General features: G+C 70.7%; 42 protein-coding genes. 13 read left to right on the top strand and 29 right to left on the bottom strand.

What is annotated here, in order from left to right; genetic code table 11:
• Positions 1–31: 31 nt before the first annotated feature.
• The 3 genes from F8O04_RS12950 to F8O04_RS12940 form a co-directional block, all read right to left on the bottom strand.
• Positions 32–268, bottom strand: a complete 237-nt coding sequence (locus F8O04_RS12950) for a hypothetical protein (RefSeq protein ID WP_158029802.1) — start codon at positions 266–268, stop codon at positions 32–34.
• Positions 269–648: 380 nt separating this feature from the next.
• Complete coding sequence (locus tag F8O04_RS12945; RefSeq protein WP_158029823.1) at positions 649–2,583, bottom strand: ABC transporter ATP-binding protein; 1,935 nt, start codon at positions 2,581–2,583, stop codon at positions 649–651.
• A gap of 49 nt (positions 2,584–2,632) precedes the next feature.
• Positions 2,633–3,853, bottom strand: a complete 1,221-nt coding sequence (locus F8O04_RS12940) for a cysteine desulfurase family protein (protein ID WP_158029822.1) — start codon at positions 3,851–3,853, stop codon at positions 2,633–2,635.
• A gap of 131 nt (positions 3,854–3,984) precedes the next feature.
• Here F8O04_RS12940 and glgX point away from each other — a divergent pair, with 131 nt between their 5' ends.
• The 5 genes from glgX to glgB all read left to right on the top strand — a co-directional run bounded on the left by glgX (position 3,985) and on the right by glgB (position 13,773).
• Positions 3,985–6,342, top strand: a complete 2,358-nt coding sequence (gene glgX / locus F8O04_RS12935) for a glycogen debranching protein GlgX (protein WP_158029801.1) — start codon at positions 3,985–3,987, stop codon at positions 6,340–6,342.
• A 113-nt stretch (positions 6,343–6,455) separates the two neighbouring features.
• Complete coding sequence (locus F8O04_RS12930; RefSeq protein ID WP_158029800.1) at positions 6,456–7,280, top strand: LamB/YcsF family protein; 825 nt, start codon at positions 6,456–6,458, stop codon at positions 7,278–7,280.
• A 10-nt stretch (positions 7,281–7,290) separates the two neighbouring features.
• Positions 7,291–9,138 (top strand): 5-oxoprolinase subunit B/C family protein, encoded by a 1,848-nt coding sequence (locus F8O04_RS12925; protein WP_188726444.1) that lies wholly within the window; start codon positions 7,291–7,293, stop codon positions 9,136–9,138.
• A 9-nt stretch (positions 9,139–9,147) separates the two neighbouring features.
• The gene (locus F8O04_RS12920; RefSeq protein WP_373285871.1) at positions 9,148–11,325 is read left to right on the top strand and encodes an alpha-1,4-glucan--maltose-1-phosphate maltosyltransferase; all 2,178 of its coding nucleotides are present in this window, start codon (positions 9,148–9,150) and stop codon (positions 11,323–11,325) included.
• Between the two features lie 48 nt (positions 11,326–11,373).
• Positions 11,374–13,773 carry a 1,4-alpha-glucan branching protein GlgB gene (gene glgB, locus F8O04_RS12915; protein ID WP_225735065.1) on the top strand — a complete coding sequence of 800 codons (2,400 nt, stop codon included), beginning with the start codon at positions 11,374–11,376 and terminating at the stop codon, positions 13,771–13,773.
• A gap of 42 nt (positions 13,774–13,815) precedes the next feature.
• Here the strand turns inward: glgB and F8O04_RS12910 are convergent, their stop codons facing one another.
• On the bottom strand, positions 13,816–14,877 hold the full coding sequence (locus F8O04_RS12910) for a tetratricopeptide repeat protein (protein ID WP_158029798.1): 1,062 nt from the start codon (positions 14,875–14,877) through the stop codon (positions 13,816–13,818).
• Positions 14,867–17,404, bottom strand: a complete 2,538-nt coding sequence (locus F8O04_RS12905; protein ID WP_158029797.1) for a hypothetical protein — start codon at positions 17,402–17,404, stop codon at positions 14,867–14,869. The genes F8O04_RS12910 and F8O04_RS12905 overlap by 11 nt, the downstream gene beginning before the upstream one ends.
• Positions 17,405–17,663: 259 nt before the next feature.
• Between F8O04_RS12905 and F8O04_RS12900 the strand changes: the two genes are divergently transcribed.
• The gene (locus F8O04_RS12900) at positions 17,664–18,986 is read left to right on the top strand and encodes a DivIVA domain-containing protein (protein WP_188726443.1); all 1,323 of its coding nucleotides are present in this window, start codon (positions 17,664–17,666) and stop codon (positions 18,984–18,986) included.
• Between the two features lie 147 nt (positions 18,987–19,133).
• A complete protein-coding gene (locus F8O04_RS12895; protein WP_158029795.1) occupies positions 19,134–20,180 on the top strand; it encodes an AI-2E family transporter in 1,047 nt (348 codons plus the stop codon).
• A gap of 79 nt (positions 20,181–20,259) precedes the next feature.
• Here F8O04_RS12895 and F8O04_RS12890 read toward each other — a convergent pair whose 3' ends face one another.
• The 9 genes from F8O04_RS12890 to rpsB form a co-directional block, all read right to left on the bottom strand.
• Positions 20,260–20,487 (bottom strand): hypothetical protein, encoded by a 228-nt coding sequence (locus tag F8O04_RS12890; RefSeq protein ID WP_158029819.1) that lies wholly within the window; start codon positions 20,485–20,487, stop codon positions 20,260–20,262.
• A gap of 272 nt (positions 20,488–20,759) precedes the next feature.
• The gene (locus F8O04_RS12885; protein ID WP_225735064.1) at positions 20,760–21,500 is read right to left on the bottom strand and encodes an aggregation-promoting factor C-terminal-like domain-containing protein; all 741 of its coding nucleotides are present in this window, start codon (positions 21,498–21,500) and stop codon (positions 20,760–20,762) included.
• 66 nt (positions 21,501–21,566) lie between these two features.
• Positions 21,567–22,154 (bottom strand): aggregation-promoting factor C-terminal-like domain-containing protein, encoded by a 588-nt coding sequence (locus F8O04_RS15245; protein ID WP_188726442.1) that lies wholly within the window; start codon positions 22,152–22,154, stop codon positions 21,567–21,569.
• Between the two features lie 151 nt (positions 22,155–22,305).
• Positions 22,306–22,866, bottom strand: coding sequence for a DivIVA domain-containing protein (locus F8O04_RS12875; RefSeq protein WP_158029794.1), 561 nt, complete (start codon positions 22,864–22,866; stop codon positions 22,306–22,308).
• A 66-nt stretch (positions 22,867–22,932) separates the two neighbouring features.
• On the bottom strand, positions 22,933–24,033 hold the full coding sequence (locus tag F8O04_RS12870; protein WP_158029793.1) for a phosphatidate cytidylyltransferase: 1,101 nt from the start codon (positions 24,031–24,033) through the stop codon (positions 22,933–22,935).
• Between the two features lie 44 nt (positions 24,034–24,077).
• The gene (frr, locus tag F8O04_RS12865) at positions 24,078–24,632 is read right to left on the bottom strand and encodes a ribosome recycling factor (RefSeq protein WP_158029792.1); all 555 of its coding nucleotides are present in this window, start codon (positions 24,630–24,632) and stop codon (positions 24,078–24,080) included.
• Positions 24,633–24,726: 94 nt separating this feature from the next.
• Positions 24,727–25,455 carry a UMP kinase gene (pyrH, locus tag F8O04_RS12860; protein ID WP_158029791.1) on the bottom strand — a complete coding sequence of 243 codons (729 nt, stop codon included), beginning with the start codon at positions 25,453–25,455 and terminating at the stop codon, positions 24,727–24,729.
• A gap of 160 nt (positions 25,456–25,615) precedes the next feature.
• Positions 25,616–26,446: a translation elongation factor Ts gene (gene tsf / locus F8O04_RS12855; protein WP_158029790.1), complete on the bottom strand. Its 831-nt coding sequence runs from the start codon at positions 26,444–26,446 to the stop codon at positions 25,616–25,618.
• Between the two features lie 28 nt (positions 26,447–26,474).
• Positions 26,475–27,524, bottom strand: a complete 1,050-nt coding sequence (gene rpsB, locus F8O04_RS12850; protein WP_158029789.1) for a 30S ribosomal protein S2 — start codon at positions 27,522–27,524, stop codon at positions 26,475–26,477.
• A 311-nt stretch (positions 27,525–27,835) separates the two neighbouring features.
• Here rpsB and F8O04_RS12845 point away from each other — a divergent pair, with 311 nt between their 5' ends.
• Both F8O04_RS12845 and F8O04_RS12840 read left to right on the top strand, forming a co-directional pair.
• The gene (locus tag F8O04_RS12845; RefSeq protein WP_158029788.1) at positions 27,836–28,495 is read left to right on the top strand and encodes a peptidoglycan DD-metalloendopeptidase family protein; all 660 of its coding nucleotides are present in this window, start codon (positions 27,836–27,838) and stop codon (positions 28,493–28,495) included.
• Positions 28,492–30,468: a hypothetical protein gene (locus F8O04_RS12840; protein ID WP_158029787.1), complete on the top strand. Its 1,977-nt coding sequence runs from the start codon at positions 28,492–28,494 to the stop codon at positions 30,466–30,468. The genes F8O04_RS12845 and F8O04_RS12840 overlap by 4 nt, the downstream gene beginning before the upstream one ends.
• On the opposite strand, the gene F8O04_RS12835 is transcribed toward F8O04_RS12840, so the two are convergent.
• From F8O04_RS12835 to F8O04_RS12820, 4 genes are all read right to left on the bottom strand, one after another.
• Positions 30,416–31,321, bottom strand: a complete 906-nt coding sequence (locus F8O04_RS12835; RefSeq protein ID WP_308420208.1) for a tyrosine recombinase XerC — start codon at positions 31,319–31,321, stop codon at positions 30,416–30,418. The two genes, F8O04_RS12840 and F8O04_RS12835, sit on opposite strands and share 53 nt — an antisense overlap.
• A 71-nt stretch (positions 31,322–31,392) precedes the next feature.
• Positions 31,393–32,739: a DNA-processing protein DprA gene (locus F8O04_RS12830; RefSeq protein WP_158029786.1), complete on the bottom strand. Its 1,347-nt coding sequence runs from the start codon at positions 32,737–32,739 to the stop codon at positions 31,393–31,395.
• A gap of 93 nt (positions 32,740–32,832) precedes the next feature.
• Positions 32,833–34,452 carry a YifB family Mg chelatase-like AAA ATPase gene (locus F8O04_RS12825; protein WP_158029785.1) on the bottom strand — a complete coding sequence of 540 codons (1,620 nt, stop codon included), beginning with the start codon at positions 34,450–34,452 and terminating at the stop codon, positions 32,833–32,835.
• Positions 34,453–34,456: 4 nt separating this feature from the next.
• Positions 34,457–34,816 (bottom strand): YraN family protein, encoded by a 360-nt coding sequence (locus tag F8O04_RS12820; protein ID WP_158029784.1) that lies wholly within the window; start codon positions 34,814–34,816, stop codon positions 34,457–34,459.
• A gap of 249 nt (positions 34,817–35,065) precedes the next feature.
• On the opposite strand from F8O04_RS12820, the gene F8O04_RS12815 reads away from it, so the two are divergent.
• Entirely contained in the window at positions 35,066–36,844 is a 1,779-nt protein-coding gene (locus tag F8O04_RS12815; RefSeq protein WP_225735063.1) for a thiamine pyrophosphate-binding protein, read from the top strand.
• Between the two features lie 51 nt (positions 36,845–36,895).
• On the opposite strand, the gene F8O04_RS12810 is transcribed toward F8O04_RS12815, so the two are convergent.
• The 5 genes from F8O04_RS12810 to F8O04_RS12790 all read right to left on the bottom strand — a co-directional run bounded on the left by F8O04_RS12810 (position 36,896) and on the right by F8O04_RS12790 (position 40,174).
• A complete protein-coding gene (locus F8O04_RS12810) occupies positions 36,896–37,219 on the bottom strand; it encodes a DUF2469 family protein (protein ID WP_158029783.1) in 324 nt (107 codons plus the stop codon).
• Positions 37,220–37,231: 12 nt separating this feature from the next.
• Positions 37,232–37,939, bottom strand: coding sequence for a ribonuclease HII (locus tag F8O04_RS12805; protein WP_158029782.1), 708 nt, complete (start codon positions 37,937–37,939; stop codon positions 37,232–37,234).
• Between the two features lies 1 nt (position 37,940).
• Positions 37,941–39,032, bottom strand: coding sequence for a signal peptidase I (lepB, locus tag F8O04_RS12800; RefSeq protein ID WP_225735062.1), 1,092 nt, complete (start codon positions 39,030–39,032; stop codon positions 37,941–37,943).
• A gap of 62 nt (positions 39,033–39,094) precedes the next feature.
• On the bottom strand, positions 39,095–39,445 hold the full coding sequence (gene rplS / locus F8O04_RS12795; protein WP_158029781.1) for a 50S ribosomal protein L19: 351 nt from the start codon (positions 39,443–39,445) through the stop codon (positions 39,095–39,097).
• A 210-nt stretch (positions 39,446–39,655) separates the two neighbouring features.
• Positions 39,656–40,174, bottom strand: a complete 519-nt coding sequence (locus F8O04_RS12790) for a hypothetical protein (RefSeq protein ID WP_158029780.1) — start codon at positions 40,172–40,174, stop codon at positions 39,656–39,658.
• 75 nt (positions 40,175–40,249) lie between these two features.
• Between F8O04_RS12790 and map the strand changes: the two genes are divergently transcribed.
• Positions 40,250–41,023 carry a type I methionyl aminopeptidase gene (gene map / locus F8O04_RS12785; protein ID WP_158029779.1) on the top strand — a complete coding sequence of 258 codons (774 nt, stop codon included), beginning with the start codon at positions 40,250–40,252 and terminating at the stop codon, positions 41,021–41,023.
• 23 nt (positions 41,024–41,046) lie between these two features.
• On the opposite strand, the gene trmD is transcribed toward map, so the two are convergent.
• From trmD to F8O04_RS12755, 6 genes are all read right to left on the bottom strand, one after another.
• Positions 41,047–41,850: a tRNA (guanosine(37)-N1)-methyltransferase TrmD gene (trmD, locus tag F8O04_RS12780; RefSeq protein WP_158029778.1), complete on the bottom strand. Its 804-nt coding sequence runs from the start codon at positions 41,848–41,850 to the stop codon at positions 41,047–41,049.
• Entirely contained in the window at positions 41,850–43,229 is a 1,380-nt protein-coding gene (locus F8O04_RS12775) for a polysaccharide biosynthesis protein (protein WP_158029777.1), read from the bottom strand. The genes trmD and F8O04_RS12775 overlap by 1 nt, the downstream gene beginning before the upstream one ends.
• Before the next feature lie 4 nt (positions 43,230–43,233).
• Complete coding sequence (gene rimM / locus F8O04_RS12770; RefSeq protein WP_158029776.1) at positions 43,234–43,854, bottom strand: ribosome maturation factor RimM; 621 nt, start codon at positions 43,852–43,854, stop codon at positions 43,234–43,236.
• A 2-nt stretch (positions 43,855–43,856) separates the two neighbouring features.
• Positions 43,857–44,087 carry an RNA-binding protein gene (locus F8O04_RS12765; protein WP_158029775.1) on the bottom strand — a complete coding sequence of 77 codons (231 nt, stop codon included), beginning with the start codon at positions 44,085–44,087 and terminating at the stop codon, positions 43,857–43,859.
• Between the two features lie 3 nt (positions 44,088–44,090).
• Positions 44,091–44,546 carry a 30S ribosomal protein S16 gene (gene rpsP, locus F8O04_RS12760; RefSeq protein WP_158029774.1) on the bottom strand — a complete coding sequence of 152 codons (456 nt, stop codon included), beginning with the start codon at positions 44,544–44,546 and terminating at the stop codon, positions 44,091–44,093.
• Between the two features lie 203 nt (positions 44,547–44,749).
• Positions 44,750–45,025, bottom strand: a complete 276-nt coding sequence (locus F8O04_RS12755; RefSeq protein WP_158029773.1) for a hypothetical protein — start codon at positions 45,023–45,025, stop codon at positions 44,750–44,752.
• Between the two features lie 184 nt (positions 45,026–45,209).
• Here F8O04_RS12755 and F8O04_RS12750 point away from each other — a divergent pair, with 184 nt between their 5' ends.
• Positions 45,210–46,319, top strand: coding sequence for a glutamate--cysteine ligase (locus tag F8O04_RS12750; protein ID WP_158029772.1), 1,110 nt, complete (start codon positions 45,210–45,212; stop codon positions 46,317–46,319).
• A gap of 61 nt (positions 46,320–46,380) precedes the next feature.
• Positions 46,381–47,844, top strand: a complete 1,464-nt coding sequence (locus F8O04_RS12745; protein WP_158029771.1) for a carboxylesterase/lipase family protein — start codon at positions 46,381–46,383, stop codon at positions 47,842–47,844.
• Positions 47,845–47,846: the final 2 nt, after the last annotated feature.

The raw sequence follows: 47,846 nt of genomic DNA, 5'->3' as shown, positions 1-47,846 counted from the left end.
GGATCAAACTCTCCATAAAAAACAAAAACACTCACGCACCACGAAAACGCAGCACGCAAATGCAGAGAATGATCCAGACTAACAAACCATCATACTGACGATCCATCAATCCAAAAAAAACCTGAAGCATCCAAAAAGGACACCACCAGGCCAAATAATTTGGCATTTGACAATGTGTGCACGCTGTTGAGTTCTCAAGGATCGGACGCACCGCACCACCAGCCTCACGGCTTTCAGTACGAGCAACCTCGACAGGATACTTCGTCACACTATGTTCGTCAAGCTCCTGACTGCGTGTCGCGCTTCGGACCTAGTGGTCGTCGTGCGTCGCAGAACAGGTGCTCTCCGTACGGACGAGCTCCTGGTGATCTTCGCCGCATCTGCGGCTTGATCGAAAATGTTCACTGCGTGGCGACGTTCGTCGGCGTGGAGTGAACGCGGGGTGAAACCCGCTTAGCTGCCGGCTTGAGGGGGTGACGCTCTCGGCGCCTCCCTGCCTTTGGGGCAACGAGGTAAAACCTTACGACGCTTCGGCCGACGGGGGCAAACGGCGCGGTACCCCGGGCGTGTCGCCGTGCCCAGGGATGCGCCCTCCGCATGTGGCCCCGCACTTCGACGGCGGCGCTCCTGCGCGGACCGGACGTTCCGTCATCCAGGGTCCATGGTGCCCGCGGAGCCCGCAGGGCCAGTGGCGCCCGCAGGGCCCCCAGCGCCCGCGCGCCCCGGGTCGCTCCGCTGCTCGCTGTACAGCCGGGCGTAGACGCCGCCGCGGGCGATGAGCTGATCGTGGGTGCCCCGATCGATGATGCGGCCGCCGTCGACCACGTGAATGACGTCGGCGTCCCGCACCGTCGCGAGCCGGTGAGCGATCGCGATGACCGTCCGCCCGCGCGCCGCCGCGTCGAGCGCCTGCTGCACGTGGCGCTCGGCGATCGAATCAAGAGCGCTCGTCGCCTCATCGAGCACGAGCACCGCCGGGTCCTTCAGCATCACGCGCGCGATCGCGATGCGCTGCTTCTCGCCGCCGGACAACCGGTAGCCTCGCTCGCCGACGACCGTGTCGTAGCCGTCCGGAAACGCTGCGATGGTGTCGTGGATCGCTGCGCGTCTGCAGGCGTCTGCGAGTTCGGCGTCACTCGCATCGGGCTTGGCGTAGCGGAGGTTCTCCGCGATGGTCGCGTGCGACAGGTACGTGTCCTGCGACACGATGCCGATGTGCTCGACAAGCTCGAGCGGGTCAAGGTCGCGCACGTCGTCGCCCGCGAACCGGACCGTGCCGCGCTCGGCCTCGTAGAACCGGGGCACGAGCATCGCGATCGTCGATTTCCCTGCCCCCGATGGGCCGACGAACGCCGCCATCTCGCCGGGGCGCACGGTGAAGCTCACATCGTCGAGCGTGGGTGCCGCATCCGGTGCCGCATCCGAGTACCGGAACGTCACGTGCTCGAACGCCACGTCGCCGAGCCGATCGCGATCGACAGCGCGCGCGCCCGCCTTCGGCGTGATCGCCGGCGTGAGGTCCAGGTACTCGAAGATGCGCGCGAAGAGCGCCGACGACGTCTGCACGTCGAGCGCGACGCGCATGAGGCCGACGAGCGGCATCGAGAGCCGCGCCTGAACCGTCGTGAACGCGACGATGGTGCCCGCGGTGAGTTCGACGCCATCCGTGAGCAGCCACGCCGACACCCCGTAGATGCCGACGGGCACAAGCGCGAAGATGATCGAGACGAGGGCGAAGAATCCCTGACCGCTCATCGCCTGGCGGATCTGCAGGGCGATCTGCGTGCGGTTGACGGCCCGGAATCGCTCGCTCTCGGCCTGCTGCCGACCGAACGACTTCGCGAGCAGGATGCCTGAGACGCCGAGCGACTCCTGCGTTATGGCCGTCATATCGCTCAACGACTCCTGCGTGGCCGTGGCGATGCGGGCCCGCACCTGCCCGACCCGCCGCTGCACGAGCACGAGCACCGGCATGAGCACGAGCGCCACGATCGTGAGCTGCCAGCTCAACAGGAGCATGGCGACGATCGAGGCGATCACGGTCACGGTGTTGCCCACGACGCTCGTGATCATCGATTGCAGCGTCGAGGCGACCCCGCCGACGTCGTTCTGCAGCCGCGACTGGATGACCCCCGTCTTCGTGCGGGTGAAGAAGCCGATGTCCATTCGCTGCAAGTGCTCGAACAACCGCACGCGCAGATCCCCCATGAGCGAGTTGCCGACGCGGGCCGTGAGGGAGCTCTGTGCGATGCCGATCGCGTTGGTCGCGATCGCGAGCACGAACATCATGACGAGGATGCGCGCGAGCGCCGGGACGTCGGGGCCGCCGCCGCCGACGGGGAACAGCCCGCGGTCGAAAGCCTGCTGCGTCAGCAGCGGCGGAAGCACGCTGAGTCCCGCATTGACGAGCACGAGCGCCACGGCAATCGAGATGAGCCCGCGATACGGCACGAACATCGCGCCGATGCGGTGCCACAGGTTCGGGATGCGGGGTGCCTCGGCGTTCGCCGCGCGCTGCGCCGACTCGTCGCGCATGCGCGAGCCGCCCCGAGCCGGCCCGCCCGCGGGCGCGCCTCCCGTCATCACCATGCGCGACACGCCGGGGCTGCCGGCCGGCCTTCCCTCGCCACGGTCACGACGCCGCCCGCGCCCTCGCGACCGCGGCCGGCAGCACCGCGAGGAAGCGGTCGATGTCGGCATCGGTCGTCATCGGGCCCAGCGTGCAGCGCACGGCACCGCGCGCGGTCGGCTCGTCGAGCCCCATGGACCGGACGACGTGCGAGATCTCGGTCACGCCCGCCTGGCATGCACTGCCGGTCGAGACCGAAACGCCCGCCATGTCGAGGGTGAACAGCAGCGTCTCGCCCGCGACGCCCTCGACCGTGACGTGCGCGTTCGCGTCGATGCGGGCGGGCACCCCGGTTCCGTCATCGTCGAGCGTCGCGTCGAGGGCGGGCCCCCGGAGGGTCGCGCCCACCTCGGCCGCGAGCAGCCCCGCGACCAGGCGATCCCGCAAGACGCGCACGCGCGCACGCTCGGCCTCGCCATCGGCGACCGCGTCGCGCACCGCCGCCGCGAAGGCCGCAGCCGCCGCGACGTCCTGCGTCCCCGACCGCAGAGCGCGCTGCTGCCCCCCGCCGTGGTGGAGCGCCTCGAGCGTCGCGCCGCGCGCGACCGCGAGCGCCCCGATACCGACGGGGCCTCCGATCTTGTGCGCCGAGACGCTCACCGCATCCACGCCCCACTCGCGGAGCGAGACGGGCACGTGACCGAAGCCCGCCACCGCGTCGACGTGCACGGGAACCGCCGCCCGGCGCGCCTCCCGCGCGATCGCACGAATGGGCTGCACTGCGCCCACCTCGTTGTTGGCGAGCACCGTCGTGAGGAGAGCTGGTCGCGCGGCACCGACCTCTGCGTCATCGACCGCCGCGGCCACCGTCTCGGGGCGCAGGACGGCGTCGCCGTCGACCTCGAGCCAGCTCGCCTCGGCCCCCTGGCGGCGCACGAGCCAGTCGACGGCGTCGAGCGTCGCGTGGTGCTCCGCCGGTGTGAGCAGGATGCCAGCCCGACCCACAGGCGACGTCGGTGACGTGTCGACGTTCGCGCTCCAGAACAATCCCTTGACGGCGAGGTTGATCGATTCCGTCCCCCCCGACGTGAAGACGACTTCGACGGGGTCGCAACCGAGCGCGGCGGCAATGTCTTCGCGTGCGTCTTCGAGCAGGCGACGCGCCGCCTGGCCGTGCGCGTGCACCGATGCCGGATTGCCGACGAGGCCCAGCGCCTCGAGGTAGGCCTCGCGCGCGGACGGCCGCATCGGGGTCGTCGCCGCGTGATCGAGATACACCGCCACGCCCCAGCCCTCCCGTCGCATCTGCCGCGCGGCACCTAGGATGAGACGTTCACCCTGGTCCGGCCGATCGGGCCGGCCAGCCGCGGGTCCTTCGCCCGGGCTCGTCCGCCCACGGCCCCAAGACTACGACGATGGAACTGCAGCCCCCGAACCGCACCGGCACCGACCGCCCGCTCCTCGCTCCAGGCGACGGCGCCGCCGGGCGCCCTTCCTTCGCGCCCGAACTGGGCGTCACGCAGGGCCCCCACGGCCCTCGACTGCGCGTCTGGTCGGCGAGCGCGACCTCGATGGAGCTCGTCCTACTGGCTGCGGACGGCCGCATCGACGACACGCTCGCGATGTCGGCCGGCGACGACGACGTGTGGGAGGTCGCGACCGCTGGCCTGCACTCCGGCCGCCGGTACGCCATCCGCGCGGACGGCCCCGACGACCCCGCGTGCGCCTTCGACCCCGACGCGCTGCTGCTCGACCCGTACGCGCGCGGCATCGAGCCGTTGCCGGCCGGGCGAGACGACTCGCGGGTCGGGCCTTCGCCGCGCTTCACGGGCGTCGTCGTCGCCGATGAGCCCTTCGACTGGGGCGGCATCGACCACCCCGCACGAAGTCTCGACGAGGTCGTCGTGTATGAGGCCCACCTCGCCGGTTTCACGGGGCTCGCCCCGCACCTGCCGCCCGAGCTGCGGGGCACCTACGCCGGGTTCGCGCATCCCGAGACCATCAGGTACCTGCGCGAGACGGGCGTCAACGCCGTCGAGCTCCTGCCCGTGCACGCCTTCGCGTCCGAGGGACACCTGCGCCGGGCGGGGCTGACGAACTACTGGGGATACAACACCGTCGGGTTCTTCGCGCCGCACGCGGCCTACGCGTCGCCCGCGGCGCGAGCCGCCGGGCACGAGGCGATCGCGCGCGAGTTCAAGGGCATGGTGCGGAACCTGCACGAGGCCGGCATCGAGGTGTACCTCGACGTCGTCTACAACCACACGGCGGAGGAGGGCCAGGGCGGCGAGACGATCTCGTTCCGCGGCATCGACAACGGCGCCTATTACCGGCTCGACGACCACGGCACCCCGATCGACGTGACCGGATGCGGCAACTCGATCAACGCCTCGCACCCGATCGTGCAGCAGCTCGTGCTCGACTCGCTCCGGCACTGGGTGAGCGAGTACCGAATCGACGGGTTCCGGTTCGACCTCGCCGCGACGCTCGCGCGCAACGGCGGCGTCGAGTTCGAGCAGGAGCATCCGCTGCTCACCGCGATCGCCGACGATGAGCGCCTCGAGGTCGCGAAACTCATCGCCGAGCCGTGGGACGTGGGGATGGGCGGCTGGCAGACGGGGAATTTCCCCGTCGGCTGGTCCGAGTGGAACGACCGATACCGCGACGCGGCCCGCTCGTTCTGGGTGAGCGACATCGCCCACGCGCGCCACACCGGCACCCACCCGGCCGGGGTCGGGCGCATCGTGACGGCGGCATCCGGCTCGTCCGATCTGTTCGACGACTCGAGGGGGCCGCTCGGGAGCGTGAACTTCGTGACGGCCCACGACGGTTTCACCCTGCGCGACCTCGTGTCGTACAACGTGAAGCACAATCTCCTCAACGGCGAGCTCGGCCGCGACGGCACGAACGACAACCGCTCCTACAACTTCGGCTACGAGGGACCGTCTCGCGACCCCGCCATCGAGGCCGACCGGCGGCTCGCGATGCGCAATCTGCTCGGCACGCTGCTGACCAGCGCCGGCGTGCCGATGCTCACGATGGGAGACGAGGTCGCCCGTTCCCAGGGCGGCAACAACAACCCCTACAACCAGGACACCCCGACGATCTGGTTCGACTGGAACGTCGACGAGGCTGGGCTCGCGCAACGGCAGCACGTCGCCCGCCTCCTCGAGCTGCGACGCACGCACCCGGTGTTGCGGCCGCGCGTGTTCAACCACGGCGACGAGGTCGTGTTCGCCGCGACCCGGAAGGACTGGTACGGCGCCCTCGGCGACCCCATGGGCGACGAGCAGTGGAACGACCCCGCCACCCGGACGGTGCAGTGCCTCGCCTCGACACTCGTTCGCGTCGACGAGCGTCAGGCTCCCGAGCCGCGCCCGACTAAGCGACTCGAACGCGAGCGCCGGGAGGCCTCGCACGGCGGACAGGCCCTCGCCGAGACGCCAGCGGACGCGTACGACGACGCGCCGACCGTCCCCGACGCGCTCGGACTCGCGGGCCGGGGCGTCGGCCGGGATGCCGTGCCGCACGGCTACGCGCTCGACGAGCTGCTGATCATCGTGCACGGCACGGAGGACACGGCCATCGTGCGGCTTCCCGACCCGGGCGCCGTCGCGGAGTACTCGCTGCTGTGGGACTCGGCGGCCGAACGCATCGGCGACATCTGGACCGGTTCCGATGTCGAGGCGCCCCTGCACGCCCGGGCGCTGCCGGGCGCGTCGCTGCGCGTGCAGGGCCCGAGCATCCGCATCTACGCCGCCGTACCGCGGTAGGCCACCCCGCCACCGAACGCGTTGGGACGGTCCGTTCCTCGCTCATCGTGGCGCGCGTGTCATCGTGGCGCCCGGTCGCGCGAGCCGGATGCTCGGCACGGCAGAATTGAGCGATGGGCACGCTGCGGATCGACCTCAACTGCGACGCCGGCGAGCACTTCGGGCGGTGGACACTCGGCGATGACGCCGCCATGTTCGCCTCGGTGTCGAGCGCGAACATCGCGACGGGATTCCACGCCGGCGACCCCGCGGGCATGGTCGACACGTGCCGCGCGGCGGTGGATGCCGGGGTCGCCATCGGCGCCCACGTCGGCTACCGCGACCTCGCCGGCTTCGGGCGCCGCTTCATCGAGGTCGCGCCCCGGGACCTGCGCGCCGAGACGATCTACCAGCTGGGCGCGCTCGCATCGATCGCCCGCAGCGTCGGCGGCGCCGTCCGGTACGTCAAGCCGCACGGCGCCCTGTACCACGCCGTGGCCACGAATCGGGGGCAGGCGGAGGCGCTTGTCGACGGCATCGCGACGTCGGGGACGGGAAGCGATGCCGGCGGCGCGCCGCTGATCCTCCTCGTGGCGCCCGGTTCGCTCGCCGGAGAGCTGGCCCGCGAGCGCGGGATCAGCGTCGCCCACGAGGTGTTCGCCGACCGCGGCTACCTGCCGACCGGAGGGCTCGTGCCCCGGGGCGACCCCGACGCCCTCGTGACTGACCCGGCCATCGTCGCCCGGCGCGCCGTGCGGTTCGCCGTCGAGCGGGTCGTCGAGGCGGTCGACGGCTCGATCGTCGAAGTGGCGGGCGACAGCCTGTCCCTGCACGGCGACACGGCCGGCGCGCCGAGGCTCGCCCGCGCGATCCGGGATGCACTGGTCGCCGCCGGCGTCGAGATCGCGCCGTTCGCCTCGCCGGCGCCGCGTGGGGCGGCGCGGCCGGGCACGGCGTGACGGGCTCGCCGTGACCGCGAAGACGAGCGACGGCCCCGACGGCCCCCGCCTGCTGCCCGTCGGGAGCGAGGCCCTCATCGTCGAGTCGCCGTCGCTCGCGGCGGCCATGGCCCTGCGGGCACGGATCGCCGCTGATCCGCCTCGTGGGCTCACCGAGCTGCTCCCCGCCGCGCGGACGGTGCTGTGCCGGTTCGCGACCGGGCTCGACGCCACGGCAGCCCGCGCACGGATCGCCGCGCTGGTCGGCACGGAGGCGGCGCCGGCGCGTCGGGTGGACGAGGGCGATGCAGCGCGCTCCTTCGGCACGGTGGAGATCGGCGTCGTGTACGACGGCGACGATCTGGATGCGGTGGCCGCGGCGCTCGGCATGTCGCGATCAGCCGTCGTGGCGGCGCACACCGGCAGCCCCTGGACGAGCGCCTTCATCGGCTTCGCGCCGGGATTTGCGTACCTCGCGGGCGGCGACGACCGGCTCACACTGCCGCGCCGCGCGACGCCGCGCACGACTGTGCCCGCCGGATCGGTCGCGATCGCGGGCGGATTCTCCGCCGTCTATCCCGGCGCATCGCCCGGCGGATGGCACCTGCTCGGTCGGACCGACGCCGAGTTGTGGCGACCCGAGCGCGAGCCGCCGGCGCTGCTGCCGCCCGGCACACGCGTGCGATTCCGGCCGGTGCGAGAGCTCGTGCGCGGCGCTGCGCCCCCGGACACCGCGGGAGCGGAGCGACAGCCGGCGTCCGCCGCCGGAGTGCCGGCGCTTCGCGTCGACCGGCCCGGCGGCCTCGCGCTCGTCGAGGACCTCGGACGCCCGGGATACGCCGGCGTCGGCGTGCCAGCTTCGGGCGCGGCCGACCGGGAATCGCTTCGCCGCGCGAACCGACTCGTGGGCAACCCCGCCGGCGCCGCTGCGATCGAACTCGCCGGAACCGGCGCCTCCGGCGGGTTCCGCGCGACGGCCGTCCGCGACACGATCGTCGCCGTCACCGGCGCACCGTGCCGGGTGACGATCACGCGCGCACCGACGCACCGCTCGCTCGCGCGGGGGGAATCGCCGCGCGTCGCGGATCTCGCGCGCGCCGATTGGGGCCGCTGGGCCGACTGGACGCCCGCAGGCGACGAGCTACCGCCATGCGCCGAGCCCGTCGGCGACGCCGACGCTCCGCGCATCGTCGACGCAGCGAGCGGCGCGCCGCTCCTACTGCACGCGGGCGACGCGATCGCCGTCGACCTCGACGTCGACGGCGGCGCCTGGAGCGCCGTCCTCGGGGTCCGTGGTGGCATCGCGGCGCCAGTCGTCCTCGGCAGCCGGTCGCGCGACCTGCTCTCCGGCCTCGGCCCGCTCCCGGTCACGGGCGGCGACGAGCTCTGCGTGCCCGCCGCCGCCCGGGTACACGCTGCCGTCGGCACCGCCGAACCCGATCCCCCGTTGCCGCCCGCGACGGTCAACGAGCCCGCCCCGCTGACCCTGCAGCCCGGCCCCCGCCTGGACCGGCTCACCCCTCACTCGCGGATGCGGCTCACGGAACTCGTGTGGCGCATCCGTCCCGATTCCAACCGGATCGGCGTGCGCCTCGAGCCCGCCGACCCGGATCTCGTCACCGACGACGGCCCGCCGCTCGAGCACGTCGCCGACGCGGAGCTCGCGAGCGAGGGCGTCGTTCCCGGCGCCGTGCAGGTGCCGCCCGGCGGCGGGCCCGTCGTCTTCGGGCGCGACCATCCCGTCACAGGCGGCTACCCCGTTGTCGGCGTGATCTCGCCGGCATCGCTCGATGTCCTGGCGCGCCTCGCACCCGGCCGATGCGTTCGGCTGGTGTCGCAATCACCGGGCGACCACCTCGATGTCATCGGCGCTTGGTAGCGTCACAACGTGGCAGCGATCCCAGATTCGAGCACTCCCCCGTTCAATGACGAGCACGCCCCGCGGCACGCCGCCGGGTTCCCCGCCGACGCGGGCGCCACCGCACCGGTCACGATCGGTGCTCCGACGAATGCCCCGACGGCGGCGAGCCCCGCGGGTGCTCCCGCCGACGCAGACTTCCCGGGCTCGTACCGCCCCGTCATCGGGCGCATCCCGATCCTCGATCTCCGGCCGCAGCTGGCCGACAACCTCTTCCCCGCCAAGAGCTACGAGGGCGACGTCGTGCCGTTCTCGGCCGTGGCATTTCGCGAGGGCCACGACCGCATCGGGGTCGAGCTCGTGATCGCTTCGCCGTCGGGCCGGACTCGGCGGGTTCGCATGCAGCCCGGCGCCCCCGGCACCGACCGCTGGGAGACGACGGTGCAACCGGCCGAGGCCGGCCTGCACACCTGGCACGTCGAGGCGTGGGGCGACGATGTCGCGACGTGGCGCCACAACGCGGGCATCAAGATCCCCGCCGGCATCGACGTCGAGGTCATGCTCGAGCAGGGCGCCCGCGTGCTCGACGCCGCCACCCGCGACCCCCAACTGGGCGCCGACGACGCCGCGGCGTTGCGCGCCGCCGCCGAGCGCGCGCGCGTCGCGTCGGCGACCCCGGACGAGCGCTTCGCTGCCCTCATGGACGACGCGATCACGAGCATCCTCGACGCCCACCCGGTCCGCTCCCTCCTGACCCGCTCAGACAAGCGGCACCTGAAGGTCGAACGACGCCTGGCCGGAACTGGCGCCTGGTACGAGTTCTTCCCCCGGTCGGAGGGCGCGGAGCGGCAGCCGGACGGATCCTGGCGCAGTGGCACGTTCGGCACGGCCGCGAAGCGCGTGCCCGAGGTCGCCCGCATGGGCTTCGACGTGCTCTACCTGCCTCCGATCCACCCCATCGGACGCACGAACCGGAAAGGCCCAAACAACACGCTCACGGCGGGCCCCGGCGACCCCGGCTCGCCCTGGGCGATCGGTGCGGCCGAAGGCGGTCACCGCAGCATTCACCCCGACCTGGGAACGGAGGACGACTTCCGCGACTTCGTGCGTGTCGTCCGCGACAACGGGCTCGAGCTGGCCCTCGACATCGCGCTGCAGGCGGCGCCGGACCACCCCTGGGTGACGGAACACCCTGAGTGGTTCACGGTGCTGCCGGACGGGTCGATCGCGTACGCCGAGAACCCGCCGAAGAAGTACCAGGACATCTACCCCCTCAACTTCGACGTCGATCGCAACGGCCTCTATCAAGAGGTGCTCGATACCTTCGAATACTGGATCTCGTTCGGCGTGACGCTGTTCCGTGTCGACAATCCGCACACCAAGCCGCTGCAGTTCTGGGAGTGGGTGATTCACGAGGTAGGCGCGAAGCACCCCGACGTCATCTTCCTTTCGGAGGCCTTCACGCGGCCGGCCGTGATGCAGGCGCTCGCGAAGGTCGGCTTTCAGCAGTCGTACACGTATTTCACGTGGCGCAACACGAAAGAGGAGCTCGAGGAGTACCTCACCGAGGTCTCGAAAGAGACGAGCGATTTCCTCCGCCCCAACTTCTTCGTGAACACGCCCGACATCCTCACCGAGTACCTGCAGCTCGGTGGCCCTCCCGCCTATCGCATCCGCGCGATCATGGCCGCAATGGGCTCACCACTGTGGGGCATGTACGCCGGCTACGAACTCATCGAGAATGTCGCCCGCCCCGGCAGCGAAGAGAACCTCGACAACGAGAAGTACGAGTACAAGCAGCGTGACTGGGCCGCCGAGGAGGCTGTCGGCCGCTCGCTCGCCCCCTTCATCACACGGCTCAACGAGATCCGGCGCGCACACCCCGCGCTGCAGCAGCTGCGCAACCTCGAGGTGCACGAGACCGACGGCGACAGCATCGTCGCGTTCTCGAAGCACCTCGCCGCCGAGCACAACCCGGCGGGCGTCGCCGACACGATCATCGTTATTGCCACGGTCGATCCCTACGTCGCGCACGAGACCACCGTGCACCTCGACCTCGAGCGCCTCGGTCTCGTACCAGGCGACCGATTCGACGTCGAGGACCTGCTGACCGGCCGGGTGTGGAACTGGGGCGATGACAACTATGTGCGGCTCGACCCCCGCGAGCAGCCTGCTCACGTGCTCCACGTGCGCGGCCGCACGGCCTGAGCGCCATCCGATCCCGACCGACCCCACCGACTTCCCTCGGAGAACCACATGCCGTACGACAACGACCAGCCCCGACGCCCGCACCTGGCGATGCGGGCGATACCGGATGCGCTCGTGCCGAGTGCGGTTGGGCCCGATGCCGCGGGTGGTGTCGGAGCGACCGGTGGCGGGGCTGCGACCGGCGGCAGCGCTGCTGATCCGGGAGATGCCGTCGCCGCGAGTGCGCCGCAGGCGGACCCTGACCGGACGACCCTCACGGCGGCCGAGGCCGCCCACCCGTCAGACGACGAACTGCTCGCGGTCGCCGAGGGGCGCCACTCGGGCCCGCACTCCGTCCTCGGCCAGCACCCGCGCACCTCGCCGGGCGGGGGGCGGAGCGGTACCGTCATCCGCGCGCGCCGGCCGCTCGCCGACGCCGTCACCGCCGTGCTGTCGTCAGGCGCGCGCGTGCGCCTCGATCACCTCGCGCACGGCATCTGGGAGGGCGCGCACGACGGCGAGTTCGACGATTACGTGATCGAGGCCCGCTACGGCGACCACATCGACGTGCGCGACGACCCGTACCGCTTCATGCCGACCGTCGGCGATCTCGACCTCTACCTGCTCGGTGAGGGACGCCACGAACGCCTGTGGGACGTGCTCGGCGCGCACGTCCGGGAGCACGCCGGCACGGTCGGCACGTCGCGCGGCACCGCCTTCGCCGTGTGGGCCCCCCACGCCCGCGCCGTGCGCGTCATCGGGACGTTCAACGAGTGGGACGGCGGGCGACACGCCATGCGTCGGCTCAATGGCCAGGGCATCTGGGAGCTCTTCATCCCCGACGTCGAGCCGGGCGCCGTCTACAAGTTCCAGCTCCTCACTCGGGAAGGCGCCTGGATCGACAAGGCGGACCCCGTCGCGCAGCGCACCGAGCGGCCGCCGCACACCGCATCGATCGTGTCGGCACCGCCCGCGCACGAATGGGGCGACGACGAGTGGATGCGCCGCCGTGCCGAGACCGACCCGCACACCGCGCCCATGAGCGTCTACGAATTGCACGCCCTCTCATGGCGCCCAGGTCTCAGCTACCGGGAACTCGCCGACGCGCTCATTCCCTATCTCGACGACCTCGGATTCACCCACGTCGAGTTCATGCCGCTCGCCGAACACCCCTACGGCCCCTCATGGGGCTACCAGGTGACCGGCTACTACGCACCGACCGCGCGGCTCGGCACGCCCGATGACCTCCGGTATCTGATCGACCGGCTGCACCAGGCGGGCTACGGCGTGATCATGGACTGGGTGCCGGGGCACTTCCCGAAAGACGCCTTCGCCCTCGGACGTTTCGACGGCGAGGCGCTCTACGAGCACGGCGATCCCCGCCTCGGCGAACAACCCGACTGGGGAACGTACGTGTTCAACTTCGGCGACTCCCGGGTGCGCAACTTCCTCGTGGCGAACGCCCTCTACTGGCTCGACGAGTTCCACATCGACGGACTCCGGGTCGACGCCGTCGCCTCCATGCTGTATCTCGACTATTCGCGCACGGAGTGGGTGCCGAACATCCACGGCGGCCGCGAGAACCTCGAGGCGATCGCGTTCCTGCAGGAGGCCTGCGCGACCGCCTACCGTGAGCATCCCGGCATCGTCATGATCGCCGAGGAATCCACGAGCTTCGACGGCGTCACGCGCCCCACCTCGGCGGGTGGGCTCGGTTTCGGCCTCAAATGGAACATGGGCTGGATGAACGACAACCTGCGGTACATCGCGAACGACCCGCTCTACCGCAGCTACCACCACGGGGAGCTGACGTTCTCATTCGTCTACGCGTGGAGCGAGCAGTACGTGCTGCCGATCTCGCACGATGAGGTCGTGCACGGCAAGGGCTCGATGTTCACGAAGATGCCGGGCGACCACTGGCAAAAGCTCGCCAATCTCCGCCTCTTCTACGCCTACCAGTGGGGCCATCCCGGCAAGCCGCTGCTGTACATGGGGCAGGAGTTCGGGCAGCCGAGCGAGTGGGGCGAGGAGCGCGGCCTCGACTGGTGGTTGATGGATCAGCCGCCGCATCGCGGCGTCGCGTCGACGATCGCACGGCTCAATGCGCTGTACCGCTCCACCCCAGCGCTGTGGGAGCTCGATCACGACCCCGCCGGGCTGCAGTGGATCAACGGCGGCGACGCCGGCAACTCGGTTCTCGCATTCCTGCGCCGGGATGCGCAGGGCGATTCGGTCGCCATGGTCTTCAACTTCTCGAACCAAGTCCTGCGCGACTACCGCATCGGGCTGCCCCGCGCCGGTCGGTGGGTCGAGGTGCTCAACACCGACGACGCCGAACTCGGCGGGTCGGGAGTGGGGAATCCGGACGGGGTACGCACGGCGCCCGAGCCGCTCGACGGGTTCGATCAGTCGGCGCACCTCACGGTGCCCCCGCTTGCCGCGGTCTGGCTGCGCCCCGCGGACAGCTAGCGCCGCCGCGCGAAGGAGCGAGCGCCTCACCCGCGCGGCGCCTCAGAACAGCAGGTTCGTGAGGCGCGCGCGAGCCTTGGCGACGCGCGGATCCGCCGGGCCGACCACCAGGAACAGGTCGAGCAGCCGCTCGCGCACCCGCTTCTTGCCGTCGGCGTCGAGCGTGGGGAACCGCGAGAGGAGCCGGTCGAAGGCGTCCTCGACGTGGCCGCCGGAAACATCCAGGTCGGCAATATCGAGCTGGGCGTCGAGGTCGTCGGGAGCATCGGCGGCCGCCGCGCGAATCTCCTCGAGCGTCTTCCCGTGCAGTCGCTGCAACAGCGCGACCTGTGCGCGGCCGGCCCGTGCGTCGTCGTCGGCCGGGTTCTGCGCGATCGCCTTGTCGAATGCTGCGAGACCGGCCTCGTAGTCACCGCGATCGACGGCCTCGTAGGCCTCCCGGTGCAGCGGGGGCAGTTCCGGCTCAGGGGCCGCGGCCGTTTCGTCGTCGTCGGCGGCAGCGTCCTCGCCCTCGATCTCGACGAAGCCGCGCATGCCCTGCTGCTCGGCCACCTGCATGATCTCGCTCAGCAGCTGCGTGATCTGCTCCTCGGGCGGATTGCCGGCGAACAGCTGCAGCGGGCGCCCACCGATGATGCCGAGCACCTGCGGCTGCTGCCCGAGCGACGGGTTCGCGTCGAGGTCGACGCGGATCAGCACCAGCCGGCCGCGCTGTGCGCGCACGAGCCGTGCGAGCACGGGCGACAGCGCCTGTGCCTCGCTCGACCACTTCGCATGCATCTCGACGAGCACCGGCATGAACTGCGAGAGCTGCATGAACTGCTGCAGCGTCTGCTCGTCACCGTCGACGACGGCGTCGGCGAGGCGTGCGATCGGCTCGGCGCCGGCGGCGGCCTGCTGCGCTCGCGCCTGCTCGTCGCCGTCTACCGGGGCGGCGCCGCCCGCCGTGGAGCCCGAAGGCGTTCCCGCCGTTCCCGGCGCTCCCTCCTGAGCGGCCGCGCCTGATCGTGCCGAGCCTTGTCGCTGCTGTTCAGCGCGCTGCACGAGGGACGACAGGTCGACCGCTCCGGCAAGACCTGCTGGTGGGGTGGGGTCAGGAGTCATACGTCACCTCAGATTCGTCGAGTGTGCGGGCACTCGTCATGACGGCCGAGTACCCCAGAAACTGCACCTGTCCGCCGGCTTCTGCGGACGGCACGTAGAACAACAGTTGGTCGCTGTAAATGCTCTCAAACCCGTACGGCGACTCGCCTGTTCCCGCGAGTGCGGCCGCCCGACCCGTCACCGAGAGCGTCGCGAGCTGCGTCCGGGCCGAGAACGTCTCGATCTCTTCGATCGTGATCGCGACGATCGCGCCGCCGTCAAGGGTACCGACGCCGAGCGGCTCATGCGCCGCCGGCCGGTTGGCGAACTCGAGGCGCGAGGCCGCGAGATCGATCTCGGCGAGCTTCGAGTCGCGGTACGACTGATCGACCTGCGGCAGGAACGTGTCGCTCTCGATCGCGAAGGCCGCGGCGTAGGGAGACTCGGCGCCGTGCAGCACGATGTCGCCGTACTGGGACGCGAGGTCGCCGGAGGCGACCGCCAGTGACGAGTCGATGTCGGCGATTCCCGGCGCACCGATCGCCATCGGCGCCGCCTCGGGGAGCTCGACGTTGGCGGCGAGCTGCGTGAGCACCTCGACGCGATATGGCGAGCGCGCCGACTCCTGCACGAGCATGAGGGCCGCCGGCGCGGCGCCCTCACCCCCCGCTTCACCCATCTCGACGACGGCGAAAACGGTTCGCGGCCACTCGTTCGTTGCCTGCGGGACGGCATAGACGACAGCGCCTGCGGGGAAGGGCGTCATCGCGGGAAGGCTGCCGTCGGCGGACAGCGCGGCGTAGGACGCCTCCCGCGATGCGAGGGCCGCCCCGCCGAAGCGCGCGTCGAGCCCTGCTGGGTCGAGCGCCGCGTCGGCTGTGTCGGCAAGCGCGCGGGCGTCCTCGAGGATCCGGTTGAGCTGCTCCTCGTTCACCGCGGGGAGCGCCGCGCCCTCCTGCAACAGCGCTTCGTCGATCGTCGACGTCGGCGTCGCCGTCGGGTTCTCCTCCGCGCCGCCGAGCGCCTCCGGCCACATCTCGGCCGAGCAGCCGGTCAGGCCGAGGCCGCCGACGAGCAGCACGGCCGCGAGACGGAATGACCGTTTCGGCGCCTTGCTGCGGTCGCGCCCGCGAGGCCGTTTCCACTTCGAGGTGTCCTCCTGCGACGCGGCAGGAGTTGCGGGAGGCGCTGGCAGTGTCGGGCCGCCTGGCTCGTCACCGTCGCCGTCGCCGTCGCGGTCGTCGGCGTCGCTTTCAGGGGCTCCGTCGGTGGAGCCCGTCGACGCGTGCTCATCGGTCCGGATGCCGTAGGCAGGAGCAGGCCGATCGACGGATGCCGCGGTCGGCACGGTGGCCGATGCCCGGGTCGGCTCGGCCGGTGCTTCGGGCACCTCGGGCCCCGCGGCTGCGGTCGGGTCGGCGGATGCCGGGGCCGGCTCGTCCGGCGCCGGCTGCTCGGGTGCCCCCGTCGCCTCGGCAGGGGGCGGCACCGACGGCGGCACGCCGTGAGTGGCGAGTGGCGGGGCCTCGGGCGTCGGCGTCGGCGTCGGCGCCCACGGATTCACTGCGTCGGCGGGCCGATCGTCGTCCGTGACGCTCGGCGACTCGGCCAAGGCGGCCGGTGAGGGGGCGGTGTCGTTCACCCGCGTCTCCGGAGCATCCCATGCACGCTCCGCATCCGCGTGCGCGTCCGCCGCATCCGCCGACGCGTCGACCCACGCACGGTCATCCGTCGGGGTGTCGGCGCCCCGACGGTCGTCATGGGCTTGGCCGACCATCACGGTGGGTACCGTGCCCGTGGCGGCCGCATCCTGCGTGTCCGGCTGGGGTGGGGCATCGCGCGGGTCGAGCTGGGCATCCGGCGCGTCGGACGGTGCGTCTGTGGGCGCGGGCGCCGTCGACGGCCGCAGCTGGATCGGCCCCTCGTCGACGCCGCTTCGGCGCGCGCGGCTGCTGCGACGGATGCTCAGCAGCGCCCAGAGGAGCAGGCCGAGGGCGATGAGGAGGAAGACGATGCCGAGCACCAGGAGCGGGCCTGACCACGGCGCACGCCCGTCGAGCGGCCACGACACCGAGAGCTGGCTCGGCGCGGCCTCGTCGCCGGTCGACGCGACCAGCAGCGCGAAGCCCGGTGGCAGGGCGGTTTCGAATTCGAGTGCGCCCTCGCCCGTGTACTCCTCGTACCAGAGGTCGTTGCCGAGGGGATTCGGCGCGGTCGACTCGGCGCCCTCGGCAGCCTCGAACACGAGGGTGCCCGATGCGTCGTCGATCTCGGCCCGGTCGTGCGCGGTGTCGCCGATCCAGCCGGCGATGTCGCCCTGACGACCGACGACCGCGACGATGGGGCCGTCGCCCTGGATCGAGATCGCCTGCGATCCCGCGTTGTCGACAAGGGTTTCGGAGGGCACGACGATGAGCGGTGCGCCCGAGGTGGACGAACCTGCGACCGTCACGTGGTCGGACGACTGCGCCTGCACGATCTGCCACGCCCCGAGGCCGAAGCAAGCGAGACTGACGAGGAAGGCGATGCCAGCGAAGATGAAACGCATGTGACTCCTTCTCGAGCGGACCGCCGGAGACGAGAACCGCTCTCCCCCGTCGGTTCGAGGGAGGACGCCGGGAGCCGCTGGGGCAAATTCTCGGCACTCTTGACCCTTTAGAGTACCTCAGCCACGCTGTTCACCCTGGTATTGCCAAGCAGACGGCAGGATGCCCTCAAGCTCGAGTCGAACGCGGGCCCACTACACTGCATGCGTTGGGGGCGCGGCATCTTCTGCGCCGCCGGGCGACGGCGAGACGGAGGGCCAGATGGCGTTCGAGGAGTTCACGTTCTCGACCACGATGCGCGGCTACAACCGCGAAGAGGTCGACGAGGCGATCCGCAATCTGCGGCGCCAGCTGGCGCAGCGGGGCACTCAGGGAGCAGGCTCCTCCGAGGAGATCGAACGACTGCACGCACGGATCGAGGAGCTCGAGCGCGAGCTGCGGGAGCGCGCCCAGCCGAGTTATGAGGGCCTCGGGAACAAGCTCGCAGGCACGCTCGCGACGGCGCAGCAGCAGGCCGAGAAGCTCGTCGCCGACGCCCATCGCCAGGCGGAGCGGATCTCCGGCGAAGCCGAGCGAAACGCCGCGCGCATCCACCAAGAGGCGAACGACTACGCCGAGCGAGTCACACGCGACGCCGAAGCGCGTGCGGCACGACTGCGCGATGAGACGCGCGATGAAGCTGCCGCGATCCTCGAGAACGCGAACCAGGAAGCCGAACTCACCCGCGAGAACCAGCAGCGCGAGATCGACACCGTCAAAGACCAGGTGACGACCGAGCTGCGCGAACTCCGCCACTCGACCGATCGCGAGATCGCCGCGCTGCGCGCCGAGACCGAGGCCGAGCTCGCGCGCAAGCGCAAAGAGCACGACGACCACAGCGGCGCAGCCGAGGCCGACCTCGCCGAGCGCCGCCGCGCCCTCGAGCTCGAGTTGGGCGCTGCCGAACGCGAACTCGCGACGCGCCGGGAGGCGCTCGAACAGGAGCTGGCGACGAAGCGGGCGCAGGCGCAGCGCGAGATCGATGCCGAGCGTCAGCGCGTCACCGCCGAGCTCGACGCCCAGCGTGAGGAGACGATGCGGGAGCTGGCGGCCGGCCGGAACGCGCAAGAGGTTGAGCTCACGGCTCGGCGCACCGAGTTCGAGCAGCAGCTCGTCGCCGGCGGACGCAAGGCGGAGGCGGCTGCCAAGAAGCTCATCGATGACGCGACCGAGCAACTCGCCGACCTCAACCAGCGCTCAGAGCTCGTGCGCCGCGAGTCGGGCAAGCTCAAGGCGGATGCCCGCCGCAGCGCTCAGGAGACGATCGAGCTCGCCGAGCGACAGGCCGCCGACCTGCTCGACAACGCCAACCGGCAGGCGCGCGAGCGCGCCGCCGAGACCGAGAAGCGCATGCGCGCCACGGTCGAGGAGGCAGAGGCGAAGCTCGTGACACTGCGGGAGCAGCGCGAGGAGATCGAGAACCACATCAAGGGGCTCCGGGCGATGTTCCAGGGCGGCCCGTTCGGGACGAGCGGCGACACGGGCCCAGCCCCGAGCGCACCGTCCGCGCCCGCGAAGGACAGCAGCGGCGCGTCGGGCGCATAGCCGGCACACCCCACCCCGGGGCGTGCCGGGCGGACGCCGAACGCGACGCGCCGGGTAACGCACGGCGATGGCTGCGCATCCGGCCGATGCTCACCGTAGACTCGGGCGAGCGCCGGCGAGCGGCGCGCATGTGCAGGAGGTGCAGCGATGCGGCTCGAGAATCCCTTTCGGGTCGGCTTCATAGCGACGCTCGGCGTACTCGCCGCGCTCGTGCTCGGCGGCATGATCGCCTCGCTGAGCACCGTCATCACCTACATCGGCGTCGCGCTCTTCCTCGCGCTGGGCTTCGAGCCGCTCATCGGCTTCCTCGAGCGGCGACGCTGGCCGCGAAGCCTTGCGATGCTGACGTCCGTGACCGTCGTCTTCGGGATCCTCGCGCTCCTCATCTGGGCGATGGTGCCGTCGGTCACCGAGCAGGTCAACACGTTGACCGACCGCTACACGGTCATCGTGCAGGACATCGTGAATTCGAATGTCATCGAATGGGCGAATCAGACCTTCCCGGCGCTCCAGGTCGAGCAGGCGGTCAACGACGGTCTGCTCTGGCTCCGTGACAATATCGGCATCATCGGCGGCGGCGTGCTGCAGGTCGGCGTCTCGATCGTCAGCTCGGTTTTCGGCATGCTCATCGTGTTCATCCTCACGCTGTACTTCGTGTCGAGCATGAACAGCATCAAGCGCGTCTTCTACCAGCTCACGCCGGCGTCGGGCCGCGCGCGCGTCGCCGACCTCACCGAGCAGATCACGGGATCGGTCGGCAAGTACGTCATGGGGCAGACACTGCTCGGGGTCATCAACGGCGTGCTGACGTTCATCCTGTTGTCCGCGATGGGCGCGGCGCTCCCCGCGGTGTGCGCCCTCGTCGCCTTCCTCGGCTCCCTGATCCCGCTCGTCGGCACCCTGTCGGCCAGTGTCATCATCGTGCTCTCGCAGCTGCTCATGTTGCCGTCCGGCACCAACACGTGGTGGATCCTCGCGATCTACTACGTCGTCTACATGCAGGTCGAGGCGTATTTCATCAGCCCGCGAGTCATGGCCTCCGCCGTCAAGGTGCCGGGGCCGATCGTCGTCGTCGCGGCGCTGACCGGCGGCACGCTCCTCGGCCTGCTGGGCGCGCTCGTCGCGATCCCCGTCGCCGCGGCCATCTTGCTGATCGTGAGACAGGTGGTGATTCCGGCGCAGAACGAGCGGTGAGGCCGGCGCGCCGGCCGCTCGCGCAGACTGGCGCGGAGCTCGCCCCTCTGGTCGCTCCCCCGCTCGTGGCGGCGTCCGGTCAGACGATCCGCCAGCAGTGCGTGTGCCAGTGCCGCCGCCCGTCGAGCGCCTGCGCATCGCCGAGCACGAAATCGGCCCGCCACACGGCGACGTGGGCGATGCCAGGCTGAATGCTGCGCGCGCACCCCGGGCACGAGTACGGCTTCTGCGCGCGTGCGGCTGAGATCGGCTGCACGGTCCAGGCGACGCCGCCCCGCTGCTCGGTGCGGCGCGCCCCCTCGAGCAGGCGGCCGAGGTCGTCACGATCGTCGCCCCGGTCGACGCTCTCGGCGGGACCGCCCCGGGAGCGGCCGGGCCGTCGCCCACCGCCGGGACCGCGCTCAGCGGGGCGCCCGCCGCGGCGGGACCGGTTCGAGCGGGGCATGGCCGCCAATCCGCCGGGCCGCGAATCCCGGCTTCGGTGTGACAGGGGTCAGGTGCGATGCACGGATAAGCGGATCATGCCGCGACAGCCGGTGGCCGCAGCGACGGAAAGGCCTGCCGGCCCGTTCGGCCGACCTAGTACCAATTGTTTGCCTGCGAGTGATTCCATGCGGCACAGGGCGCGCCGTAACTGCTCCCCGCGATGTAGTTCAAGCCCCAATCAATCTGGACATAAGCGTTCGTTCGAAACTCACCCCACCCGTTGGGGAAGTGAAGCGGCATGGCCTGGGGGATGCCGAAGGCGCCGGACGGGTTCTCAGCGTTCGGGTTCCAGTTCGACTCCTTCTCCCACAGAAGATCCAAGCACTGCATCTGATCGGATCCCCAGCCATACGCCCCCATCCGTGACGCGGCGTAGCCCTTAAATGAGTCAGGGTCGTAAGCCATATCAACGTCAGTCGGGGCGCCTCCCGAGTTTCCACCGGTGGAATCGGTGCCGGATCCGGTCTCGATCGGCTCAGGCTCAGGCTTGGGCTCCGGTGTCGTGACGGTGACTGCGCCCGCCTCGCCCGCGCGATCCGTCGTGACCGAGTCGTCCGCGATGGGCTCCTGGTCGCCGACGAGCGCGGCACCATACCCCTGCGCCTGCGCCTGCGCGATCTCGTCGATCGAGGGCACGCTCGAGACCTCCTGCGTACCGCCAGCGCCCTGGGCGACCGCGACGAGCGCGATCCCCGCGATGGCGAACGAGGCCACGGCGGGCGCCAGCACCTTGGCAGTGCGGTTACGAGCAGCTCGCGGCCTGACGGCGCGGACTGCGCCCACGCGCGCGAAGTGCTGGTCGGTCATGTCGAAGCTCGTCTCAGTTGAAGTCACGATGGTACGAAGATAACGGAATGGTCACGGATTAGCAACGGTCGGGCGGGAACAGCATCCCGCCCCTCAGTACCAGTTGGTGTAGCCGTTCCAGACCGTGCACGGCGAGCCGTAGGCGGCCTCGATGTAGTCGAGGCCCCACGTGATCTGCGTGACCGGGTTCGTGCGCCAGTCGTCGCCGGCAGTTGCGAGTTTCTCGGCCGGCCACGCCTGCGGGATGCCGTAGGCGCCCGAGTCCGGGTTCTCCGCGAGGGGGTTCCAGTTGGATTCCTTCTCCCAGAGCTGGTCGAGACAGGTCATCTGCTCGGGCCCCCAACCGTAATCGCCGAGCATGTCGGCGGCGATCGCCTTGAGCTCCGCAGGATTGTTCGGGTCAACCGCCGTAGCCCCGAGGCCGCCGTCTCGGCCGGGGTCGGCCGCCGACACGAGCGCGGTGCCATACCCCTGCGCCTCCGACTGCGCGAGGTCCGCGAGCGAGGGCCCGTCGCCATGACCGTCCGCGCCGGGAAGCAGGAGCGAACCGACGACGCAGCCCGTTCCCAGAAGGGCCATGCCCGCAGCCGCCGAGAGAAGCCGCTTCGGTCCACGCGGCCGTTCGGGTCGGCGCAGATCACGCCGCGAGCGCACGGCGCCGAGGCGGGCGGAGTCGGTCATGCATTCCTTCGGGGGACGGTACGAGAAGCCCGAGGCCGGGCACTGCCGACAATGATAACGGATTGGTCACAGATAGGCCAACATCCGGTCTCGGTCACCGAAACGCAGGCTCGGACGCGACCGGCGCGACGTGAACGCCGGGCGGCGCAGCTCAGCGAATGGCGAGCATGACGTCGACCACCGCGTCGATGAGCAGGTCGACCTGTGCCTCTTTGTAGCCGCCCCGCTTCGGGCGGAACGCGATCCCTCGCACCTCACGCAGCGAAAGTGGCGCGCCGCCGCGCAGGAACGCTTCGAGTTGACGCGCGAACTCGTCGACCTCGCGAACGTCGTAGCCGCGACGCATCATGCCGACGCGATCGAACCGCTCGCCGTCGCCGCGCTGCAAACGCTTGAGCACGGCGCGGGCCGTCGACTTCGTCTCAGCCAGGTAGGTGTCGCGGCCGATGCGCTCGATGCGCTCCTCGCGCTCGCGCACCGCGACGGCGTCTTCGAGACGCTCGAGCGCCGCATCGACGTGCGCCGCCGAATAGCCGCCCTTGCGCATCGTGAATGCGGTGTGCCGGATGCTCCAGGTCGTCAGCCGCTTCCCCTCGCCACCGTTGTCGAAGTTGTCGTAGCGCTGTCGGGCGACCCGCAGCGCGCGGTCGACCTCATCGCGGTCATAACCGAGCTGGCCGCGGGGTGCCTTGGGGAACGTCGAGCCACTCACCCGTCCATTGTGCCCCACGCGCGAGGCAGCATCCGCCCCGATGGTTCGGCGCGCCGTGCGCGGCGGCTACGAGCCGAGGATCAAGAGAGGGCCGCCCCAGTCCGCAGTCCAGAAGTACAGTGCGAACGCGATGGCCCCCGAGGGCAGAATCGAGTCGAGGCGATCGAAGAACCCGCCGTGGCCGGGCAACCACGTCGACATGTCCTTGATCCCGAGGTCTCGTTTGAACATCGACTCGGTCAGGTCGCCCGCGGTCGCGGTGACGACGAGGATCGGCGCGATCACCAGGGCGAGCCACCACGGTTGTTGCAAGAGGAAGATCGAGACGGGAATCGACACAATGACCGCGGTGAGGAACGCGCCGGCGAGCCCCTCCCAGGTCTTCCCGGGGCTGATGCGTGGAGCGAGCTTGTGCTTGCCGAAGTTCAGGCCCACCACATAGGCGCCCGTGTCGATCGCGATGACGATGATGATGATGCCGAGCACCCAGAACTCGCCGCGCTCCTGCGCGACGAGCATGACCGTGAACGAGGCGAGGAACGTGACGTAGATCTGGATGAACGCACCGGCGAGAAAGTCCCGCCAGACCTCAGACCTGCGCGGCCGCGGGTTCGCGAACGACGCCTCGACGAGCCGCCAGGCCGTGACGATGACAATGCCCGCGAGCAGCGCGATCCACTGCCCTGCGGGGCCGAAGTAGTAGGCGACCGGCACGACGACGACGGCGACCGCGGCGGACGGGACGCGCGGGACGTCGCGGCCGCTCGCCCGCATCGCATTCGCGAGTTCGATCACGAGCAGAGCGACCATCGCGACGCCGAAGATGATGAACAGCTGCTTGACGAACAGCAGGCTCGCGATGAGGGCGACGCCGAGCGCGACGCCGAGCGCGATCGCGAAGCCGAGGTTTCGGCCGGAGCGCTGGTTGATCTCGTCGCTCTTGCGACGGAAGCGATCGCGATGCCGGTCGACCTCGGCGCGAAGCTGCTCCACGTCGGCACGAAGCCGATCGCGGCCGTGCTCGTCGAACGGCGAGCGATCGAAGGCGGCACCCTCGAACGGCGGACGGCGCGACCGCCCACCACCTGGCACCGCCGAACGGGCGTCGCGCTCCGATTCGGCACGTCCGTCCCCGTTCAGGGGTCCTCCGTCGTCGCCCACCGCCATTAGCCCGGTCTCACGAGTCAGCTCGAAGCTCTGAGTCGTGTGACTCAGATCTCGAGCAGCTCGGACTCCTTCGCCCGGAGCGCCTCGTCGACGCGATCGATGTACTTCTTCGTGAGCTGCTCGAGCTCCTTCTCACCGCGCGAGATCTCGTCTTCACCGACCTCGTCCTTCAACGCGTCGAGGTCATTCTTCGACTTGCGGCGGATGTTGCGAATCGAGACGCGCGCCTCTTCGGCCTTGCTGTGCACGAGTTTGACGTATTCCTTTCGCCGCTCCTCCGTCAGCTCCGGCATAACCACGCGAAGAATGTTGCCGTCGTTCGACGGCGTCACGCCAAGGTTGGGCGCGTTCACGATCGCCTTCTCGACGTCTTTCAAGGCGCTCTTGTCGTACGGCGTGATGACGAGCACGCGCGCCTCCGGCACCTGCAGCGAGGCCATCTGGCCGAGCGGCGTCGGCGTGCCGTAGTAGTCGACCAGAATCTTCGAAAACAGGGCGGGGTTCGCGCGACCGGTGCGGACCGAGCCGAAGTCCTCGCGGGCGTGCTCGACCGCCTTCGTCATCTTGTCACTGGATTCTTCGAGCACGTCCTTGATCACGTGAAGTCCTTTCGCGGGGCGGTCGGGTTCATCCTACTGTCGGCGCGATCCTCCGCCTCGCACGCGCCGAAATGCGCGGATGCCGGGCTGGGGTTCACTCGGTGCGCTGCGCCGTGACGAGGGTGCCGATTCCGTCGCCGAGGAGGGCCCGGCTGATGTTGCCGCCGTCGTTCATGCCGAACACCCGCATGTCCATCCCGTTGTCCATGCACAGGCTGAAGGCGGTCGAGTCGACGACCTTGAGGCCGCGCTGCAGCGCCTCGTAGTACGTGATGCGATCGATGAGCTCCGCGTCCGGGTGCGTTTTCGGGTCTGCCGTGTAGACGCCGTCGACGCCGTTCTTCGCGACGAGAACGACGGTCGCCCCCACCTCGAGCGCACGCTGCGCAGCGACCGTGTCGGTCGAGAAGTAAGGAAGGCCGGCGCCCGCGCCGAACACGACGACGCGGCCCTTCTCCATGTGCCGCTTCGCACGCAGCGGGATGTAGGGCTCGGCGACCTGACGCATCTCGATCGCCGACTGGACACGTGCGGGGGCGCCCGCCTGCTCGAGGAAGTCCTGCAACGCGAGTGCGTTCATGACCGTGCCGAGCATGCCCATGTAGTCGGCGCGGGCCCGGTCCATGCCGGCATCGGCGAGCTGGGCGCCGCGGAAGAAGTTCCCGCCGCCCACGACGATCGAGATCTGCACCTGCTTCGCCGCTTCGGCGATCTCGGCGGCGATGCGGCGCAGCACCGCCGGGTCGACGCCCATACGGCCTGCTCCGAACGCTTCTCCCGAGAGTTTGAGGAGGACTCTGCGTTGACGTTCGGGCTCGGGCATAGGGGCTCCTCTCACGGCACGGGCAACCTCACTGTACCGGCATGGTCGAATCGCACCCTCTGCGACCGCGCGAGGCCGGATCGACCGCACCGGGCCAGACGACGACGGCGGGGCCGAACCCTCAGGTCCGACCCCGCCGCCGGTGGACGGCGTGCGGCAGCTAGGCGCCCACGCGGAAACGGGCGAAGTCGGTGACCTCGATGCCCGCGTCCTTCGCGACCTTGCCGACCGACACCTTGTTGTCCTTCGCGTAGTCCTGCTCGAGGAGGGCGATCTGCTTGAAGTATCCCTTCAGGCGACCGTCGATGATCTTCGGCAGGGCCGCCTCGGGCTTGCCCTCGCCACGAGAGATCTCCTCGACGAGCTGGCGCTCACGCGCGACCTCTTCCTCCGGCACGTCGTCCGCCGAGAGGTACGACGGGTTCGCGAAGGCGATGTGCTGGGCGATGCCTCGCGCCGTCTCAGCGTCGGAGCCGGAGTAACCGACGACAACACCGACCTGCGGAGGCAGGTCCTTCGACGTGCGGTGCAGGTAGATCTCGATCGTCTCGCCCTTCACCAGCGCGACGCGACGCAGCTCCATCTTCTCGCCGAGGATCGCCGCAACGCCCTCGATCGTCGCCGCAACGGTCTGGCCGTCGGCGTCAGCCGCGAGCGCCTCGTCGACGTTCGTGGCGCCGGCGGCCGCGACGGCTTCGAGCACCTGGTCCGCGAGCGCGACGAACTTGTCGCCCTTGGCGACGAAGTCGGTCTCGCAGGCGAGCTCGACGAGCGACGCGGTGCCGTTGCCGTTGTCCTTCGCCACGACGAGGCCTTCGCTCGTCGAGCGGTCGGCGCGCTTCGCGTTGCCCTTGGCACCCTTGAGGCGCAGGATCTCGGTCGCCTTCTCACGGTCGCCGTCGGCCTCTTCGAGCGCCTTCTTCGTGTCAACCATGCCGGTGCCGAGCTGTTCGCGCAGCGCCTTGATGTCTTCGAGGGTGAAGTTCGCCATCAGTCGTTGTCTCCTCGTGGTCGGTGACCTATTCCGCGGTCGTGGTGGTCTCAGCCTCGACCGACTCGGTGTCGGCAGTCTGAACGGCCTCCGGCTCGGTCTCGGTGTCGGCGGCGGGAGCCTCATCAACCGGGGCTTCCGCGGCGGGAGCCTCGTCAGCCGGGGCTTCCGCGGCGGGAGCCTCGTCAGCCGGAGCTTCCGCGGCAGGAGCCTCGTCAGCCGGAGCTTCCGCGGCAGGAGCCTCGTCGGCGGGAGCCTCCGCGGCCGTCTCCGAGGCTGCTTCTGCACTCGCCTCGGTGGTCGGCTCGCTGCCGGTGCCGCCCTGGTTGAGCAGCTCGAGCTCCCACTCGGCGAGCGGCTCGGCTGCCTCGGCGGCCTCACTCGGCTTCTGGTGACGCTGCTTGAGCCCCTCAGCGGCCGCGTCGGCGACGATGCGCGTGAGCAGCGAGACCGAGCGGATCGCGTCGTCGTTGCCCGGGATCGGGTACTGCACGTCGTCGGGGTCGCAGTTCGTGTCGAGGATGGCGATCACGGGGATACCGAGCTTTTTCGCCTCGTCGATCGCGAGGTGCTCTTTCTTGGTGTCGACGACCCAGATCGCCGAGGGCGTCTTCTGGAGGTTGCGGATACCACCGAGCGACTTCTCGAGCTTGTCGCGCTCGCGGCGCTGGATGAGCAGCTCCTTCTTCGTGAACCCCTTCGACGTGTCGTCGAAGTCGACGAGGTCGAGCTCCTTGAGGCGATTGAGTCGCTTCTGCACGGTCGAGAAGTTCGTGAGCAGGCCGCCGAGCCAGCGCTGATTGACGTAGGGCTGGCCGACACGCGTCGCCTGTTCGGCGATCGACTCCTGTGCCTGCTTCTTCGTGCCGACGAACAGGACCGTGCCGCCGTGGGCGACGGTCTCCTTGACGAAGTCGTACGCCCGGTCGATGTAGGCGAGCGACTTCTGCAGGTCGATGATGTAGATGCCGGAACGCTCCGTGAAGATGAAACGCTTCATCTTGGGGTTCCAGCGGCGGGTCTGGTGCCCGAAGTGGACGCCGCTGTCGAGCAGCTGGCGAATGGTGACGACGGCCATGGTCGTTCCTCCGTGTTGTGCGCGCTCACGCGCGGATGCGGTTGACGATGCGGCGGGGTGCCGCGATCCCTGGTGCCCCGGCGCACATCCGCTCACACGCACCGGCATAGTGGCCGTTGCGATCGAGACCTGGGATGCGGACCGTGTGCGGGCACGCGAAGTCAGTCCGAGACCGGACTGCGCCTGGCAGTCTACACCGGATGCGCAACGCTTCGCAGCGTCGTCGCCGGTCGTGCTGTGGATGGCGATGCTTCCACAGCCGGCCGTCGCGACGGTGCGCCGCGCGGTGGCCGCCGTCCACCATCGACGCCATGACGCGCTCGCACATCGCCCGACTCCTCGCCCTCGGTCTCGCAGCCGCGGCGGCGATCACCGCCGGCGTCGGCGCCGGCCCGGCATCGCATCCCGTTTCGGCGAGCACCGCGAGCACGGTGCCCGCCGCGGACTCGATCGATGTCGATGCTCGTGAGGGCGACTGGTCGTGGCCGGTCGCTCCCCCACACCCGGTGACGCGACCGTTCGAGGTGACCGGCCCCTACTCCCCCGGCCACCGCGGCATCGATCTCGGCGTGCAGCCGGCGGCTGCCGTCGCGGCGCCCGCTTCGGGCGTGGTCCGATTCGCGGGGGTCGTCGTCGATCGTCCGGTCCTCTCGATCGCTCACGACGACGGCACGATCTCGAGCTTTGAGCCGGTCGAGGCCACGGTCGCCATCGGCGAACGGGTCGAGCGGGGCCAGATCGTCGGGCACCTCAGTAGCTCGATCAGGCACGCCCCGCAGGGAGGCCTCCACCTCGGGGCACGCGTCGACGGCGCGTACCTCAATCCCCTGTTCCTGCTGGGCGCCCTCGCCCCAGCGGTGCTGCTTCCCCTCGGCGACCGCACCGACGCGGGCCGCGTTGCGCTCGAGGTCGGACGGCCTGCCGGGTTCCATGCGCGGTCGCAGCACTCCCGGAGGCCGCAGACGACGTGACCGAAACCGTAGCCCGCCCGATCAATGTCACGAAAGGACACCACGTGCGCCACTTCCTCGAACTTCCACCGCCGCGGAGACGACTCCGCCTGCCGTCGGTGCGGCGAACGCTCACGGTCGCGATCCCGTGCGCGGTCCTCGCGCTCGCCGCCGTGCTCGCGCTCCTGTTCGTGCCGACGCCGGGTTCGGCCTCGGCGGCCGACTACGGCCCGGGATTCGACAACAGCGACAACGGCGGCAACGGGCGTATCGGCGCGTATCGTTTCGAAGGCCGCAACGTGTACTGCCTCGAGCCGCTTCGCGACCGGCCGATCGGGGCGACGAACGCCGCCGGCGACGTCGGGCCGTCGGAGCTCGGCGTGCCCGCGCGGGACCTGGCCGCCGTGAACTGGGCGATCTCGACGTATGGCCAGTCCGACGACCCGATCATCGCGAGCGCGGTCGCCATGTTCGTGTGGTCGATCGTGGCCGCCGACGAACTCGCATCGGCCGGTGCCGGCGACGACGGGCGCCTCGTGCGCGTTCCCGAGCCGTTCCGCGCCGACGTCCGCAACACGCTCGCCACGCTTCGTCACGAGGCCGCACTCGTCACGTTGGCGGGCGAGGCGTCGCTGCACGGCGAACTCGACGTGCGCTTCGACCCCGACGACTGGGGGACGGGAACGGTCTCGCTCACCGCCTCCGATGCGGCCTCGACCGCGACCGTGACCATCGACGGCGCCGTGTTCGTCGGCGACGGCGCTGAGCGCGCCGCCGAAACCGTCGAGCAGCCCGGCGCGCCGGGTTTCGGAGCACCGGGTGCCCCGTCTGGCAGTCCGGGCCTTGGTGCCGGCGACGACGGCGCAGGTCTTACCGGCACCGGTGGCGCGGGCGGTGACGACCTGAGCGGAAGCGACCTCGGGGACGGCGATGATGCACCGACCGGCGACGATGCACCGATCGGCGGGGGATCACCGAGTGGCGATGGCTCCGGGGTGACCGCAACGCTTCGCCCGGGGGAATCGGCGCCGTTCCGCGTCGAGGGTGACAGGGTGGTCGGCGAGGCGTTGACCGTCCGCGCGACGGGCACACTCATGAGCGAGACCAACGCGTGGCGTCCGGCCCTGGCGTCGTTCGAGACGCCGGGGGCGCAGTTGCTCGGTGGCGAGGGCGGCACCGACCGTCCCGAGGTCGAGATCGCGGGCGAGGCCACGCTCGCGAGCCCCACGTTCGAACCCGTCATCTCGACCGAGGTGGAGTCGAGCGACCTGCGCATCGGCGACCCGTTCGTCGATCTCTGGAGTGCAGCGGTGCCAGGCGGAGCGTGGCTCCGCGATGAGACCGGTGCGTACGCCGCGGTCACGGTGACCGGCATCGTCTATGGCCCGTTCGACACCATGCCCCAGCGATCGAGCGATCCGCCGGCGAATGCCCCGGTTGCCGCGACGTTGACGGCCGTGCTCGGCGGCGGCGACGCCGATCCCACGACCGGACCGGTTCGCGTGTCGACTGCTGAACTCGGAACGCCGATCGTCGCCGAACGGGCGGGGTACTACGTCTGGGTCGTCTCCATCGAGTCCGGGTCCCAGCCCGGGACCAGCCCATTGCCCGAGGGCTACGCCTGGCACGACGATTTCGGCGTGCCGAGCGAGATCGCACACGTGTCGCCCGAGCCGGAGCCGACTCCCGCACCGACACCGCCGCCCAGCGAAACGACGCCCCCGGCGACAACGCCCGCCGAGACCCCGTCGCCCGAGCCTCCATCGGCAGAGCCCGACACGCCCGCACCCCCGATTGCCGAGCCTGAGGTGCCCACGGCACCCGACGGTGGTGACGACGAATCATCGCTGGCGGCGACGGGCGGCGTTGGTGACCTGAATTGGGTGGCGATCGCGGGCGTCGGCGCCGTCGCGGTCGGCTGCATCATCGCGGCAGCGGCGATCAAGCGCGCGGATGCGCGAGTCGATAGGCGTCGCGAAGCCGCTCGGCGCTGACGTGCGTGTAGATCTGCGTGGTGCCGAGGCTCGCGTGACCAAGCAGCTCCTGCACCGCTCGCAGGTCGGCACCGCCGTCAAGGAGGTGGGTGGCCGCCGTGTGCCGGAAGGCGTGCGGGCCGGCCGGCCCACCTCCCGACGTGTCCGCGAGCTCGCGCCGCGCCACCTCATAGACGGTGCGCGCGCCGATCCGACGACCCTTCGCGCCGAGAAACACCGCGTCACCGGAATCGTCGACGGCGAGTTCGCGCCGCCCCCTGTGCAGATAGTCGACGATGGCCCGCTCGGCGGGGCGACCGAACGGTACGGTGCGCTCCTTGCCGCCCTTGCCGAGCACGCGCACGGTGCGCCTGTCGAGGTCGAGGTCAGGCAGGTCGATCGCGCAGCACTCCGACACGCGCATCGCTCCGCCGTAGAGCAGCTCCACGACCGCCAGGTTTCGCAGGGCGATGGGGTCACCCGTCTCGGCCCGCGACTGCAGTCCCTCGAACAGCGACGACATCTCAGTCTCCGACACCACACGCGGCAGGCTCCGCCCGGCCTTCGGTGAGCGCAGTCGTCGGGCCGCGTCGGGACCTGTCCCCGTCCGCGCGAGCCACGCGGTGAATCCCCGCGCCGTCGACGCGCGGCGCGCGATCGTCGACGCGGCCAGGCCTCGATTCGACGCGGCCCAGAGCCAGTCGCGCAGCAGCTCTAGCTCGAGCGAGTCAGTCGTCGACGCCCCGTTGGCCTCGAGATGCGTCATGAGGTCGTCGAGGTCCGCTCGATACGAGCGAATCGTGTGGGGTGACGCGGCGCGCTCGCGGTCGAGCGCGCGAAGGTACTCGGCCATCGCCGCTCGCGTCTCGGTCACCGGTTCACGGTATCCGCCCTCCGCCGGCAGGACCCACTACGGAAGCGCGAGTCGCTCACGCAGCCGGCGGATCAGCCCGCGGCGCGTCGCCAGCTCCCGCTCGAGCCCAGCGCGCGACCGTCGAGCTCGAGCGCCGCGAGCGCGCCGCGCACCGCGAGCTCGGAGAGCCCAGCCCGGCGGGCGAGATCGCCCGCCGACTGCCCGCGTCGAGGCTGCAGCGCCTCCCACACGCGCACCGCATCGTCATCGAGACCGTCGATGCCGTTCGGGCCGGAAGTCCGCACCTCCAGGCCGGGCAGGGCGAGCTGCGGATGCGCGTCGATCTCGCCGTGCACGAGCTCAAGCGCGTGATCGAGGTGGGCGACGAGCGTCGCGTTGAACTCACGGATCAGGCGGTGACAACCGACCGACGTGGGCGTCGTGATGCTGCCCGGAACGGCACCGAGCGGCCTCCCGAGCTCGCCGGCGTGCCCGGCCGTATTGAGCGCGCCGGAGCGATACCCGGCTTCCACGACGATCGTCGCGGCCGACATGGCCGCGATGACGCGGTTGCGCTGCAGGAACCTCGAACGCGTTGGCGCGGTGCCGCAGGGAAGTTCCGCGATGACGGCCCCACCTCCTCGCATGATGCGCCGCAAGGTATCGGCGTTTCCGGCGGGGTACAGGCGGTCGGCACCTCCCGCGAGCACGGCGACGGTCGGATGTGTGCCCGCGAGCGCCGAGCGGTGCGCGGTGACGTCGATGCCGTAGGCCCCGCCCGAGACGATCGTGCTCCCCCGGTCCGCGAGGCCGTCGGCGAACTCGGTCGACACCCGCTCGCCATACGGGGAACATGATCGAGACCCGACGAGCGCCGCCGGGCGATCGGCGAGCGAGCCGACACCAATGTCGGCGAGCCCGCGGTCGCCGCGCACCCAGAGGGCGTGCGGACGCCCCGCCCCGAGGTCATCGCACCCCGCCGGCCAGTCTCGGTCGCCGGGCATGACGACCCGGGCCCCCGTCGTGATCCCCGAATGCACGTTGGCCGAGACGCGACCGTAGTCGGCACGCGGCCGCCAGCGATCGACGGCGCGCTCCAGGCGCCCCGGAATCGCGGACAGCGCCCCGTCGGCACCGACCGCGGCGAGCGCCGCGCGGAGGGCAGCGTGCGGCTCGACGCAGAACAGGAGCCGCGCGCCGGCCACCGCGCCGATCGACGCGGTCAGCTCTCCGGCGTCGAGATCGCCCGGCTCGGCGATCGACGACCACGCGACCGCCGCGAGCCGCCGCTCGAGATCGGCCTCCTCGTCGCTGCGGCCCATCGCCGCGAGCGACGTCGCGTTGGCCGCGAGCGACCGCCGCCAGGCGACCGTGTCAGGCCGCGGGATGCGCTCGAGGACCTCGAGAAGGGGCTGAGCGTGGTCGTGGTCATCGGTCATGCGGTGCGCTCCAGGTCGATCGGGGCGAATGCGGATTGGACGTGGCACGAGATCGGTTTCGCCACCGTCTTCAGGTGCCGGCAGACGAGACGGTCACGTGAGGGCGCGCGTGGACATGCGATAGAACAGCGCCTCGCGGAGATGCCCGCGGCCAGGGCGCCCAGCCCCGTCGAGGTCGGCGATCGACCAGGCGACGCGGAGCACGCGGTCATAGCCGCGCATCGTGAGGAGCCCGCGGTCGAGGGCACGGTCGAGGTCGGATGTCTCGCTCGGTGGCAGGCGGACGGGACCCGATCGAAGCCACTTGCCCGACACCTGGCGGTTCGTACGCCACGGCGTCGACGCGAGGCGCTCGTGCGCGGCGGCCCGCGCGTCGCACACGCGGCCACGGGCCTCGGCCGTCGTCATGCCGGACGCACGACCGGCCTCGAGCTCGGCCTGTGCGACGCGTTGCATCGCCCCGGAGACGCGCTCGACCCGCAGCTGCACGTCGACGCGGTCGAGGAGCGGGCCCGAGAGACGCGCGAGGTAGCGTCGCTGCTGCATCGGCGTGCACATGCACGGCTGGTCGATCGACCCCGCATTGCCGCACGGGCAGGGATTCGCCGCGAGCACGAGCTGATAGGCCGCGGGAAACTCGGCCACGCCCGCCGCACGGTGCACGACGTGCCGGCCCGATTCGAGCGACTGACGCATCGAGTCGAGCACGTCTCGTGAAAACTCGGGTGCTTCGTCAAGGAACAGCACGCCGTTCGTGGCCAGCGACACCGCGCCCGGCCGGATCGCCCCCGACCCGCCGCCGAGCAGCGCAGCCGTCGAGGCGGTGTGGTGCGGCGCCTGCATCGGCGGACGACGGTCGAGCGGGCTCGTGACCGTCAGGCCCCGCAGCGATCGGACGGCAGCCACCTCGATGGCGCGCTCGACCTCGAGATCGGGCAGCACGTCGACCAGGCGCTCGGCGAGCATGGTCTTGCCCGCCCCCGGTGGCCCCACCATGAGGAGATGGTGACCGCCGGCCGCCGCGATCACGAGTGCTCGCACGGCCTCGTCGTTTCCGACGACGTCGGCAAGATCGCGGCCGGCGGCGGACGACGTGGCGTGCGCGAGCGGCGCCGACCGCCCCGAAGCGGCGACGGCGCTCGTCGACGAGTGCTGCCGGCTCGTCGGTGACTCGGCCGGTTCGTCGGCGAGCGTCTCGGCGTCGGCGCCGTAGTGCATGGCCGCGGCGCGCAGCGAAGCGACGGGGAGGACCTCGACGCCCTCGACGAGCGAGGCTTCGGCGGCACTCGCGGCGGGCACCATCACGCGTGCGGCCCCCGCGCGGGCGGCCGCGGCGACCACGGGCAGGATGCCCGGCACGGGACGAACCGTGCCGTCGAGCCCGAGTTCGCCGACGTGCACGGTGCGGGCCGGCCCGGTGGTGTCTATGACGCCGCTCGCCGCGAGCACCGACACGGCGATCGCGAGATCGAATCCGCTGCCATGCTTGCGCAGGGAGGCCGGCGACAGGTTGACGGTCACGCGGTCGGCCGGGAGCGAGCACCCGGTGCTCTGCAGCGCCGCGCGCACCCGGTCGAGCGCCTCGCCGAGTGCCGTGTCGGGCAGTCCCACGAGGAGGAACTTCGGCAGCCCGCTGGCGATGTGCGCCTCGACGTCGACGCGATCGCCGCCGATGCCGGTCAGCGCGATGGCGATGCTCTTGGCGCTCGACACCTGTCTAGGCCCCGATCGCGCGACGGTGGTGGAACTCGGGCGATCGGCCCCGAGGGGCGACGATGCCGACGGCATCGAGGCGGATGCGCTGGCAACGATGCGGGTTCACGGCGATCCAGGCGCCCGCGAGGCGGCGAAGACGCGCCAGCTTCTCGGGGGTGATCGCCTCGAGCGGATGACCTTTCCCGGTGGACGAGCGCGTCTTGACCTCGACGAACACGATCTCGCTCGCGTCGCGAGTGATGAGGTCGATCTCGCCGTACGCGCAACGCCAGTTCCGGGCGATGATCTCGTGCCCCGCCGCCGCCAGAAACGCCGCCGCGAGCTCTTCGCCGCGCCGGCCAAGCACATCTTTCGTTCGCATCCGCGCCACCCCCGCGAACATGGTCGTAGCTCGGCGCACGCCGATGCCCGACCGGCGGGCGCTCCTGTGGACGCATCGGGCTCCACAGGCCGGAGACGACCGGGCGGGGCCGCGCGCGGGGGCTTCGGTAGAATGGCGCCGTCCGGCGAGCGCTGTTGCCGCCGTCGCCTGAAAAATGGGCGATAGACCTTCCTCGGTCGAGTCATATACGGCCCCCAGCTTCCGTGTGCACTCCCGAAAGGCACTGTTTTGTCATCTCCGACCACCTTCGATGGCTCATCCACGACCACCACGAGCGCCGACACCGAAACCGGCGCCGATCGCATCGCCACCGCGGCCGGCACTGCGGCGCCCACGGCGACGCAGACCGTCGCCGAGCGCATGGCCACCGTGCTCGCCGCGCACGTCAGCGACGTCTTCGGTCTCATGGGCAACGGCAACGCCTACCTCATCGACGCGCTCGCCCGCCTCACCGACGTGACCTACCACGCGGTGCGCCACGAGACCGCGACCGTCGCCTCGGCCGACGCCTATCACCGGGTGTCGCGTCGCATCGCGGTCGCGACCGCCACCTACGGTGCAGGCTTCACCAACACCATCACGTCGCTCGCCGAAGCCGTCAGGTCATATACGCCGCTGCTCCTCATCGCCGGTGACGCCCCGACGACCGGCATGCGCGATTGGGACCTCGATCAGACCGCCATCGCGACCGCCTGCGGGGCGACGACGTTCGTGATCGACCCGGCCACTCCGGGCGCGACGACGCTCGCGGCACTCCGCCACGCGGTCCGCGAGCGCACCGCGGTCGTGCTGTCGGTGCCGTACGACGTTCCGACGGCCGACGCCGCCGACGAGACCCTCGACCTCGACGCGCCGCTCGACGCCGAACCGGTCGCGCTCGACGAGGGAGCCGCGCGCGCCGCTGCCGAGGCCCTCCTCGCGGCCGAGCGCCCCCTCGTGCTCGCGGGCCGCGGTGGCCGTGCCGCCGCCGCCGACCTCTGGGCCGTCGCCGATGCGATCGGCGCCCTGACGGTGTCGAGCGCACCGGCACGTGGCACGTTCGCCGGCCGCACCCTCGACCTCGGCGTCGCGGGCGGCTTCGGCTCGGAGCGCACGCTCGGCTACATGCGCGACGCCGACGTGGTGCTGGTCGTCGGCGCGAGCCTCAACCAGTTCACGACCGCCTTCGGCACGGCGCTCGGCGAGCACGCGCGGGTCTTCCGCGTCGACGACCGCGACGTCGCGCCGAACCCCGCCGTCACGGACCTCGTGCGCGGCGACGCGAGCCTCGCGGCCGCCGCGATCCGCGGCATCGTGGAGCGGGCGGAACAGGCCGTGCCCCGCGAGCGGTGGGCGGGCGTCGACCCGGAGCACGTCGCGGGGGCGCAGTTCGACCGCGAGCCGGGCAACGACGACGCGCCAGCCGACCGGCTCGACCCGCGCAGCCTCATGCGCGAGCTCGACGCGATCGTGCCCGAGCAGCGCATCGTCGCATCCGACGGCGGCCACTTCCTCGGCTGGGTGCACTACCACTGGCGGCTGCCATCCGCCGACAGCATCACGCTCGTCGGCACGCAGTTCCAGTCGATCGGCCTCGGGTTCCCGAGCGCCCCAGGCGTTGCGGCGGCCGCGCCGGATCGGACCCTCACGGTCGTGACGGGCGACGGCGGCGGACTCATGGGCCTCGCCGATCTCGACTCGGTCGTGCGCGCCGCCCGCAGCGCCATCATCATCGTCTTCAACGATGCCGCCTACACGGCCGAGGTCACGCAGTACGGCACCATCGGCCTCGATCAGCGCGCCATGCTCATCGATCGCGTCGATTTCGCGAAGTTCGCGGAGGGCGTCGGCGCGACGGGCGTCGTCGTGCGCACGCTCGACGATCTGCAGGCCGTCCGCGACTGGGCCGAACGGGGAGCCGAGGGCACGATCCTGCTCGACTGCCGGATCGACGGCTCCATCGTGGCGCCGTTCCAGCAGGAGATCATTGAGAACATGCACAAGACCGCCAAGCGCATCCAGCGCTGACTTCGAAGAACGCGGGGGCCGCGCGCAGCTGCGCGCGGCCCCCGCTTCGACTTACTCGTCGAGCGCGAGCTCCTTCGGCAGTTCGAACTGCTCCGAGGCGAGCTCTTCGACGTTGACGTCTTTGAACGTGAGCACGCGCACCTGCTTCACGAAGCGGTTCGAACGGTAGATGTCCCACACCCATACGTCGTTCATCGTGAGCTCGAAGTAGAAGTCGTGCTCGGTGTCGCGGCGCTGCAGGTCGACCGTGTTCGCGAGGTAGAAGCGCCGCTCGGTCTCGATGACGTAGCGGAACTGCGTCACGATGTCGCGATACTCGCGAAACAGCGCGAGCTCGAGATTGCGCTCGTATTCGTCGAAGGTGTCCTCGTCCATGATCGCCCCAGTCTAGGCGCTGACGACGCGCTCGGGATGCGCGGTCTGCTCAGCCGCCGCGGCGCGCAGCCACGTGCGGCGGTGCAGGGACGACGCCCCGTGCGCGGCGAGTGCGGCGTAGTGGGCGGGCGAGCCGTAGCCGACGTTCGAGTGCCAGGCATAATCGGCGTACTCACCAGACTCGTGCGCCGACCGCATGAGGGCATCGCGCTCGACCTTCGCGATGACTGAGGCCGCCGAGACCACTGCGCAGTCGCGGTCGGCCTTCGGTCGCACCGAGACGTCGAGTGGATGCTCGAGGGCCGGCGAGAGCCAATCATGCGAGCCGTCGAGCACGATCGCCGCGCGTGCGACGGGCACGCCGACCTCGTGCAGGGCCGCGAGGGCGCGTTTTGCTGCCGCGGCGAGGCACGCGATGATGCCGAACTCGTCGATCTCGGTCGCGCTGCAAAGACCGACCCCCGCCGCCGTGACCCACGCGCGCGCCGCCGGCTCGACGTCGACCCGGCGCTTGGCCGTCAGGAGCTTCGAGTCGCGCAAGCCCGCGGGGAACCCGGCCGTGAGCTCTCGCGCACCGATGGCACAGGCCCCGACTGCGACGGGGCCTGCGATCGCGCCCCGTCCGACCTCGTCGATGCCAATCACGACCGGCGCACGGCCGAGCAGCGCTCGCTCGAGCGCAAGGGTCGGGTCCACGGCGGTCGGCGTCGCAGGAGACATGTCAGGTCGCGAGGGCGGGCTCGCGCGACGGAACCTGCGCGAAGACCTCGGGATAGTTCCCGAGGACGCCGAAGCGCTCGAACGGCCAGTTGATCAGGACGGCGCGGCCGACGACGTGGTTGAGCGGGACGAACCCGCTGTGCGGCCCGTCCTGGTGGTATCGAGAGTCTTCCGAGTTGTACCGATTGTCACCCATCACCCAGAGGCTATCGGCGGGAACCGACACATCGAACTCCATACCGGATGCCGCGCTGTTGCCCGCGAGCTCGGCGTACGGCTCCGAGATCGCCACGTCGTTGATCACGAGCTGTCCGTACGCGTTACAGCACACGACGTGGTCGCCCGGCATGCCGATGATCCGCTTGATGAGGCTGTTGTTGTCGTCGGAGGGCTTCAGGCCCACCGCCTCGAGCCCGCCGTCGACGATCGTCTGCACCACTGATTTTTCGGGCGACGGCTGCGTCGGCAACCACCCGCCGGGATCGGTGAAGACAACGACGTCGCCTCGGGCGATCGGCACGACGCTCGGCTGGAGCAGGTTCACGATGATGCGGTCGTTGACGACGAGCGTCGATTCCATCGAGGCCGACGGGATGTAGTAGGGACGGATGAGGAAGGTCTTCACGAGCACGGCGACCACAATGGCGATCACCGCGATGATCGCGACCTCGCGAAGGAAGCTGACGAATGAGCTCCGACGCCGAGGCTTCTTCACCTCGCCGGCCGCCGAATCGCTCGCGAATGCCGGGACCGCCCGGGTCTCGCCGCCCCCGACTTCTCCGAGGAGCTGGTCGGCGACGATCGCCGCCTCGGCCGTCGTGGTCATCGGCAGGGTTTCGGGGTGCACGGGAACGCGCCGAGCGAGTTCGCGAACCGCCTCGTGCTCGTCGATCGGGCGCCGACGGTGCCGGCCCGCGTGCTTCGCGCGCACGTGCGCCGGTCCGCGCCACGCGAGGAACGATTCGCGCTCGGGAAGCGCGCCCCGGCTGCTTCCCGCATCCGCATCGCGATGTTCGTTGCCGCCGACGTGCCCGCCTCGGTCGCCGTCAGCTTCGTCCCCGTCGGCTCGCACCGCCCCATCGCCGTCCGCCACCCGAGTCCTTCCTCACCCGAAAATGCCCGTGGCTCCCACTGTGGGGAGCCACGGCAGTCAGCTTACGCGTCTCGCTTCTCGCGGATCTTCGCGGCCTTGCCGCGTCGGCCTCGCAGGTAGTAGAGCTTGGCGCGTCGCACATCGCCTCGTGAGACGATCTCGATCTTGTCGATGACGGGCGAGTGGACCGGGAACGTGCGCTCGACACCGATCTGGAAGCTCACCTTGCGCACGGTGAACGACTCGCGCAGCCCGTCGCCCTGGCGGCCGATCACGACGCCCTGGAAGATCTGGACGCGCGAGCGGGTGCCTTCAACGATGTTGACGTGCACCTTGACGGTGTCGCCGGGACGGAACGCGGGAATGTCGTCGCGCAGCGAAGCGGCGTCGACGGCGTCGATGAGGTTGGTCATGATTCGCTCTCTGCATCCGCACACAGGTCGGATGCGGGGGTCAGGTCAGTTCGAGTCGCGCCCGTGTCGAAACGGGACCGCGCGCGTGCATCGCGGAACGCCCGGTTCCCCTGTGGCAGACCCGAGCCGCGGCACAATCGCTTATTCAACCACGCCCGCGGCGAGATCCGCAATCAGCGCGCGCCGTCGCCCGCGCGGGTCACGGCGGCTTCAGTGGCCCCCGGTGCCGCCGGCCGAAGGAGGCGTGCGCGGGATCTGCTCGATCGTGATGACCTTGCCGGCATCCGGCCCCTCCCCGGGGCTTCGCGCGGCGCCGCGCTGCGAGCCACCGGGCGCCGCCCCGCTCGCGGTCGCCGCCTCGTAGCGACGCACCGTCTCGGCCCGCAGGCGACGCCACAGCCACACGACGGCAACCACCGCGACGACCCCGGCCGCGATGAGGGCCAGCATGCCGTAGCCGCCACCGATGGCGCCCGCGACGAGCCATGCGAGCCATGCGCCGCCGAGCCACGCGGCATCGGTCCACGTCACCGCACGCCGCTCGCGCACATCCGGTCGCAACCACACGAGCAGGGCCGCGACCCCCGCCGTGACGAAGGCGGCCGGCATGGCGATGAGCAGGAAGAGGAACTCGCCGGGTGAGGCGCCGTTGACGATCCACCACACGAGCATCCATGCCGGCAGCACGAACGGCACGAGGAAGAGAAGCCTGTGGATGACACCGCGCATGGCCCCAGACTACGAGCACGAGGTGCAAACCGGCTGGTCTCGGCGGCCGCGCGCGCCGCAGAGTACCGTGGTCCCGTGATTGAACTGCGCACACCAGCCGAACTCGAGCAGATGCGGCCGGCCGGCCGCTTCGTCGCGGAAACCCTGCAACTGCTGATGAGCGAGGTGAAGGTCGGCACCAACCTGCTGGAGATCGATGAGCGCGCGGGCGCCCTCGTCCGCGATCGCGGCGCCGTCTCGTGTTATTTGGACTATCACCCGTCGTTCGGCGAGTCGCCCTTCGGCCACTACATCTGCACGGCCGTCAACGACGGCGTGCTGCACGGGCGCCCCTTCGACTACGCCCTCGAAGACGGCGACCTGCTCACCCTCGACTTCGCCGTGCAGGTCGACGGCTGGGTCGCTGACTCCGCGGTGTCGTTCAACGTCGGCACGAAGCTCGAGAGCGACCAGCGGCTGATCCGCGCGACGCGGGAGGCGCTCGACGCCGGCATCGAGGCCGCCGTCGTCGGCAACAAGATCGGCGACATCTCGCACGCCATCGGCAGCGTCGCCAAATCGTACGGCTACCCCGTCAACCTCGAGTTCGGCGGACACGGCGTGGGGCGCACCATGCACGAGGCGCCCTCGGTGCCGAACAAGGGGCGGCCGAAGCGCGGCGTGCCGCTCCGGCCCGGCCTCGTGCTCGCGATCGAGCCCTGGTTCCTCGAGACGACCGACAAGATCGTGCAGGACCCGAACGACGGCTGGACTTTGCGCAGCGCCGACGGCTCGCGCGGCGCCCACAGCGAGCACACGGTCGCGATCACGGAGGACGGGCCCGTCGTGCTGACGGCGCGTGACGAGTAGCACCGGCCGTCCGTCCGTCCCGCCTACTCGCCGTCCGTCCCGCGCAGCTCCGGCGGCAGCAGATCGGGCCGCACCCGCCGGGTGCGTTCGAGCTGCTGCTCGCGCCGCCACGCCGCGACGCGGGCGTGGTGGCCGCTCAGCAGCACCTCCGGCACGTCGAGCCCGCGCCAGCTGGCCGGCTTCGTGTAGCTCGGGTACTCGAGCAGCCCGTCCTCGTGCGATTCCTCGACGAGCGATTCCGGATTGCCGACGACGCCGGGGATGAGCCTGCCGAACGCCTCGATCATCGCCATGACGGCGACCTCGCCGCCGTTGAGCACGTAGTCGCCAATCGACACGAGCTCGACGCGGGCCCGCCTCGCCGTGTCCTCGAACACCCGCTGGTCGATGCCCTCATACCTGCCGCATCCGAAGACCAGATGCCGCTCGAGCGCGTAGCGCCGCGCCGTCGACTGCGTGAAGACGGCGCCGGCCGGCGAGGGAAACACGACGATGGGCCGATCGTCGGCCTCCGGTGCGTCGGCCTCCGATGCGTCGACCTCGCGACCGGATGCTCCCGGCTCCGCCGACGCCGCATCGGCACCGGATACGTCGCTCCGGTCGCCGAGGATGTGGTCGAGCGTGATGCCCCACGGCTCCGGCTTCATGACCATGCCCGCTCCCCCGCCGTAGGGCGTGTCGTCGACGGTGCGATGCCGGTCGGTCGTCGCGTCGCGCAGATCATGCACGCGCACGTCGACGAGACCCGACTGGCGCGCCTTGCCGAGCAGCGAGATGTCGAGGGCACGGAAGAACTCGGGGAAGATCGAGATGATGTCGATCCGCATCAGGTGCCCGCCTCATCGGCGCGTTCGGCCGTATCGGCCGAGGTCGTTCCCGTGGGCTCCAGGTCTCGAGGGGCGCCGACGACGCCCGCGGGGCCGTGCGGCACCTGCTCGGCGCCGCCCGCCGGGCGGCGCATCCCGAACGCGACGTGCACGAGCGCTCCCGCGAGTGGGCCGGCGCTGAGGGCGAGCACCGTCGCGACGACCGCGCCGGGCACGACGACCAGCAGCACGGCCGCCGCGATCGACGCGGTCCACCACCCCGCCACGTACACGCCGTGACGTTCGCGCGCGAGCACCGCCGAGCCGGTGACGAACAGCATGCCGGTGAACCCGGCCGCGAACGTGAGCGCGGCGAGGACTTGCCCGCCGACGCTGAAGCCTTCGCCCATGAAGGCGATGATGGGCTCACCGATGAGCCAGGCGAGGAGCGAGCCGATGACGGCGACGCCGAACACGATGCCGCACGGCCCCAGGAGCACCCGGCGTCCGTGGGAAGCGCGGTCGACGAAGTAGACGACGATCGCGTTCTGGAACGAGGTGATCGGCATGAGGATGGGCGCGCGGGTGAGCGTGACGGCGAGGAGCAGGTTGCTCATCACGACGGGGTCGGTGTCTGGCCGGGCGGCCTTGATGAGCACGGGGAACCCGACGACGAGCATCGCCGCGGCGCTGGCCGCGAGCATGGCGCCGAGCGTCCGGCGCGCGAGCTCCCCGCGCCGGACGTCGGCGCGGAGCGACACGAGCGTTCTCGTACCCGGCAGCAGCAGGATGACTGGCACCACGACGACGCCGGCGACGGTGGCGTACAGGAACCCGGCGAGCGGGTCGCCCGAGACGATGGCGATGCCCGCGACACCGATGCGGGCGAGCGCCTCGACGCAGAGGAGCTTGCCGTACCGGCTCCATCGCCCGGAGCCGCTGAGAAGCCCGAAGAGCACGGCCTGCACCGCGACGAGCGTGAGCGCGACGCTCGCGAGGGCGACGCCGAGCGGCGCCATGGCGCCGAGCAGGTTCCATGCCCACAGCGGGCTCGTCGCGGCGACGAGCCCGCCGGTGACGAGACCAATGCCGAACGCGACGGGCAGGGGGCGCGCACGCTCGTCGCGGCGCCGGGCGGTCTGCTCGGCGCGCACGGGATCGGTCAACAGGAGGTCTGCGGTTGGATCGTCGCCGGCATCGGCTCCGCCAGTCGAAACACGCACCGCTCGCGTGGTCTCGTGCATGATCCCGAGCAGGATGCCGTGCAGGGCGAAGAAGAGCCCCCAGAACACGTTGAAGATCTCGAACCGGTGGTCGGCGCCGAAGGTCGACGTCGCCAGCAGGATGATGGCGTAGCCGCTCAGCCCGGCGAACACCGAAGAGAACGCGACCCACCGCATGGCGTTAGTCCCGCTGCTTCAGCGTGGAGGGCTCCGTGGGGGCCTGCGGATCGTCGGGGGCAGCACCGCCGGCATCGTCATCGGGAATGGGCTCGAACAACCCGGTCGGCGGAGTGACCGTGATGATCCCGGCCGCGGTGTCGACCGACGGGACGATCGCTTTCACGAACGGCACGAAGACCTCACCGCGAGGCGTCTCGACGACGATGAGATCTTGGGCGGGCAGGTGTTCGACGCGCAGGACGGTACCGACGGGCTCGCCGTCGCGGTGCACCTGCAGCCCGGTGAGCTGGTGGTCGTACCAGGTGTCGTCGTCGAGCTCCTCGGCGTTGTCTTGATCGACCCAGAGGATGGCCTTCACGAGCGACTCGGCCGTCGTGCGGTCGTCGACCCCCTCGAAGAATCCGACCGGGTGGCCGTTGTACCAGCGGAGCTCGGTGACCTTCAGGGTCTTGCCGTGCCAGGGGCTCGTCGGCGGCACCTGCAGCGAGAAGGTCGCCCCGGGTACGAAGCGGCGATCGGGTTCGTCGGTGAACAGCTCGAGCTTGATCGCACCCTTGAGTCCGTGCGCTTTCGTGAGGCGGCCGACACGCAGCTGCGTGATGCCCTGGTTCTTCGCTGCCACCGTCAGTCGTCGATCACGTCGACGCGCACGCGGGCGCCGTCGGCGAGGGCGGTCACGATCGTACGCAGCGCTTTCGCGGTACGTCCGGCGCGACCGATCACGCGCCCGAGGTCCTCAGGGTGCACGTGCACCTCGAGGACCTCGCCGCGCGGTGTCTCGGCGCGGTCCACGCGAACCTCGTCGGGGTGATCGACGATGCCCCGGACGATGTGGTCGAGCGCGGACGACAGCATGTGTTAGGCCTTCTCCTCTGCGGGCGCCTCGGCGACCTGGGTCGACGCGTCGTCGTCGGCCGGCGCCTCGGCGGGAGCGGCGTCGTCGGCGGCAGGCGCAGCCTTGACGTCGGCCTTCGGGCGGAGCACGGGCTTCTTGTTCTCGTCGGCGACGAAAGCCGTCTTGCCCTCGGGCGTCTGAACCCGGCTCTCGGTCGGGCCCTCGCCCGTGAACGTGCCCCAGTCGCCCGTGAGCTTGAGGAGCGCGACGACCGCCTCCGACGGCTGCGCGCCGACGCCGAGCCAGTACTGCGCGCGCTCGGAGTCGACCTCGATGAGCGACGGATGCTCGGTAGGGTGGTACTTGCCGATCTCCTCGATGACGCGGCCGTTGCGCTTGGTGCGCGAGTCGGCCACGACGATGCGGTAGAACGGGGCCCGGATTTTACCCAGGCGCTTCAAACGGATTTTGACAGCCACGTGTACGTGTCTCCAGTTGGTGTGTGCAAGCGATGAACGACGACCTGGTGCGTGGGGCAAACCCGGTCAAAGCTCGGTGGTGTCGCGCGTCGGATAGAGGGTCGAGGCGCAGACTCAGCCGCTCATTTTGTCAGACTTCTCGCTCTTGCGCGAGCCGAGCTGCCGTGGCGCCGTGAGCGGCAGCCGAACGCGGCCGCCGGCGCCTACTGCCGCGTGCCCGGAGCCGCGTCGTCGTCGCCGTCGGCCGCCGTGGCCCCGGCCCCGGCCCCGGACGTCGCCGCCGCCGATACGGCACTGCCCATCTCCGTCGAGCCATTGGCACCCGCGGCCTTGCCGCCGCGGCGCCGCAGCAGGAAGAACAGGGCGACGGCGCCGAGCAACAGCAGCACGACGGCGCCGACGATGAACGGCGTCACATCGAGTGGCCCGTCTGCGACCGTGAGTGCAGTGACCGACGGTGCTGCAGCTGCTTCGAACATGCGCCCTCCAAAGTTTGTATGGGTTCGGCCGAACCATTCGGTCCGGCGCTTGCAACCCTCGCGCCCCATTCTCGCATCACTGCCGGGTCGCGGCACGGATTTCCCGGTCTGCCGGGTGTGGCGCCGTGCGAAGGCCCGGCGGAATGTCACTGCCCGCGGGCGCGCCGCCACTTACGCTGAACGCATGGAATTCGCCGCCTCGGAGCGCTCGACCCTCGGGGTCGAGTGGGAGCTCTGCCTCGTCGACCCGGTCTCGCGCGCACTCGTGCCCGCGGCGCCCGGCATCGTGGAGGGCGCCGGCGACGCACGCGTGACCGGCGAGTTCATGCAGAACACCATCGAGCTCGTCACCGGCGTGCACCGCACGGTCGGCGAGGCGGTCGCCGAGTTGACGGCGCTGCGCGATCGAGTGCTCGACCTCGCGACCGACGCAGGCGCCGAGCTCATCGGAGCGGGCACGCATCCGTTCTCGGACTGGCGCGACCAGGTCATCAATCCCGGCGAACGCTACCGACACGTCACCGAACGGTCGGGCGACTGGGGCCGGCAGCTGGCGATCTGGGGCGTGCACACGCACGTGGGCGTGGAGCACAGGGAGAAGGTGGTGCCGATCATGCATGGCGTGCTCGCCCACTACCCGCTCATCCTCGCGCTGTCCACGTCGAGCCCGTTCTGGCTCGGCGACGACACGACCTTCTCGTCGCATCGCTCCATGGTGTTCCAGCAGCTGCCGACCGGCGGGCTGCCGCCCGAGCTCGAGTCGTGGAGCGACATCGAGCGCGTGAGTCACGACTACCTGCACACGGGGATCGTGGACGTCCTCGGCGAGATCCGCTGGGACGTGCGGCCGGCCGTGCACTACGGCACGGTCGAGATCCGCATCGCCGACGGCGCCACGCGTCCCGACGACCTCGCCGCGATCACCGCGCTCAGCCACGTGATCGTCGAGCGCACCTCGCGTCGACTCGACGAGGGCGCGGAGCTCGATCGCCTGCCCAGCTGGTTCGTGCGCGAGAACAAGTGGCGCGCATCCCGGTACGGGCTCGAGGCCATCGTCATCGAGAACGCGCGGGGCGACGAGCGGCTCGTGACGGACGTGCTCGCCGACAAGCTGGAGGAGTGGGCGCCGATCGCCCGCGACCTCGGCTGCGAACGCGAGTTCGCATCGATCGAGCGGCTCATCGCGCGGGGCTCGAGCGCCGACCGCCAGCGCGCCGTCGCGCGGGCGCACGGCGGCGACCTGACGGCGGTCGTCGACGCCCTCGTCGACGAGCTGCGCCTGCCCGCCCGGTAGCGTCCCCTCATCCTCCCCGCCCCGACTCCGATCCCGCCCGTCCCGGCCAGAAGGAGCCAGCGTGCAGCATCCCCCCGTCGTCCACACCGACGCCGGCCGCGTTCGCGGCCGCTGGAGCGACGGATGCGCCGTCTTCCTCGGCACTCCCTACGCGCAACCGCCGGTTGGCGACCTGCGCTTCGCGGCCCCAGTGGCCCGTGAGCCGTGGGATGGTGTGCGCGACGCGACAGCACCGGGCGCGACCTCGCAGTCGGGCGCGACCGGCGTGACCCTCATCCCCGAGCCCTCTGTCGAGGGCGACGACGTCCTCAACGTCAACGTGTTCACGCCCGAACCGGGGCCGGGCGCCGCCCTGCCGGTGCTCGTCTACCTCCACGGCGGCGGGTACGTCTCGGGGTCGATCGCGTCCCCCTGGTACCGGGGTGAGTCGTTCGCCCGCGACGGTGTCGTGACCGTCACGGTGGCGTACCGGGTGGGCTTCGACGGATTCGGGTGGGTCGACGGCGGCGCGTCGAATCGGGGCGTGCGCGATTGGCTGCTCGCGCTCGAGTGGGTGCAGCGCAATATCGCGGCATTCGGCGGCGACGCCAACAGGGTCACGCTCGCGGGACAGTCGGCGGGCGGCGGCGGGGTGCTGACGCTGCTCGCGATGCCGCGCGCACAGGGACTCTTCCGACACGCCTGGTGCATGTCGCCGACGGCGGTCACGGTCGGCGCGGACGAGGCGCGGATGCTCGCCACGGCCGTCGCGCGAGCGGCGGGCCTGGATTCGTCGAGCACCCACGCCTTCGGGACCGTTCCGAGGGCCAGGCTCACGGAGCTCATCCCCGACCCGCTGCGCGGCGGACTTCGCGCCCTCCGCGCCGGACTCGACGGCGGCATCCCCAACATCGGCCCGACGATCGACGGGGAGCTGATCGAGCGCAGCACCCTCGACGCGCTCGCCGCCGGCATCGGCGGCGACACACCCCTGGTCGTCGGCGGCCTGGACGACGAGTTCACGATGATCGCTGACGACCTCCCCGCGGTGATCGGCAGCGCACCGCGTCCGCTGCTCTTCGAGGCGCTCGGCCTCAGCGGTGCGCGGCGGCGCGGCTACCTCGCGGCGAACGACGCCCTCGCACGAGAGGGCACGCGCCGCCTGGTCGGCAGGTTCATCAGCGATACCACGATGCGGCGCGATGTCGTTCGGGCAGCGCGGGCGAGGAACGCGGCGTCGGCCGCCACGTGGGTGTACGCGTTCTCGTGGCGTTCGCCCACGATGCACTGGGCGCTCCACTGCCTCGACGTGCCGTTCTTCTTTGACGTGCTGGACGCCGAGGGCGTCTCCCGGATCGCCGGGGCCCGCCCACCCGGCGAACTGGCAAGCGCGTATCACGGGGCCGCCGTCGCGTACGTCCGGACTGGCGCCGCCGAGTGGACGCCCTGGTCGTGGGACAGTCCCGCCCGCATCTTCACCGACCCCGCGCCTTCGCCCGATGAGGAATCGGGCGCCCCCTACGCGGGGCTCCTCCCGCTGCTGTGACG

Origin of the sequence: Pseudoclavibacter endophyticus (assembly GCF_008831085.1) — a bacterium.
GTDB lineage: Bacteria > Actinomycetota > Actinomycetes > Actinomycetales > Microbacteriaceae > Pseudoclavibacter > Pseudoclavibacter endophyticus.
The sequence above is the reverse complement of the archived record's forward strand: the minus strand, read 5'-3'. Positions and strand labels throughout refer to the sequence as shown.

Bases quoted from the DNA above. Each gene is read 5' to 3' on its own strand.
- F8O04_RS12945 (WP_158029823.1), bottom strand. From the start codon at position 2,583: ATGACGGGAGGCGCGCCCGCGGGCGGGCCGGCTCGGGGCGGCTCGCGC.
- glgX (WP_158029801.1), top strand. From the start codon at position 3,985: ATGGAACTGCAGCCCCCGAACCGCACCGGCACCGACCGCCCGCTCCTC.
- F8O04_RS12930 (WP_158029800.1), top strand. From the start codon at position 6,456: ATGGGCACGCTGCGGATCGACCTCAACTGCGACGCCGGCGAGCACTTC.
- glgB (WP_225735065.1), top strand. From the start codon at position 11,374: ATGCCGTACGACAACGACCAGCCCCGACGCCCGCACCTGGCGATGCGG.
- F8O04_RS12910 (WP_158029798.1), bottom strand. From the start codon at position 14,877: ATGACTCCTGACCCCACCCCACCAGCAGGTCTTGCCGGAGCGGTCGAC.
- F8O04_RS12905 (WP_158029797.1), bottom strand. From the start codon at position 17,404: ATGCGTTTCATCTTCGCTGGCATCGCCTTCCTCGTCAGTCTCGCTTGC.
- F8O04_RS12900 (WP_188726443.1), top strand. From the start codon at position 17,664: ATGGCGTTCGAGGAGTTCACGTTCTCGACCACGATGCGCGGCTACAAC.
- F8O04_RS12895 (WP_158029795.1), top strand. From the start codon at position 19,134: ATGCGGCTCGAGAATCCCTTTCGGGTCGGCTTCATAGCGACGCTCGGC.
- F8O04_RS15245 (WP_188726442.1), bottom strand. From the start codon at position 22,154: ATGACCGACTCCGCCCGCCTCGGCGCCGTGCGCTCGCGGCGTGATCTG.
- F8O04_RS12870 (WP_158029793.1), bottom strand. From the start codon at position 24,033: ATGGCGGTGGGCGACGACGGAGGACCCCTGAACGGGGACGGACGTGCC.
- pyrH (WP_158029791.1), bottom strand. From the start codon at position 25,455: ATGCCCGAGCCCGAACGTCAACGCAGAGTCCTCCTCAAACTCTCGGGA.
- tsf (WP_158029790.1), bottom strand. From the start codon at position 26,446: ATGGCGAACTTCACCCTCGAAGACATCAAGGCGCTGCGCGAACAGCTC.
- rpsB (WP_158029789.1), bottom strand. From the start codon at position 27,524: ATGGCCGTCGTCACCATTCGCCAGCTGCTCGACAGCGGCGTCCACTTC.
- F8O04_RS12845 (WP_158029788.1), top strand. From the start codon at position 27,836: ATGACGCGCTCGCACATCGCCCGACTCCTCGCCCTCGGTCTCGCAGCC.
- F8O04_RS12830 (WP_158029786.1), bottom strand. From the start codon at position 32,739: ATGACCGATGACCACGACCACGCTCAGCCCCTTCTCGAGGTCCTCGAG.
- F8O04_RS12820 (WP_158029784.1), bottom strand. From the start codon at position 34,816: ATGCGAACGAAAGATGTGCTTGGCCGGCGCGGCGAAGAGCTCGCGGCG.
- F8O04_RS12810 (WP_158029783.1), bottom strand. From the start codon at position 37,219: ATGGACGAGGACACCTTCGACGAATACGAGCGCAATCTCGAGCTCGCG.
- F8O04_RS12805 (WP_158029782.1), bottom strand. From the start codon at position 37,939: ATGTCTCCTGCGACGCCGACCGCCGTGGACCCGACCCTTGCGCTCGAG.
- rplS (WP_158029781.1), bottom strand. From the start codon at position 39,445: ATGACCAACCTCATCGACGCCGTCGACGCCGCTTCGCTGCGCGACGAC.
- F8O04_RS12790 (WP_158029780.1), bottom strand. From the start codon at position 40,174: ATGCGCGGTGTCATCCACAGGCTTCTCTTCCTCGTGCCGTTCGTGCTG.
- trmD (WP_158029778.1), bottom strand. From the start codon at position 41,850: ATGCGGATCGACATCATCTCGATCTTCCCCGAGTTCTTCCGTGCCCTC.
- F8O04_RS12775 (WP_158029777.1), bottom strand. From the start codon at position 43,229: ATGCGGTGGGTCGCGTTCTCTTCGGTGTTCGCCGGGCTGAGCGGCTAC.
- F8O04_RS12765 (WP_158029775.1), bottom strand. From the start codon at position 44,087: ATGCTGTCGTCCGCGCTCGACCACATCGTCCGGGGCATCGTCGATCAC.
- F8O04_RS12755 (WP_158029773.1), bottom strand. From the start codon at position 45,025: ATGTTCGAAGCAGCTGCAGCACCGTCGGTCACTGCACTCACGGTCGCA.
- F8O04_RS12750 (WP_158029772.1), top strand. From the start codon at position 45,210: ATGGAATTCGCCGCCTCGGAGCGCTCGACCCTCGGGGTCGAGTGGGAG.